Source organism: Kocuria sp. GQ42, from assembly GCF_059758435.1.
Map to the genome: position 1 here is coordinate 1 of NZ_JCAXEN010000006.1, position 55,266 is coordinate 55,266.

General features: G+C 72.1%; 56 protein-coding genes and 2 riboswitches (1 of these 58 only partly in view). Of the genes, 23 read left to right on the forward strand and 33 right to left on the reverse strand.

Features of this window, described 5'->3' with window-relative positions; genetic code table 11:
• Positions 1-80 precede the first annotated feature (80 nt).
• A complete protein-coding gene (ald, locus tag AC6CH6_RS12685) occupies positions 81-1,202 on the reverse strand; it encodes an alanine dehydrogenase (protein ID WP_498255392.1) in 1,122 nt (373 codons plus the stop codon).
• Positions 1,203-1,314: 112 nt separating this feature from the next.
• On the opposite strand from ald, the gene AC6CH6_RS12690 reads away from it, so the two are divergent.
• Positions 1,315-1,821 (forward strand): Lrp/AsnC family transcriptional regulator, encoded by a 507-nt coding sequence (locus AC6CH6_RS12690; RefSeq protein ID WP_368812905.1) that lies wholly within the window; start codon positions 1,315-1,317, stop codon positions 1,819-1,821.
• A 15-nt stretch (positions 1,822-1,836) separates the two neighbouring features.
• On the opposite strand, the gene AC6CH6_RS12695 is transcribed toward AC6CH6_RS12690, so the two are convergent.
• Positions 1,837-2,808, reverse strand: a complete 972-nt coding sequence (locus AC6CH6_RS12695; protein ID WP_498255393.1) for an NAD(P)/FAD-dependent oxidoreductase — start codon at positions 2,806-2,808, stop codon at positions 1,837-1,839.
• A gap of 26 nt (positions 2,809-2,834) precedes the next feature.
• Positions 2,835-3,692: a class I SAM-dependent methyltransferase gene (locus tag AC6CH6_RS12700; RefSeq protein ID WP_498255394.1), complete on the reverse strand. Its 858-nt coding sequence runs from the start codon at positions 3,690-3,692 to the stop codon at positions 2,835-2,837.
• A gap of 47 nt (positions 3,693-3,739) precedes the next feature.
• Here AC6CH6_RS12700 and AC6CH6_RS12705 point away from each other — a divergent pair, with 47 nt between their 5' ends.
• The gene (locus AC6CH6_RS12705) at positions 3,740-4,390 is read left to right on the forward strand and encodes a helix-turn-helix domain-containing protein (RefSeq protein WP_498255395.1); all 651 of its coding nucleotides are present in this window, start codon (positions 3,740-3,742) and stop codon (positions 4,388-4,390) included.
• A 48-nt stretch (positions 4,391-4,438) separates the two neighbouring features.
• On the opposite strand, the gene AC6CH6_RS12710 is transcribed toward AC6CH6_RS12705, so the two are convergent.
• Positions 4,439-5,818, reverse strand: a complete 1,380-nt coding sequence (locus AC6CH6_RS12710; RefSeq protein ID WP_498255396.1) for an MFS transporter — start codon at positions 5,816-5,818, stop codon at positions 4,439-4,441.
• Positions 5,819-6,048: 230 nt separating this feature from the next.
• Here AC6CH6_RS12710 and ppgK point away from each other — a divergent pair, with 230 nt between their 5' ends.
• A complete protein-coding gene (ppgK, locus tag AC6CH6_RS12715) occupies positions 6,049-6,906 on the forward strand; it encodes a polyphosphate--glucose phosphotransferase (protein ID WP_498255397.1) in 858 nt (285 codons plus the stop codon).
• Positions 6,907-6,921: 15 nt separating this feature from the next.
• On the opposite strand, the gene AC6CH6_RS12720 is transcribed toward ppgK, so the two are convergent.
• Positions 6,922-7,101 (reverse strand): hypothetical protein, encoded by a 180-nt coding sequence (locus AC6CH6_RS12720; RefSeq protein ID WP_498255398.1) that lies wholly within the window; start codon positions 7,099-7,101, stop codon positions 6,922-6,924.
• A gap of 350 nt (positions 7,102-7,451) precedes the next feature.
• Here AC6CH6_RS12720 and AC6CH6_RS12725 point away from each other — a divergent pair, with 350 nt between their 5' ends.
• The gene (locus AC6CH6_RS12725; protein WP_498255399.1) at positions 7,452-7,799 is read left to right on the forward strand and encodes a hypothetical protein; all 348 of its coding nucleotides are present in this window, start codon (positions 7,452-7,454) and stop codon (positions 7,797-7,799) included.
• A 64-nt stretch (positions 7,800-7,863) separates the two neighbouring features.
• Here AC6CH6_RS12725 and AC6CH6_RS12730 read toward each other — a convergent pair whose 3' ends face one another.
• From AC6CH6_RS12730 to thiE, 7 genes are all read right to left on the reverse strand, one after another.
• Positions 7,864-8,067 carry a hypervirulence associated TUDOR domain-containing protein gene (locus AC6CH6_RS12730; RefSeq protein ID WP_133411606.1) on the reverse strand — a complete coding sequence of 68 codons (204 nt, stop codon included), beginning with the start codon at positions 8,065-8,067 and terminating at the stop codon, positions 7,864-7,866.
• Between the two features lie 110 nt (positions 8,068-8,177).
• Positions 8,178-9,869 carry an MDR family MFS transporter gene (locus AC6CH6_RS12735; protein WP_498255400.1) on the reverse strand — a complete coding sequence of 564 codons (1,692 nt, stop codon included), beginning with the start codon at positions 9,867-9,869 and terminating at the stop codon, positions 8,178-8,180.
• Positions 9,866-10,492 carry a TetR family transcriptional regulator gene (locus AC6CH6_RS12740; RefSeq protein ID WP_498255401.1) on the reverse strand — a complete coding sequence of 209 codons (627 nt, stop codon included), beginning with the start codon at positions 10,490-10,492 and terminating at the stop codon, positions 9,866-9,868. The genes AC6CH6_RS12735 and AC6CH6_RS12740 overlap by 4 nt, the downstream gene beginning before the upstream one ends.
• A gap of 84 nt (positions 10,493-10,576) precedes the next feature.
• Positions 10,577-10,906 carry a DUF3140 domain-containing protein gene (locus AC6CH6_RS12745; RefSeq protein WP_368812916.1) on the reverse strand — a complete coding sequence of 110 codons (330 nt, stop codon included), beginning with the start codon at positions 10,904-10,906 and terminating at the stop codon, positions 10,577-10,579.
• 175 nt (positions 10,907-11,081) lie between these two features.
• Positions 11,082-11,990 carry a VOC family protein gene (locus tag AC6CH6_RS12750; protein ID WP_095650719.1) on the reverse strand — a complete coding sequence of 303 codons (909 nt, stop codon included), beginning with the start codon at positions 11,988-11,990 and terminating at the stop codon, positions 11,082-11,084.
• 99 nt (positions 11,991-12,089) lie between these two features.
• Positions 12,090-13,124 (reverse strand): hypothetical protein, encoded by a 1,035-nt coding sequence (locus AC6CH6_RS12755; protein WP_498255402.1) that lies wholly within the window; start codon positions 13,122-13,124, stop codon positions 12,090-12,092.
• A 98-nt stretch (positions 13,125-13,222) separates the two neighbouring features.
• Positions 13,223-13,942: a thiamine phosphate synthase gene (thiE, locus tag AC6CH6_RS12760; protein WP_370658578.1), complete on the reverse strand. Its 720-nt coding sequence runs from the start codon at positions 13,940-13,942 to the stop codon at positions 13,223-13,225.
• A 15-nt stretch (positions 13,943-13,957) separates the two neighbouring features.
• A riboswitch (TPP riboswitch) is annotated at positions 13,958-14,061 on the forward strand.
• On the opposite strand from thiE, the gene AC6CH6_RS12765 reads away from it, so the two are divergent.
• The 7 genes from AC6CH6_RS12765 (at position 14,057) to AC6CH6_RS12795 (ending at position 22,223) form a co-directional block, all read left to right on the forward strand.
• Positions 14,057-15,412 carry an FAD-dependent oxidoreductase gene (locus tag AC6CH6_RS12765; RefSeq protein ID WP_498255403.1) on the forward strand — a complete coding sequence of 452 codons (1,356 nt, stop codon included), beginning with the start codon at positions 14,057-14,059 and terminating at the stop codon, positions 15,410-15,412. (Overlaps the previous riboswitch by 5 nt.)
• Positions 15,409-15,648: a sulfur carrier protein ThiS gene (thiS, locus tag AC6CH6_RS12770; protein ID WP_109244369.1), complete on the forward strand. Its 240-nt coding sequence runs from the start codon at positions 15,409-15,411 to the stop codon at positions 15,646-15,648. Before AC6CH6_RS12765 ends, thiS begins: the two co-directional genes overlap by 4 nt.
• Position 15,649: 1 nt before the next feature.
• Complete coding sequence (locus AC6CH6_RS12775; protein WP_498255404.1) at positions 15,650-16,534, forward strand: thiazole synthase; 885 nt, start codon at positions 15,650-15,652, stop codon at positions 16,532-16,534.
• On the forward strand, positions 16,531-17,706 hold the full coding sequence (gene moeB / locus AC6CH6_RS12780; RefSeq protein WP_498255405.1) for a molybdopterin-synthase adenylyltransferase MoeB: 1,176 nt from the start codon (positions 16,531-16,533) through the stop codon (positions 17,704-17,706). The genes AC6CH6_RS12775 and moeB overlap by 4 nt, the downstream gene beginning before the upstream one ends.
• Positions 17,707-17,879: 173 nt before the next feature.
• A riboswitch (SAM riboswitch) is annotated at positions 17,880-17,974 on the forward strand.
• Between the two features lie 113 nt (positions 17,975-18,087).
• Positions 18,088-19,437, forward strand: coding sequence for an acyl-CoA dehydrogenase family protein (locus tag AC6CH6_RS12785; RefSeq protein ID WP_498255406.1), 1,350 nt, complete (start codon positions 18,088-18,090; stop codon positions 19,435-19,437).
• A 3-nt stretch (positions 19,438-19,440) separates the two neighbouring features.
• Positions 19,441-20,856 (forward strand): MFS transporter, encoded by a 1,416-nt coding sequence (locus AC6CH6_RS12790; RefSeq protein WP_498255407.1) that lies wholly within the window; start codon positions 19,441-19,443, stop codon positions 20,854-20,856.
• Positions 20,853-22,223 (forward strand): LLM class flavin-dependent oxidoreductase, encoded by a 1,371-nt coding sequence (locus AC6CH6_RS12795; protein WP_498255408.1) that lies wholly within the window; start codon positions 20,853-20,855, stop codon positions 22,221-22,223. Before AC6CH6_RS12790 ends, AC6CH6_RS12795 begins: the two co-directional genes overlap by 4 nt.
• 382 nt (positions 22,224-22,605) lie before the next feature.
• On the opposite strand, the gene AC6CH6_RS12800 is transcribed toward AC6CH6_RS12795, so the two are convergent.
• Positions 22,606-23,820: an NAD(P)/FAD-dependent oxidoreductase gene (locus AC6CH6_RS12800; RefSeq protein ID WP_498255409.1), complete on the reverse strand. Its 1,215-nt coding sequence runs from the start codon at positions 23,818-23,820 to the stop codon at positions 22,606-22,608.
• A gap of 479 nt (positions 23,821-24,299) precedes the next feature.
• Positions 24,300-24,680 carry a DUF1304 family protein gene (locus tag AC6CH6_RS12805; protein WP_498255410.1) on the reverse strand — a complete coding sequence of 127 codons (381 nt, stop codon included), beginning with the start codon at positions 24,678-24,680 and terminating at the stop codon, positions 24,300-24,302.
• A gap of 486 nt (positions 24,681-25,166) precedes the next feature.
• On the opposite strand from AC6CH6_RS12805, the gene AC6CH6_RS12810 reads away from it, so the two are divergent.
• From AC6CH6_RS12810 to AC6CH6_RS12820, 3 genes are all read left to right on the forward strand, one after another.
• On the forward strand, positions 25,167-25,679 hold the full coding sequence (locus tag AC6CH6_RS12810) for a GNAT family N-acetyltransferase (RefSeq protein ID WP_498255411.1): 513 nt from the start codon (positions 25,167-25,169) through the stop codon (positions 25,677-25,679).
• 201 nt (positions 25,680-25,880) lie between these two features.
• A complete protein-coding gene (locus AC6CH6_RS12815; protein ID WP_498255412.1) occupies positions 25,881-26,474 on the forward strand; it encodes a recombinase family protein in 594 nt (197 codons plus the stop codon).
• Between the two features lie 228 nt (positions 26,475-26,702).
• The gene (locus AC6CH6_RS12820) at positions 26,703-26,915 is read left to right on the forward strand and encodes a hypothetical protein (protein WP_498255413.1); all 213 of its coding nucleotides are present in this window, start codon (positions 26,703-26,705) and stop codon (positions 26,913-26,915) included.
• A gap of 373 nt (positions 26,916-27,288) precedes the next feature.
• Here AC6CH6_RS12820 and AC6CH6_RS12825 read toward each other — a convergent pair whose 3' ends face one another.
• The 4 genes from AC6CH6_RS12825 to AC6CH6_RS12840 all read right to left on the reverse strand — a co-directional run bounded on the left by AC6CH6_RS12825 (position 27,289) and on the right by AC6CH6_RS12840 (position 30,219).
• Positions 27,289-27,729, reverse strand: coding sequence for a hypothetical protein (locus AC6CH6_RS12825; RefSeq protein ID WP_498255414.1), 441 nt, complete (start codon positions 27,727-27,729; stop codon positions 27,289-27,291).
• Between the two features lie 139 nt (positions 27,730-27,868).
• On the reverse strand, positions 27,869-29,218 hold the full coding sequence (locus AC6CH6_RS12830) for an APC family permease (RefSeq protein ID WP_498255415.1): 1,350 nt from the start codon (positions 29,216-29,218) through the stop codon (positions 27,869-27,871).
• 197 nt (positions 29,219-29,415) lie between these two features.
• Entirely contained in the window at positions 29,416-29,766 is a 351-nt protein-coding gene (locus AC6CH6_RS12835; RefSeq protein WP_498255416.1) for a heavy-metal-associated domain-containing protein, read from the reverse strand.
• A 168-nt stretch (positions 29,767-29,934) separates the two neighbouring features.
• Complete coding sequence (locus AC6CH6_RS12840) at positions 29,935-30,219, reverse strand: hypothetical protein (RefSeq protein WP_498255417.1); 285 nt, start codon at positions 30,217-30,219, stop codon at positions 29,935-29,937.
• Between the two features lie 267 nt (positions 30,220-30,486).
• On the opposite strand from AC6CH6_RS12840, the gene AC6CH6_RS12845 reads away from it, so the two are divergent.
• The 4 genes from AC6CH6_RS12845 to AC6CH6_RS12860 all read left to right on the forward strand — a co-directional run bounded on the left by AC6CH6_RS12845 (position 30,487) and on the right by AC6CH6_RS12860 (position 34,855).
• Entirely contained in the window at positions 30,487-31,944 is a 1,458-nt protein-coding gene (locus AC6CH6_RS12845) for an L-lactate permease (RefSeq protein ID WP_498255418.1), read from the forward strand.
• Between the two features lie 317 nt (positions 31,945-32,261).
• Positions 32,262-33,305 carry an NAD(P)-dependent alcohol dehydrogenase gene (locus AC6CH6_RS12850; RefSeq protein WP_498255419.1) on the forward strand — a complete coding sequence of 348 codons (1,044 nt, stop codon included), beginning with the start codon at positions 32,262-32,264 and terminating at the stop codon, positions 33,303-33,305.
• Between the two features lie 242 nt (positions 33,306-33,547).
• Positions 33,548-33,925 (forward strand): cyclophilin-like fold protein, encoded by a 378-nt coding sequence (locus AC6CH6_RS12855; RefSeq protein WP_498255420.1) that lies wholly within the window; start codon positions 33,548-33,550, stop codon positions 33,923-33,925.
• Between the two features lie 360 nt (positions 33,926-34,285).
• A complete protein-coding gene (locus AC6CH6_RS12860; RefSeq protein WP_498255592.1) occupies positions 34,286-34,855 on the forward strand; it encodes a DapH/DapD/GlmU-related protein in 570 nt (189 codons plus the stop codon).
• A 94-nt stretch (positions 34,856-34,949) separates the two neighbouring features.
• Here AC6CH6_RS12860 and AC6CH6_RS12865 read toward each other — a convergent pair whose 3' ends face one another.
• From AC6CH6_RS12865 to AC6CH6_RS12880, 4 genes are read right to left on the reverse strand one after another with little or no spacing between them, the layout of a single operon-like run.
• On the reverse strand, positions 34,950-35,162 hold the full coding sequence (locus AC6CH6_RS12865) for a hypothetical protein (protein ID WP_498255421.1): 213 nt from the start codon (positions 35,160-35,162) through the stop codon (positions 34,950-34,952).
• Between the two features lie 27 nt (positions 35,163-35,189).
• The gene (locus tag AC6CH6_RS12870; protein ID WP_498255422.1) at positions 35,190-35,828 is read right to left on the reverse strand and encodes an RraA family protein; all 639 of its coding nucleotides are present in this window, start codon (positions 35,826-35,828) and stop codon (positions 35,190-35,192) included.
• Between the two features lie 30 nt (positions 35,829-35,858).
• Complete coding sequence (locus AC6CH6_RS12875) at positions 35,859-36,845, reverse strand: hydroxyacid dehydrogenase (RefSeq protein ID WP_498255423.1); 987 nt, start codon at positions 36,843-36,845, stop codon at positions 35,859-35,861.
• A 30-nt stretch (positions 36,846-36,875) separates the two neighbouring features.
• Positions 36,876-38,207, reverse strand: coding sequence for an MFS transporter (locus AC6CH6_RS12880; RefSeq protein WP_498255424.1), 1,332 nt, complete (start codon positions 38,205-38,207; stop codon positions 36,876-36,878).
• Between the two features lie 207 nt (positions 38,208-38,414).
• Here AC6CH6_RS12880 and AC6CH6_RS12885 point away from each other — a divergent pair, with 207 nt between their 5' ends.
• The gene (locus tag AC6CH6_RS12885; RefSeq protein ID WP_498255425.1) at positions 38,415-39,953 is read left to right on the forward strand and encodes an IclR family transcriptional regulator; all 1,539 of its coding nucleotides are present in this window, start codon (positions 38,415-38,417) and stop codon (positions 39,951-39,953) included.
• 56 nt (positions 39,954-40,009) lie between these two features.
• Here the strand turns inward: AC6CH6_RS12885 and AC6CH6_RS12890 are convergent, their stop codons facing one another.
• Positions 40,010-40,651: an isochorismatase family protein gene (locus tag AC6CH6_RS12890; protein WP_498255426.1), complete on the reverse strand. Its 642-nt coding sequence runs from the start codon at positions 40,649-40,651 to the stop codon at positions 40,010-40,012.
• A gap of 141 nt (positions 40,652-40,792) precedes the next feature.
• Here AC6CH6_RS12890 and AC6CH6_RS12895 point away from each other — a divergent pair, with 141 nt between their 5' ends.
• A complete protein-coding gene (locus tag AC6CH6_RS12895; protein ID WP_498255427.1) occupies positions 40,793-41,779 on the forward strand; it encodes a GlxA family transcriptional regulator in 987 nt (328 codons plus the stop codon).
• Between the two features lie 96 nt (positions 41,780-41,875).
• A complete protein-coding gene (locus AC6CH6_RS12900; RefSeq protein ID WP_498255428.1) occupies positions 41,876-42,736 on the forward strand; it encodes an LssY C-terminal domain-containing protein in 861 nt (286 codons plus the stop codon).
• Here the strand turns inward: AC6CH6_RS12900 and AC6CH6_RS12905 are convergent, their stop codons facing one another.
• The 9 genes from AC6CH6_RS12905 to AC6CH6_RS12945 form a co-directional block, all read right to left on the reverse strand.
• Positions 42,737-44,065 (reverse strand): serine hydrolase domain-containing protein, encoded by a 1,329-nt coding sequence (locus tag AC6CH6_RS12905; protein WP_498255429.1) that lies wholly within the window; start codon positions 44,063-44,065, stop codon positions 42,737-42,739.
• A 300-nt stretch (positions 44,066-44,365) separates the two neighbouring features.
• Entirely contained in the window at positions 44,366-45,547 is a 1,182-nt protein-coding gene (locus tag AC6CH6_RS12910) for an SGNH/GDSL hydrolase family protein (protein WP_498255430.1), read from the reverse strand.
• Between the two features lie 37 nt (positions 45,548-45,584).
• A complete protein-coding gene (locus AC6CH6_RS12915; protein WP_498255431.1) occupies positions 45,585-46,706 on the reverse strand; it encodes an alcohol dehydrogenase family protein in 1,122 nt (373 codons plus the stop codon).
• 75 nt (positions 46,707-46,781) lie between these two features.
• A complete protein-coding gene (locus AC6CH6_RS12920; protein ID WP_498255432.1) occupies positions 46,782-47,690 on the reverse strand; it encodes an SPFH domain-containing protein in 909 nt (302 codons plus the stop codon).
• 191 nt (positions 47,691-47,881) lie between these two features.
• Positions 47,882-48,244, reverse strand: a complete 363-nt coding sequence (locus tag AC6CH6_RS12925; RefSeq protein ID WP_498255433.1) for a DUF202 domain-containing protein — start codon at positions 48,242-48,244, stop codon at positions 47,882-47,884.
• 13 nt (positions 48,245-48,257) lie between these two features.
• Complete coding sequence (locus AC6CH6_RS12930; protein ID WP_498255434.1) at positions 48,258-48,644, reverse strand: YidH family protein; 387 nt, start codon at positions 48,642-48,644, stop codon at positions 48,258-48,260.
• A gap of 81 nt (positions 48,645-48,725) precedes the next feature.
• Positions 48,726-49,943 (reverse strand): cytochrome P450, encoded by a 1,218-nt coding sequence (locus AC6CH6_RS12935; protein ID WP_470376655.1) that lies wholly within the window; start codon positions 49,941-49,943, stop codon positions 48,726-48,728.
• A gap of 26 nt (positions 49,944-49,969) precedes the next feature.
• On the reverse strand, positions 49,970-50,980 hold the full coding sequence (locus tag AC6CH6_RS12940) for a PDR/VanB family oxidoreductase (RefSeq protein WP_017834045.1): 1,011 nt from the start codon (positions 50,978-50,980) through the stop codon (positions 49,970-49,972).
• Between the two features lie 11 nt (positions 50,981-50,991).
• Positions 50,992-51,780 carry a coniferyl-alcohol dehydrogenase gene (locus AC6CH6_RS12945; RefSeq protein WP_498255435.1) on the reverse strand — a complete coding sequence of 263 codons (789 nt, stop codon included), beginning with the start codon at positions 51,778-51,780 and terminating at the stop codon, positions 50,992-50,994.
• 231 nt (positions 51,781-52,011) lie between these two features.
• Between AC6CH6_RS12945 and AC6CH6_RS12950 the strand changes: the two genes are divergently transcribed.
• A complete protein-coding gene (locus AC6CH6_RS12950) occupies positions 52,012-53,388 on the forward strand; it encodes an aldehyde dehydrogenase family protein (protein ID WP_498255436.1) in 1,377 nt (458 codons plus the stop codon).
• A gap of 76 nt (positions 53,389-53,464) precedes the next feature.
• Here AC6CH6_RS12950 and AC6CH6_RS12955 read toward each other — a convergent pair whose 3' ends face one another.
• Positions 53,465-54,844: an MFS transporter gene (locus AC6CH6_RS12955; protein WP_498255437.1), complete on the reverse strand. Its 1,380-nt coding sequence runs from the start codon at positions 54,842-54,844 to the stop codon at positions 53,465-53,467.
• A gap of 204 nt (positions 54,845-55,048) precedes the next feature.
• Between AC6CH6_RS12955 and AC6CH6_RS12960 the strand changes: the two genes are divergently transcribed.
• Positions 55,049-55,266 carry the 5' portion of an MBL fold metallo-hydrolase gene (locus AC6CH6_RS12960; protein WP_498255438.1) on the forward strand. Its footprint extends 769 nt past the window's final position, so 218 of the gene's 987 nt are visible here — the first part of the coding sequence; its start codon is at positions 55,049-55,051; its stop codon lies off the right edge, out of view.

The window sequence follows — 55,266 nt, forward strand, 5'->3', positions numbered from 1 at the left end:
AACGGAGCTGACCAGGGCGATCGCCCGGGTCGGCACGCCGTCCCGGCCGCCGGCTGATCCGTCCGGCGCGGGCGGGCGGCTCAGGCCGCGGGCAGCAGCTCCGCCCGGTCGACGACGTCCAAGCCGTGGGCCTCGCCGACCGAGCGGTGCGTCACGTGGCCGGCCATCGTGTTGAGCCCGCCGGCCAGCGCGGGGTCGGCGGCCAGCGCCGCCGCAACGCCACGGTCGGCGAGGGCGGTCACGTAGCGCAGCGTCACGTTGGTCAGGGCGTAGGTGGAGGTGTTGGGCACCGCGCCCGGCATGTTGGCCACGCAGTAGAACAGGGTGTCGTGCACCGGGAAGACCGGGTCCTGGTGGGTGGTGGGACGGCTGTCCTCGAAGCACCCGCCCTGGTCCACGGCGATGTCCACCAGGACGCTGCCCGGCTTCATCCGCCCGACCATCTCGTGGGTGACCAGCTTCGGGGCACGGGCGCCGGGCACCAGCACCGAGCCGACCACCAGGTCCGCCTCGGTCACCGAGCGCTCCACCTCGTAGGCGTTGGAGGCGACGGTCCGCAGCCGCCCGGCGTACCGGTCGTCCAGGGCGCGCAGCCGGTCCACGTCGATGTCCAGGATCGTGACCTCGGCGCCCAGGCCCACGGCCATGGCGGCCGCGTTGGTGCCGGCCACGCCCGCGCCGATCACGGTCACCTGGGCGGGGCGGACCCCGGGCACGCCGCCGAGCAGGACGCCCTTGCCGCCGCCGGTGGCGGTCAGGGCCGAGGCCCCGGCCTGCACGGAGAGCCGGCCGGCCACCTCGCTCATCGGCGCCAGCAGCGGCAGCCGTCGGTCCGCGGTCTGCACGGTCTCGTAGGCGACGGCCGTGACCCCGGCGGCCAGCAGGGCGCGGGTGAGCTCCGGCTCCGCGGCCAGGTGCAGGTAGGTGAACAGGACCAGGCCCTCCCGGAACCGGTGGTACTCGGAGGCGATCGGCTCCTTGACCTTCAGCACCAGGTCCGCCCGGGCCCACAGCTCGTCCGGGTCCGCCACGACCTCCGCGCCCGCGGCGGCGAAGTCCTCGTCCGCGAAGCCCGAGCCGACGCCGGCGCCGGCCTGCACGAGCACCCGGTGGCCGCGGCGGCGCAGCTCGTGCACGCCGGAGACCGTGATGGCCACCCGGTGCTCGTTCGTCTTCACTTCGGTGGGAACGGAGATGATCATCGAGGGCCTTCCGCAGAAAACGTAGAGTGGGTGTCACAAAACTACGATCCGTCACCGTTGCCGGGGCAGAAGTCGACGATCCTTCGGCAATCGGTGCAGAACTGGACGAACCATGGAGAAGGTGACCCCGCCCACGCGGTCCGCTCCGCAGGATCGGCGGCCCCGGGACGAGCTGGACGATCTCGACCGGCGCCTGCTCGCGCTGCTGCGGGAGAACTCCCGGGCGACCAACCAGGCGCTCAGCGAGGCCCTCGGCGTGGCCCCGTCCACCTGTCTGGCCCGGATGAAGGGTCTGCAGCGCTCGGGCGTGATCCGCCGGTTCACGGTCGAGGTGGACCCCCGGGCGCTCGGGAGCACCATCGAGGCCCTCATCAGCGTGCGCCTGCGGCCGGGGGCCCGGCACCTGATGTCCGCGTTCGGCGAGGGGCTGAAGTCGGTGCCCGAGGTGTCCCAGTTCTTCTTCCTGGCGGGCTCGGACGACTTCCTGATCCACGTCACGGCGCGGGACACCGACCACATCCGCCAGTTCGTCCTCGAGCACCTGTCCTCCAACCAGGCGGTGGCGGCCACGCAGACCAGCCTGGTGTTCGAGCATGTCCAGGGGTCCGTGGAGCCCTGACCGCCCCCGAGACCCTCAGCCGCGGCGGGGCGTCCCGGCCGCGGCGCCCTGCGCACGGGCCCGCACGGCGGCGGCCGCCTCCTCGGCCACGAGGTCCGCGTTGATCGCGGCGGCCGCGCCGACCCCCGCCCCCGCCGCGGAGGAGACCATGGCCGAGAGGTCGCCGGCGTTGCCGGCCGCCCACACTCCGGGGATCTCGGTGCTGCCCATCGGGCCCGTGGCGATGAGCGCCCCCGCGGGGTGGTCGGTCAGGGTGCCGCCGAGCTGCTCGTACAGCTCGGCCCGGGCCGCGAACCGGGGCGCCACGACCAGGGCGTCCACCGGGACCTCCTGCCCGTCGTCGAGGACCACGGCGCGCAGCACGTCCCCGTCGGTGCGCAGCCGCTGCACGGGCCCCTCGACCACCCGGACCCCGAGGGCGGAGAGCTGCTCCCAGGCCTCGGCACCGGGGTCGGGCATTCGGTGCGGGAAGAAGGTGACGTCCTCGCTGAGCTGCCGGAACAGCAGCGTCTGGTGGATGCTCATGGGTCCCGCGCCGAGCACGCCGATGCGCCGGCCGCGGACCTCCCACCCGTGGCAGTAGGGGCAGTGCAGCACGCTCCGCCCCCACAGCTCGGCCACGCCCGGCACGTCGGGCAGCTCGTCGACCAGCCCGGAGGCGAGCAGCAGCCGCCGCGCGCGCAGCACACCGCCGCCGGCGAGACCGACCGTGAACCCCTCCTCCTCCGCCCGGGCGGTGACGGCGCGGTCCCGGAGGATCTCCGCCCCGTACTGCTCCGCCTCCCGCCGGCCGGCGGCCAGCAGCTCGAGCGGCGGGATCCCCTCCCGCCCGAGGAGGTTGTGCGCGCCGCCGGCCGGGGCGTTGCGGGGTTCGCCCGCGTCCACCACGACCACCGAGCGCAGGGATCGCGCCAGGGCGACGGCGGCGCTCAGGCCGGCCGCGCCGCCTCCGACGACGACGACGTCGTACGCGGAAATGCTGTTCATGGTCCGTGTCCTCTCGTGCTGGTGGTTCATGCCCGGTGCGCCGCCCAGACGATGCGTCCGGCGCGCAGCACCAGGTCCTCCCGGTGCAGGACCGCGCCGGGGGAGTCCTCGGTGAGCAGGTGTTCGAGGGCGAGCAGGTCGTCGGCGGCCAGCCGGCCGGCGAGGACCGGGAGGGCGCGGCGCAACGAGAGGTCCGCCCAGCGGCCCGTGCCAGGTGGGGCCGGCTGCGCCTCGACACTGAACCGGCGCCGCCCCGCGAGCCGGAAGCCGGCCTCCTCCAAGCGGGGCCCCCAGTCGGGCACCGCGTTCCAGTGCGCCCGGGCGAGGACCTCGTGGCAGCGGCGCTCCAGGCCCGGGCGGCCGATCCCGATGTCCTCGGGCAGGAACCGCGGCAGCGCGTCCATCTCCACGACCGCGAGGAGCCCGCCGGGGCGCATCCCGGCGCGGAGCTCGCGCAGCAGCCGGTCCGGCGCGGCGAGCTCGTGCAGCGAGGAGGCCGCCCAGGCGAGGTCGACCGCGCCGACCTCGGGCCAGGCGGTGTCCAGATCGGCCTGCATCGTGCGGATCCGGTCGGACGGGCCCGGTGCGCCGGCCGTGGCGCGCAGCCGCTCGAGCCTCGCTGCCGACCGGTCGATCGCGACGATCTGCGCCGACGGGAAGCGGCGAGCCAGGAGCCGGCTGCCGGGCCCGGTCCCCGCGCCGATGTCCGCGACCGTGGCCGGTGTGCCGCGGACGTGCTGGGCGACCCAGTCGAGCACCTCCTCCAGCAGCGGGCCCAGGATCTCGGCGTCCAGCTCGAGCAGCTCGGCCAGTCCCTCGTCGTCGTGCTGCTCGGGGTGGGTGTGGTGCCCCGCCGTCGGGTGCGGGGAGTCGTGCGGTGTCATGCCTCCACGGTAGGCCGGAAATGCCTTCGGGGCATAGACTCTTGCCCATGACGCAAGAACTCGACCTGGACGCCGTGATCCGCCGGCGCATCCGCGGTCTCCGGCTGGCGCGCGGCTGGTCCCTGGACGCGCTCGCGGCCCGGTGCCACCTCAGCCCGTCCACGCTGAGCCGGCTCGAGACCGGGCACCGCAGGATCGCCCTCGACCAGCTGGTGCCCATCGCCCGGGCGCTCGACACCTCGCTCGACCAGCTCGTCGAGTCCCCCGAGGACGAGGACGTGGTGATCCGCCCGCAGCCCAGCAGCACGCCGGGGCTGACCATGTGGCTGCTGTCCTCCGAGCGGGCCCTGCACGGGATGACCGTGGCCAAGATGCGCATCCTGCCGGGCCCGCCCCCCGCACCGGACCGGCTGGCGGTGCACCCGGGCCGGGACTGGTTCACCGTGCTCTCCGGGACCGCCCGCCTGCACCTGGGCGAACGGGTCGTGGTGGTCGAGGCCGGTCAGGCGGCACAGTTCTCCACGATGGTCCCGCACGCCATCGTGGCGCAGGGCGGACCGGTGGAGATCCTCACCGTGCTCGACCATGACGGCGAGCGCGCCCATCTGCACGCGGACGAGCCTGCCGAGGACCGGCGGATGCGGATGCCGGCCGACCGCCCGGCGCCCGGCCAGGACGGACCCGACCCGGCCGGGTGAGGTGCGGCCGGGGCCGGGCCGGGGCGCCCGGGCGGCGGGCCGCTCGGCTCAGGCGCCCGGCGCCGCCGGCGCCGTCTCGGCGCGCCCCGGCCGCCCGCGTCGCGCGGCCGGACCGGCCGGGCCCGGGAACTGCGGGATCAGCGCCACCGACCCGGCGGCGACCAGGGCCACAGCGGCGAAGACGATGAAGTTCCACTGGAACGGCAGGGCCATCGAGCCGATCCAGCCGCCGATGAGCGGGCCCGAGATCGCGCCGATCCGGGCGAAGGACAGGGCCCAGCCGGTGGCGGTGGCCCGGGAGTGGGCGGGGTAGTACTCGGCCACCCATCCGGTGAGCACCAGCGAGGTGGAGATCGAGCCGATGCCGGCCAGGGCCACGAACACGTAGTTGACCACGATGCTGTTGGGGAACATCAGCAGCAGGATCCCCGCCCCGCCCAGCAGGTAGAAGACCACCAGGATCAGCTTCTTGCCGTACGCGTCCGCGGCGCGGCCCAGGGCGATGCCGCCGGCGGCCGAGGCGAGGCTGAAGACCACCAGGAACGTCAGGGCCGGGCCGAGCTCGTAGCCGGCCGAGCGCATGATCGAGGGCAGCCACGTGTTGAGGCCGTAGACCAGGACCATGCCGCAGAACAGGGAGACCCAGAAGAACACCGTGGCGGTCAGGTAGCCGCCGGAGAACATCGCCGACAGGGACTGCTTCCAGCCGACGGACCGCGCCTTCGCCCCCTCGGAGAGCACCGGCGTCCAGTCGCCCTCGACGAACGGGGCCACGTGCAGCCGCTCCGCCAGGCGGGCGGCTTCCTCGCGGCGGCCCTTGCCCATGAGGTACTCGAGGGACTCGGGCAGCAGCCTGGCCACCAGCGGTAGCAGGACCACGGGCAGGAACCCGACGCCGACCACCCAGCGCCAGCCCAGTGTGGGCAGCAGGACGATCGCCACGAGCGCGGCGGCCAGGATGCCGAGGGAGTAGCCGGAGTACATCACGCCGTAGTTGAAGGACCGGCGCCGCGGCGCCGAGTACTCGATGGTCAGGGCCGCGGCCACCGGGATGATCCCGCCCATGCCCAGGCCGCCGAGCAGCCGGAAGAGCCCGAAGACCTCCGGGGTCGGGGCCAGCGCGGCGCCCAGCTGCATGGTGGTGAAGATGGCCATCGAGACCAGCAGCATCCTCCTCCGGCCGATCCGGTCCGAGAGCGTGCCGATGACCATGGCTCCGATGAGCATGCCGACGAGGGCGTAGGAGCCGAGGCCGCCGAGCTCCAGCGGGGTGAGGTCCCACTCCCGGTGCTCCGCGAGGGCGGGCAGCACGGCGCCGAGCACGCCGACGTCGTACCCCTCGGCCAGGATCGCGAGCCAGCAGGCGAGCAGCACCCGGTTGGTCGTCTTCGGCGGGACGGGCCATGCGGCGGTGGTGGGACTGGTCATGCGGGGAAGTCCTTCGAAAGGCGGCGGGACGCCGGGGCGCCGGGCGGGGCGCGGGCGCTCGCCGGGGTGACCGGGACCCCTCGATTCTAGGGAACGCCCGGGGCGGGACGGTGGCGCCGGACGGGTGGCGGGGCCGGCGCGAATAATTGCCGTCCCCGCCCGGTTGTACAGTCGAACAGGCGCCGCCCGCTCGAGGGCGCGCCGTCCCCGCCTCGATCCAGGACCGTGAGATGACCTGTGCCCTGCCGTCCGTCCGGACGCCCCCGACCGTCCCGCACGTCTCCGACGGGGGCGACGACGCCCGCTGCCTCGGGGTGGACATCGGCGGAACGACCATCAAGTACGCGGTGGTGGACCCGGTCCGCGGCACCACCGTGGGCCCGGTGCGCCGGGTGCCCACGCCCGCGCCGGCCACCCCGGCCGCGGTGGTGGCCGTCCTGCGCGGGGTCCTGGAGAAGCTGGAGCGCGAGCCCGGGCCGGGCGGGCCCCTGGCCGGGGTCGGCGTGGGCGTCCCGGCCATCATCGACCACGGCATCGCCCGCTCCGCCGCCCACCTCGACGACTCCTGGATCGGCACGGACGCCCGGGAGCTGCTCGCCGCCGGACTGGGGCGCGAGGTCGCGGTGCTCAACGACGCCGACGCCGCCGGGCTGGCCGAGGTGCGCTTCGGCGCCGCCCGCGGCGCGAGCGGGACGGTGCTGGTGATCACGCTGGGCACCGGGATCGGCTCGGCGCTGTTCCTGGACGGGGAGCTGATCCCCAACAGCGAGTTCGGCCACGTGTGGCTGGACGGCCGGGACGTCGACGGCTGGGCCGGCGCCTCCGCCCGGATGGAGGAGGCCCTGGACTGGCCGACCTACACGGACCGGCTCCAGCGCTACCTGTCCCACCTCGAGCGCTTGATCTCCCCGGATCTCATCGTCCTCGGCGGAGGCATCAGCGAACGGCACCAGGAGTTCCTGCCGCACCTGCGGCTGCGCGCCCGCGTGGCCCCCGCGCAGCTGCGCAACGCCGCCGGCATCGTCGGTGCCGGTCGCCAGGCCCACCTCGGAGCCCTGCGGGCGTCCGGCCTCGTCGGCAGTCGCTGAGCCGGACCGGGGGCATCAGCCCCTGGTGTGCTCCGGCATCGGGGGAGCCTCATCGGGCCGCCGGGCGGTCTCCCGGGCGTCCAGCGGGCCGGTGCCCGCGGCGGTGGACCGTCGTTCCGGCAGCGCGCCGGGCCGCCCCCGGTCCTGCTGCTCCAGCCGGCAGAGCGCGGCATTGTTCATGTTGATCGTGATCACGGCATCGACCCCTCGTAGCTCATCTCAGTGAATGTATGCGCGCCGCGGGGCCGCGGCGCAGACATCGGGGCGTTCCGTGCGTCACAGTCGGCCGTGCCGCCTGTCCGCCCTGGTCAGAAGCAGGTTGAGGGCTCGACGACTGTGACTCTGTGACGCCCGGCGACGCCCGGGACGCTGGTGCCTGCAAGTTCGTGCACCGCGGCCGGCGGGCCGTGGACCGATGCGAAGGACTCTTCCCCTGTGTGATGTGGCTCTCTATCATGGGAAGGGACAGCGTGGTCGAGCACACCCGCCCGGCACCGGGACCTTCTGCAGCTCCCGATGCGCTCGCCCGACTGGAGATCCCCACCATGAGCCTTTCCGAACTGACCCCTGTTCCCGACGACACGGGACCCCTCGATGTCCTCCCCGGCATCGGCGTGGGTCCGGTCGTCGACCCGATCTCCTCCATCACCGTCTCCCACGTGGCGCGCTACCGGATGCGCACGGACCGCGCAGGGCTGAACCTGCGGGCGGGCGAGGTGGTGCTGTGCGCGCCCTACGATCCGGTCGAACTGGGCATGGTCGTCCTGGTGCGCTGCGAGGTCGACGGGTACAGCCCGGGGGCGCTGGTCCCGGCGTCCGACGTCGAGTACCTCGAACCGGCCGGCCCGTCCTTCGGCCCGTTCGTCTGGGGCACCCCCGGCGTCCGCGGCTGAACGCCGCGTCCTGCCCGCCTGCCGCCGCGCCCGTCCTCCGGCCCGCGGCGGGGCCGGTCTCCGGCTAGGCCTCGGTGAGGGCGTCCGCCTTGTGGGTCGCCCGGGCCCCGGAGCTGTCGGACTCCACGATGTAGTGGGGATCGTCCGTGCTCGCGCGGTACGTGCGCCCGTCGAGCTCGAAGTCCTCGGTCTTCTTCTCGACGACCTTCCCCTCGGTCCTGCCCTGCGGGGTGTTCCACGTGACCCTGGTGCCCTTGCTCAGACCCATCCGCTGCTCCTCTGCTCGTCGGTTCCGGAGCTCGTCCGTTCCGGTGCGCGTGCGCCCCGGGGCCGCCGCCCGTGCGCGGTCCTCAGCCTACGGAGCGCTCCGCGTCCCGGCTAGCGCGACGCGGAGGCCGGCTCGAGGGCGGCCGGGTCCTCGCGCGGGTCGCGGGCGTCCCGCGCGTCGTCGCCGGCGTCCCGATCCTCGTTGTCGGCGCGCGGCGCGGCGGGCTCGTCGGCGGTGACCACGAGGCGGCCCTCGGCGAGCGCCTCCGGCTCGACGTCCGGCTCGATCGTGGTGGCCAGCGGCTTCTCGGCGACGAAGCACAGCACGGCGGCCGCCAGCAGCCCCAGGGGCATGATCCACAGGTAGATGGGCGTCAGGGCGTCGTTGTAGGAGGTCACGATCGGGTCCTGCAGCGCCTGCGGCAGGGACGCGACCACGGCGGGGGTGAGCGAGTTGGCCCCGCCGGCGCCGCTCTCGAGCGCGGCCGCCGGGACGCGCTCGGCCATCAGCTCGGCCAGCCGGCTCGCGAAGACGCTGCCGACCACTCCCGAGCCGAGGGTGGCGCCGATCTGGCGGAAGAAGTTGTTCGCCGCGGTGGCCGTGCCGACCTGGCGCAGGGGGAAGGTGTTCTGCACGATCAGCACGAGCACCTGCATGGACAGGCCCAGGCCCAGGCCGAGGACCGCGATGTAGAGGCAGACGTGCCACACCCCCTGCTCGGAGGTCAGGGTGGCGAGCAGCCCCATGGCCGCGGCCACGATCACGCTGCCGGCCACCGGCAGCCACTTGTAGCGCCCGGTCCGGCTCACCGCCTGGCCGGCGAGCACCGAGGTCACGAGCATCGTGCCCATCATCGGCACCATCAGCAGCCCGGACCGGGTGGCGTCGACGCCGAAGACCATCTGCAGGTAGGTGGGCAGGTAGCCGAGGGCCCCGAACATCGCCACGCCGGTGAGCAGCCCGGCGAGGGTGGTGAGGACGAAGTTGCGCTCGCGGAACAGGTGCATCGGGATGATGGGCTCGGCGGTGCGCCGCTCCACGGCCACGAACGCCGCGGCGGACACGAGCGTCCCGGCGATCAGACCGAGGATCACGGGGTCGGTCCAGGCGTACTTGCCGCCGCCCCAGGTGGCGAACAGGACCAGGCAGGTCGTGGCCACGGCCAGCAGCACCATGCCGCCGATGTCCAGGCGCGGCCGGCCGCCGTGCCGGGGCAGCTTGAGGAACAGGACGGCCCCGGCCAGCGCCAGCAGCCCGAGCGGGATGTTGATCCAGAAGACCCAGCGCCAGCCGGGTCCCTCGGTGAAGAAGCCGCCGAGCAGCGGGCCGGCCACCGAGGACACCGCGAACACCCCGCCCATGACGCCCATGTACTTGCCGCGCTCCCGGGCCGGGACCACGTCGGCGATCGCGGCCTGGGAGAGGATGATCAGCCCGCCGCCGCCGAGACCCTGGATCGCGCGGGCCGCGATGAGGACCTCGATAGTGCCGGCGAGCGCGCCGACCACGGAGCCGGCCATGAACACCAGGATCGCGCCCAGGAGCAGGGGCTTGCGGCCCATCAGGTCCCCGAGCTTGCCGTACACGGGCATCATGATCGTCGAGGCGAGGATGTAGGCCGTGATCACCCACAGCATCTCGTCGACCCCGTTGAGCTCGCCCACGATCGTGGGCAGCGCCGTGCTGAGGACGGTCTGGTTCAGTGCGGCCAGCAGCATGGAGAGCATCAGGCCGACGAAGAGCAGCGCGAGGTGCCGGGAGCCGGAGACCGTTTCGGCGCGGTGGGCGGGGGCGCGGGTCATGAGAGCTTCTCCTGGAGACGGTGGAGGAGGGTGAGCGCAGACTCGTGGTCCTCGGTGGGCAGGCCGTGCGCCGGGGAGTAGCTCTCGGCGGTGATGGCGAAGCGCAGCGGGACGCCGCCGAGCAGGACCAGCATCCGGGCGACCTCGTCCACGCGGTGCTCACCGATCCCGGCCGACCACGCGGGGTCTCGGGCCAGCAGCTCCGCGAGGGTGTGGCGCACCAGGGCCTCGGCCTCGAGCATCAGCTCGTGCCGGCGGCGGCCCAGGCTCGGGTGGTCCTGCAGCAGCCTGCGGCGCCGCTCGGCGTCCCGTCCCGCGTAGGCGCTGCGGGAGACGGCCAGCAGCAGGCGCGAGACCTGGCCCAGCAGGTCGTGCTCGAGGGAGAAGCCGTCCAGCAGCTCGGGGTCCAGCGAGGGGGCCCGCATGCCCAGGACGGCGTCCTCCTTGGCGGGGAAGTAGTTGAAGAAGGTCCGCGGGGAGACGCCGGCCGCCGCGGCCACGGCCTCCACCGTGGTGCCCTCGACCCCGTGCTGCACCGCGAGGGCGGCGGCCGCCTCGTGGATGGCGGACCAGGTCTCGGCCTTCTTGCGGGCGCGCAGGGTGGGAGGGGAGTCGTCGTTCACGCCCATATTTTTGCACTTCTGCAAGTTTTGCACAACTGCAATATTCGCCTGGCCCGCCGGGCGGCGCGGGCCCGGCCCTCCGGCTCAGTCCTTCAGGGGGTCGTGGCCCCAGTTCATCAGGGAGTAGCGCCACCGGGTCTCGCGCACGTCGCCGTCGGGGCGCTGGGCCAGGTGGCGGTGGACGTAGCCGACCACCTTGCGCATGTGCTCGTGGTCGGCCTCGGTGCGCTCGCCCTTCGGCTTCTGCAGGATCTCCACGATCCGCCGCCCGGAGCGGTGGCCCACCGACTCCCCGCCGTCGTCCTGGCCCACCGAGGTGGACTCGTCGGTGTCCAGCCACGTCGACAGCTGCTCGGCGGTCATGTTGACGGCCTCGTCGAAGTCCTTGCCGGTGGTGTCGTCCTTCTCGCCCATGCCCTGCTCCTCGCTCTCGGACCGGGCGGCCGCCGTGTCGCCGCACGCCCTCGGTGCCCGGGCGCCCCGGGCACGAGGCCCAACCTACCGGCGCGCCGGGGTGTCGGCGAGCAGCCGCGGGGCGTCGAGCACGGCGCCGCCGGCGGGTGGGCGCGGACGCGGCACCGGGCCGGGACTACGCCGCGACGCCCACCTGGATCAGGGTGTTCCAGGGGTCCTCGAAGCGCAGCACGGCGCCGTCGTGCCGGGTGGGGATCCGGTGGTCCGCGAGCCGGGACGCCAGGGCCGCGACGTCGTCGGCGTCCGGCAGGTCGATGTTGACCTGGCCCAGCCCCAGTGACGCCGCACGCGGGCCGGCCCCGGCGCTCTGCCAGGTGTTGAGCGCGATGTGGTGGTGGTAGCCGCCGGCGGCGATGAACAGGGCGGAGCCGATGTCGCTCATCACCTCGAAGCCGAGGACGTCCACGTAGAACTGCCGGCCCAGCGGGATGTCGCCGACCTGCAGGTGCACGTGTCCCAGGGTGGCCGGCGGTGCCGGGGGCCGCCCGCCCTGCTCGGCCAGGTGTTCCTGGAGGAAGCCGTTCGGGTCCAGGGGGTTGGAGGCCAGCGTCAGCAGGCCGGTGGGCTCCCGTCGCCACGTCTCGCGGGGACGGTCCGTGTAGAGCTCCACCCCGTTGCCCTCGGGGTCGTCGAAGTAGAAGGCCTGGCTGTAGAGGTGGTCGGCGCTGCCGGTGAAGGAGCGGGGCGCCACGGTCGCCACCGACGCCAGCGCCGCGGCCAGGGCCGGCTCGTCGTCGAAGACCACCGCGGTGTGGAACAGGCCGGCCTGCCCGCGGCGGGCCGGCGGGAGCTCCTTGACCTGGCGCAGCCGCACGACCGTCCGGCCGTCCCGGCCCAGGACCGCGGTGTCCCCGGCGTGGGCGAGCACGTCGAGGGTCACGGCGTCCGAGTAGTAGGCGACCATCGTGTCCAGGTCGGAGACCAGCAGCTCCACCGCGCCCATCCGGGTGTCCGCGGACAGCAGGTCCTCGGCGGGGCGCTTCGTCAGGCTCTGGGGAGCGGGGTTCTGGGGAAAGATCGGCATCGCGGGGTTCTCCGTCGGCAGGGGCGGCGCATTGGTTGATATGTCCCCAAGAATAGCCCCAGAAGCTTTCCCGTGCAAGTAAATGGTGGTGCGGTGGGCTCAGAGGATGAAGATCAGGGCGGCGATCACCGCCAGGATGCCCAGGAAGACGAACCCCCACGCCTTGAGGTTGTCGGAGTCGTCCTCCTCGGGCTCGGCCTGGCGCGGCGGCCACCCGCCGGGGCCGGGCCCGAACACCGGCCCGGAGGCGCCCTGGGTGCCGGGCTGCTGGTCCCCTGGGCCGTACCCGGGGGTGCCGTATCCCGGACCGCCCGGGCCGGGTGCCCCGGGTCCGGGGTACTGGCCCGGGAACTGCCCGGGCGGCGGCGGGGCCGGGCTCGCGGGGCTCACCCCCCACCGGGGGTTCTCGGGCGAGCCCGCCGGAGGGGCGCCGGGCGGGGGCGTGCCCGGGCGGATGTCACCGTCCGCGGCCGGGCCGGCCACGGAGGAGGATCCTGCGGCCGGGCCCGACGCCGGGGGAGCCGCCGGCGGCAGGGTCTCGCCCGAGAGCACGGGCCCGTCCTCGCGGTGGCCCCGCTCCGCCTCGTTGAGCAGGGTCACGAACTGCTCGAGCGGCTCGGACCCGTCGTGCTCCCGCGCCAGGAAGCGCTCGGCGCGGCGGCGCACCACCTTGTAGACGCGCCCGTCGTCGGGGACGCCCAGGTCCCGGGCGGCCCGGGCCACGGCCAGCGGGGGCTGCTCCGGCAGGGGGTTGGTGCCCCACTCCAGGAGCCCGGTCAGCAGCGGGCGCTCGAGCACGGCGGCCAGGGCCGCCCGGGCGCCCGGCACCCGGGTCAGCTCCAGCAGCCCGCTCGGCGGCGCGGACGGGCACCCCGGCACGTCGCTGGGCAGCCGGGCGGCGCGCTCCAGCCAGAAGGTGTCGCCGAAGAGGGTGGCGAGCAGCACGGCGGCGGCGAGCCGGTCGTCGCTCGGGGCGGCGTCCTCCGGGAGGCCCTGCTCCCAGTGCGTGCCGAGGGCGCGGCGGGCGGGCTCACCGGCCAGCCGGACGCGCAGCTGCGCGTCCTCCGGGCCGCGGGCGGTCTCCGCGGGGCGCTCCACCGCGTGCCGCACCTGGGGGTCGAGCTCGGGGTCCATGGGCCACCTCTCCGTCGTCGTCCTGCGTCCATGCTCTCAGAACGTGCTGGACGGCGGCGGGGAGCCGACGGTGAGCCGGGCGGCGGTTCGCCCCGGGCTCAGGCGGGGAGCAGGCCGCGCAGCTGCCCGGCGGCGACGCGGGGATCGGGGGCCTCGGTGACGGCGCGGACGACGACGACGCCGCGCGCCCCGGCCTCCAGCACCTGCGGGAGCCGCGGCTCGTCGATGCCGCCGATGGCGAACCACGGCACGGGCAGGACCTCCGGGTCCGCGTCCAGCCGGGCCTCCGTCAGCTCGGCGACCGCGCGGACGAACTCCAGCCCGGTGGCCGGGCGCCCCGGCTTGGTGGGCGTGGCCCAGACGGGCCCGGTGCAGAAGTAGTCGACGTCCGGGTCCTCGAGCGCCGCCGTGGCCTGTCCGAGGTCGTGGGTGGAGCGCCCGATCAGCACGTCGGGGCCCAGGAGCCGCCGGGCCTGGGCGGGGCTGAGGTCGTGCTGGCCCACGTGGAAGACGTCGGCGCCCACGAGCGCGGCGATGTCGGCGCGGTCGTTGACCGCGAACAGGGCGTCGTACTCGGCGGCGACCCGGCCCAGCAGCTCCAGCGCGGCGATCTCCTCGTCCGCGTCGATGCTCTTGTCCCGCAGCTGGACGATGTCCGCGCCGCCGGCACAGACGGCGTGCAGGAACTCCTCGAGGTCGCCCCGGTCCCGGCGGGCGTCCGTGCACACGTACAGCCGGGCGGCGAGGAGGCGGGCCGTCCGGGTGTCTCGCAGGGAGGACTCGGCGGGGGCGGAGGCGTCACGGGTAGGGTGGGTCACACGCTGATGATAGGTCAGCGGTTCTGCGGGAGCCCCACCGGGGGCTGAGAGGGCGTCCAGCGCCGACCGCCACACCTGATGCGGGTCATGCCGCCGGAGGAAAGGACGTTCCCTGTGACTGCCGCGCACCCCGCCCCCACGACCGCGCCCCACCCGCTGGTCGACCGGCCCGAACACGTCCGCGCCGACGTCGCCGTCGTCGGCGCCGGGGTGATCGGCCTGGCCACCGCCTGGGAGCTGCGCCGCCGCGGCCGCTCGGTGGTCGTGGTGGACCCCGAGCCGGGCTCCGGCGCCAGCCGCGCCGCGGCCGGGATGCTCGCCCCGGTGAGCGAGGTCCAGTACCAGCAGGAGCCCCTGTACCCCCTCATGACCGCCTCGGCCGCCGAGTACCCGGCGTTCGTGGCCGCCCTCGAGCAGGCCGCCGGCGGGACGGTGGGCCACCGGGCCACCGAGACCCTGGTCTGCGGCGTGGACGCCGCCGACCGGCAGGCCCTGGCGGACCTCCGCGCGCTGCAGGGGCGCCACGGCATGACGGTGGAGCCGCTGACCCTGCGCGCCGCCCGCACCCTCGAGCCGGCCCTGAGCCCGCGGCTGTCCGCGGCGTTCCGGATCCCCGACGACCACCAGGTGGACCCGCGCCGCCTCGTGGCCGGGCTGCTCGCGGCCCTCGTCGCCCCGGAACTCCCCGACCCCCCGGAGCCCGCCGGGCTCCCGGCCGCGCGCGACGGCGGACCGGCCCGCCTCGTCCACGACCTCGCCACGGGGCTGCGCCGCAACGCCGAGGGCGCGGCGACCGGCGTCCGCCTGGCCGGCGGCGGGATGGTCTCCGCGACCTGGACGGTCCTCGCCCCCGGGGCCGGGCTCGGTGAGCTCGAAGGACTGCCGGAGGACTGGCACCCGCCGCTGCGGCCGGTGCACGGGGACATCCTGCGCGCCCGGGTCCCCGCCGGGGCGCCGGAGCTGCTCGAGCGCACGGTCCGCGGCCTGGTGCACGGGGTGCCCGTCTACTTGGTGCCCCGCGCCGACGGGACCGTGGTGATCGGGGCGACCTCCCGCGAGGACGACCTGTCCGGTCCCAGCGCCGGCGGCGTGTTCCGGCTGCTGCGCGATGCCCAGGCGCTCGTGCCCGGCGTCGCCGACCTCGAGCTGGTCGAGGTGCTGGCCCGCGCCCGGCCCGGCACCCCGGACGACATCCCGTACCTCGGCCGGGTCCGCGACCCGGACGGCTCGCCGGTGCCGGGGCTCGTGGTCTCCACCGGCTACTTCCGCCACGGCGTCCTGCTCGCCCCGCTGGCCGCCCGGCTCGCCGCGCAGCTGGTGACCGGCGGGACCGGAGCCGACCTGGCCGCCGACGCCGAGCACCTCGCCACCACCGACCCGCACCGCTTCGACCGCCCCGTCGAGGCCCGTCCAGAGGATCCCGCGCCGGCCGCCGCCGGGCCCGGGCCCCGGAGCAGGAGCACCCGATGACCGCCATCACCCTCAACGGCCGCCCGCACCGCGTGGCGGCGGAGGCGACCGTCGTCGACCTCGTCGCCGAGACCGTCGGCCGGGCCCTGGGCCCCGACGGCGCCCCGCTGGACGGCGGGCGCCTCGGCGTGGCCGTGGCCGTGGACGCCGCGGTCGTGCCCCGCAGCCGCTGGCGGCGGACCCCCGTGGCGGAGGGCCAGTCCATCGAGATCATCACCGCCGTCCAGGGAGGCTGACGTGACCGCCCCGCACCCCGACCCCCTCGTGCTCGACGGCATCGAGCTGAGCTCCCGGCTGATCATGGGCACCGGCGGCCTGAGCTCGCTGCACACCCTGGAGCAGGCGCTGCTGGCCTCCGGCACCGAGCTGACCACCGTGGCCCTGCGCCGCTACGCCCCCGGCCAGGGCGACTCCCTCTTCGCGCTGCTCGAGCGCAACGACATCCGGATCCTGCCCAACACCGCCGGGTGCTACACCGCCCGGGACGCGCTGCTGACCGCCGAGCTCGGCCGGGAGGCCCTCGAGACCGACTGGGTCAAGCTCGAGGTCATCGCGGACGAGGACACGCTGCTGCCCGACGTGGTGGAGCTCCTCGACGCCACCGAGCAGCTCGTGGCCCGCGGCTTCAAGGTCTTCGCCTACACCTCCGACGACCCGGCCGTCGCGCGCCGCCTCGAGGACCTGGGCGCGGCCGCGGTGATGCCCCTGGGCGCCCCCATCGGCACCGGGCTGGGCATCCTCAACCCGCACAACATCGAGCTCATCGCCTCCCGGGCGTCCGTACCCGTGGTGCTCGACGCCGGGATCGGCACCGCCTCCGAGGCCGCCCTGGCCATGGAGCTGGGCTGCGACGCCGTGCTGCTGGCCAGCGCGGTCACCCGCGCCCAGGACCCGGTGGCGATGGCCACCGCCATGCGCCACGCCGTGCTCGCCGGCCGGCTCGCCGCCGGAGCCGGGCGCATCCCGGCCCGCCGCCACGCCCAGGCGTCCTCGCCGGCGGCCGGGCGGATCGACACGGACGCCGCCGGTGCCAGGCCGGCCGCCGGGCCGGCCGCCGGCCCCTCAGCCGGCCCGGCGGACGTGCCGCGCGGGGACTGGGCGCCCGTGGGGGAGCGGCCGTGAGCCCGCTGCCCCCGCTCGTGGAGCCCGGCCCCGAACTGACCCGCGAGGAGCTCGAGCGCTACGCCCGGCACCTGACCCTGCCCGGGATCGGGACCCTCGGCCAGCGGCGGCTGCGGAACGCCCGCGTGCTCGTCGTCGGCGCCGGGGGGCTCGGGTCCCCGGCCCTGCAGTACCTCGCCGCGACGGGGGTCGGGACCCTCGGGATCGTCGACGACGACGTGGTGGCGCTCTCCAACCTGCAGCGACAGGTGGTGCACACGACCGCCGACGTCGGCCGCCCCAAGGCCGTCTCCGCCGCCGAGGCCGTCACCGCGCTCAACCCGCTGGTGGAGGTCCGCACCCACCCCGTCCGGCTGGACGCGGACAACGCCGTGGACATCATCGGCCGGTACGACCTGGTCCTGGACGGCGCCGACAACTTCGCGACCCGCTACGTGGTCAGCGACGCCGCAGCCCTGACCGGCACACCCTGCGTGTGGGGCTCCATCCTGCGCTTCGAGGGGCAGGTCAGCGTCTTCTGGGCCGGGCACGGGCCCACCTACCGGGACCTCTACCCCGAGGCCCCGCCGGACGGCGAGGTGCCCAGCTGCGCCGAAGGCGGGGTCTTCGGCATGCTCCCCGCCACCGTCGGCGCGGTCATGGTCACCGAGGCCGTCAAGCTCGTCACCGGCACCGGGGAGCCCCTGCTCGGGCGGGTGCTGCTGCACGACGCGCTCGCGATGACCTGGCGCGAGATGCGTCTCACCCCGGACCCCGACGCCGCCCCGGTCACCGCGGTGGCCCAGCCCGCCGCGGTCTGCGCGCTGCCCGGCGCGGACCCCTCCGAGACCGTCGGGGCGGCCGAGCTGGCCCGGCTGCTCGAGCGCCGGGAGCGCGGGGAGGCGTCCTTCGCCCTGGTGGACGTGCGCGAGGACTGGGAGCGGGAGCTCGTGGCCATCGACGGCGCCGTGCCCGTCCCGCTGCAGAAGATCCTGGACCGCGGAGCGGACGCCCTGCCCCCGGAAGCCCGCGGCGCGGACCTCGTGCTGCACTGCAAGGCCGGCGCCCGCTCCGCGACCGCGCTCGCCGCGCTGCGGTCCTTCTACGCCGGGCGGGAGGAGCGGGTCCGCCACCTGGAGGGCGGGGTGCTCGCCTGGGTGGCGCAGGTGGACCCGGACCAGCCGGTGTACTGAGCCGATCGGCGACCCCGCCCTGTTCTTTCCTGTCCGGGGTGGCGGGCGTGCCGCGCCGGGCCTGTACACCAGGCGGGCCGAGGTGACGGTCTGTGACGTCGTCGTGACCTCCGATGACGTCCGGACGTCATCCGGTGGCACCGGACCTCGGTGGTCTGGTGCCATGTCAGACGTCACCATTCAGAGCGGCCGAGAGATCTGGCTCGACGACGCCGCAGCAACCCGCCCTCCTCCGGGGTCAGGGTGCTCATGCCAGAACCGATGGAGATCCCGGATCTGCAGTCGGTCCGTGACGTCAGCCTCCTGCGCTGCCGCCACCGGACCCGCCCCCGGCGCGACCGGCCGACCGGCAATCCTCGGTGCGACCGAGAGGACCACCGCATGACCCCGAGCACGGTCGAGGAGACCACCGCCCATCCCCGCGCCGGCACCGACCTCGCCGCCGGCCTGCCCGGGGACTACGCCGGGCTGCGGGAGCACTTCCGGCCGCTGTTCGCGGAGATCGCCGCCGGCGCCCTGGACCGGGACCTCCGGCGCTCGCTGCCCTACGCGGAGGTCGGCCGGCTGGACCGGGCCGGGTTCGGCGCCCTGCGCGTCCCGGCGGCCCACGGCGGCCCCGGGGTCAGCCTCGAGGTCTTCACCCGGCTGCTGGTCGACCTGGCCGAGGCCGACTCCAACATCGCCCACCTCTACCGCTCCCACCACGGCTTCGTGGAGTCCCTGCGCTTCCTGCCCCGGGAGCTCCAGAAGGTCTGGTACCCGCGGGTGCTGGCCGGAGCCACCGTCGGCAACGCCTCCACGGAGAAGGGCGGCAACGCGCTCGGCACCCTGAACACCGTGCTGAGCCGGACCGCCGAGGGTTGGGAGCTCACCGGCCGGAAGTTCTACGCCACCGGTTCCGTCTTCTGCGACTACACCCGTGTCTCGGCCGCCCTGGACGGCCGCGACGGGCGCCGCTTCGCCGTCGTCGCCACGGACGCCGAGGGCGTGACGCTCGAGGACGACTGGGACGGCTTCGGGCAGAAGCTCACCGGCACCGGCACCGCGGTCTTCGACCGGGTGAGCGTCCCGGACGACGCCGTGCTGGACCGCACCGCCGGCAGCGCGGAGGCCGTCCACGAGGCCGCCTTCTTCCAGCTCGTGCTGCTGGCCGTCCTGGCCGGCATCGCCCGGGCGGCCCGGAGGGACGCGGTGGAGACCATCGCCGGACGCCGCCGGACCTTCAACACCGGGCTCGGCCTGCCCTTCCGCGACGACCCGCTGATCCAGGAGGCCACCGGACGGATCTCCGCCAAGGCCTTCACCGCCGAGGCCACCGTCCTGCACGCCGCCCGCGCCCTGGACGCCGGGATCGCCGCCGCCGCAGCGGCCGGCGCCGACCGGCCGGACTTCACCGGGACCCTCCCGGCGGCGCTGCACGAGTCCGAGATCGCCGTGGAGCACGCCCAGGTCACCGTGCCGGAGCTGGCGCTCGGCGCGGCCCAGGACCTGTTCCTCACCGTGGGCGCCTCCGCCACGTCCACGGCCAAGGGCCTGGACCGGCACTGGCGCAACGCCCAGACCGTGGCCACCCACAACCCGATCGCCTTCCGCGCCCGCGCCCTCGGCGACTACCTCATCAACGGCACCCTGCCGGAGGGCCTGAACGCCATCGGCGACGCGAAGACCGGCGCCGCGATTGATGCCAAGGCCGACGCCACGACCGACGCCGACCGAACCCCAGGAGCCTGACGCATGAGCACCACGACCACGGCCGCCCCGGGCCGCAGCAGCATCGTCCACGGCAAGAAGCGCGTCCTGGCCTCGGCCTTCGCCGGGACCACCATCGAGTGGTACGACTTCTACCTCTACGGCACCGCCGCCGCGCTGGTCTTCAACGTCCAGTTCTTCCCCATGGCCACCGAGCTCGGCGGCATCGTGGCGTCCTTCGCCACGCTCGCGGTCGGGGTCATCGCCCGGCCCCTGGGCGGGATCATCGCCGGGCACCTGGGGGACCGGATCGGCCGCAAGGCCCTGCTGGTGGCCTCCCTGCTGCTCATGGGCGTGGCCTCCACCCTGATCGGCCTGCTGCCCACCTACGAGGTGATCGGCTGGTGGGCCGTCGTCGGGCTCGTGCTCCTGCGCATCCTCCAGGGCCTGTCCGCGGGCGCGGAGTGGGGCGGCTCCGCGCTGCTGAGCGTGGAGCACTCACCGGCCCGGCACCGCGGGTTCTTCGGGTCCTTCACCCAGATCGGCTCCTCCGCCGGCATGCTGCTGGCCACCGGCGCGTTCTTCATCGTGCAGAACGTCATGAGCGAGGAGCAGTTCGCCGCCTACGGCTGGCGCATCCCCTTCCTGCTCTCGGCCCTGCTCGTGGCGGTGGGCCTGTGGATCCGCCTCGGCGTGGCCGACGCCCCGGAGTTCCTGGAGCACAGGGCCTCGGGGAACGTGGCCAAGGCCCCCCTGCGGGAGCTGCTGGTCCACCACCGCCGCCCGGTGCTGGTGACGATCGGCCTGCGCCTGGCCCAGAACGCCGTCTACTACCTGGTGACGGTCTACATGCTGACCTACCTGCGGGACGTGCGCGGGGACAGCGCCGCGGGCGTGACCGCGGTGATGATCGCCTCGGCCATCGGCCTGTTCTCCACCCCGTTCTGGGCCTGGCTCTCCGACCGGGTCGGCCGCAAGGTCGTCTCGGTGACCGCCTACGCGGCGATCGGCGTCTTCGGCTGGGTGCTGTTCGCCTTCCTCGAGGCCGGCCCGCTCGCCCTGCTGCCGCTCGTGGTGATCCTCGGCATCAACCTCGTCCACGATGCGATCTACGGACCGCAGGCGGCCTGGTTCGCCGAGCAGTTCCCCGTGCACGTGCGGTACTCGGGCGTGAGCTTCGGCTACCAGGTCGGCACCGTCCTGGGCGGCGGGCTGATGCCGCTGATCGCCGCCCTGCTCTTCGCCGCCGGCGGGGACACCCCGTGGCTGATCGCCGGCTACCTCTCCGTGCTGGCCGTGCTCTCCGTCGTCGCCGCCCTGGCCGCGAAGGATCCCGCCCGGGACCGGCGCGGCACCGAACTCACCGATCTGCACGCCGGCCGGACCGCGGCCGCCCCGGCCGTCGCGACCTCCGCCGCCGCGAGCGCCACCCGGACCACCCCCGAGAGGACCACCGTATGAGCCGCCCCCTGCTGCTGAACGCCTTCGACATGATGGTGCCCGTGCACCAGTCACCGGGACTGTGGCGCCACCCGGAGGCCGGGGTCGCCGGCTTCGACACGCTCGAGTACTGGACGTCGCTGGCCCGCACCCTCGAGGAGGGCGGCTTCACCGCGCTGTTCCTGGCGGACGTCCCCGGCGTCTACGACGTGTACGGGGGCGGGGCCGAGGCCACGGCCCGCGGGGGAGTGCAGTACCCGGTGCTCGACCCGCTCGTCGCGGTGCCGGCGATGGCCGCGGCCACCGAACGGCTCGGCTTCGGGGTGACCGCCTCGGTGACCTACGAGGCCCCCTACCTGCTGGCCCGCACCTTCGCGACCCTCGACCACTTCACCCGCGGACGGGTGGCGTGGAACGTGGTGACCTCCTACCAGGACTCGGCCGCCCGGAACCTGGGCATGGACCGGCAGATCCCGCACGACGAGCGCTACGACCGCGCCGACGAGTACATGGAGGTCATGTACAAGCTCCTCGAGGGCTCCTTCGAGCCCGGGGCGGTGAAGGCCGACGCCGGTGCCGGGGTCTTCGTGGACCCGGAGCTCGTGCACCCCATCGGCCACGAGGGCACCTGGTTCTCCGTGCCCGGCCAGGCGCTGACCCACCCCGGACCCCAGGGCACCCCGTTCCTGTTCCAGGCCGGCGCCTCGAAGCGCGGACAGCAGTTCGCCGTGGACCACGCCGAGGCCATCTTCTTCATCGGCAACACCCCGCAGCTCGTGCGCCGGTGGACCGACGGCGTCCGGGCCGAACTGGCCGCGCAGGGGCGGGCCGAGGACGCCGTGAAGACCTTCGCCATGGCCACCGTGGTGGTCGCCGAGACCGACGACGAGGCCCACGCCAGGCTCGACGGATATCGCCGGCACGTGGACATCGAGGGGGCGCTGTCCCTGTTCGGCGGCTGGACCGGGGTCGACCTGGCCGGGGCGGACCCCGATGCGCCGCTCGAGTACGTGGCCACCGACGCCAACCAGTCCGCGCTCGCGGCGTTCACCTCGCTGTCCCCGGACCGGACCTGGACGGTGCGGGACCTGGCCGAGTTCGTGGCCATCGGCGGCCGCGGACCCGTCATCGCCGGGGCCCCCGGCACCGTGGCGGACGAGCTCGAGCGCTGGCGCGAGGAGGCCGGCGTGGACGGCTTCAACATCTCGGCGGCCGTGCGGCCGGCGGACCTGGAGCGGTTCACCACGATGGTGTCGCCGGAGCTGCGGCGCCGCGGTCTCCTGCCGGAGCCCGGGGCCCTCCCCGCCGGCAGGACGCTGCGCGAGGCCCTGACCGGCGCCGGGCCGGGTCTGGCCGACGACCACCGCGGGGCGTCCTTCCGCCGGTGACCGCCGGGCTCTCGGGGTTCGCCGCTCGACCGGTCCGGGACGGCTGTCCGCCGTCCTGGTTCCTCGGAACGGAGCGCTCCTGCCCGGGAGAGGGCAGGAGCGCTCCGCCGCGCCGAGGCGCAGAAGGCGACCCCCGACCGCCGGGGAACGGATCATGGGGGTCGCTGCACCGGCGTGGGGGCCGGTGCCACCCGAAAAGTACCAGACGGTAATATCGCGGTGCACAATCCTGTGCAGATGCATGAATCTTGCTTCTCGGCGGGCCTCCCGACTTCCGAGCCTCCTTCCCCCATGTCTCGTGCCGCGACGACTGGGGTCCCGGGCAGTCATGTGCCATCGGAGAGGGGAACGAGGCGCCACAGATGTGTGCACACATGGTCCGCTAGAAGCCCCGGAGGATCACGTTCCAGTAGTCCCGGGGGAGGACCTCGAGGTCGAAGAACCAGGAGGCGCGGTTCGGGGCCAGCAGCGGCACGCCGGGGATGCTGGGCGCCAGTTCGTTGTCCCGGTCGAACTCGGCCAGCACGGCCCGGCCCCGCTGCACCGTCACGGGGGTCACGGTGTACCCGTCGTAGGAGGCCGTGGGCTCCTCGTCATCACGGGTGGCCAGGAGGTTCTCGGTGAGGACCTTCGTCTGGTGGCGCAGTGCCCCGCCGGACGAGGCGGTCCCCAGCGCGGCCGCGTCCCCGCAGGCCCACACGGTGGGCACACGGCGGTGGCGCAGGGTCTGTGCATCCACGTCCGCGTATCCGTCCCAGGCGGTGCCCGGGCCCGGTGCGACGCCCAGTCCCGCGTCGGCGATCCAGGCCGGGGCTCGGTGGACGGGGCTGTGGTGCAGCAGGTCGTAGGACAGGTCCCGGGGCGCCCCGTCGACCGTGGCCCGCAGCCGGCGGGAGCCGGCGTCGATCGACTGCACGTGGGCGCGCGTCAGGACCGTGATGCCGTAGCGCCGGACCCAGGGCTGCAGCACGCGGTCCACGTCCGGCTGGCCGAACACGGTGGCGGTGGGCGTCAGCAGGGTCACCTCGATGTCCTGCAGAACACCCTGGCGCTGCCAGTAGTCGCAGGCCAGGTAGAGGATCTTCTGCCCGATCTGCGGCGTGGGCGCCGGGCCGTCCGGGATGGTGAACAGCGCCCGGCCGCGGCGCAGCCCGCGGATCAGCTCCCAGGTCTTGGGGGCCAGCTCCACGGTGTAGTTGGTCGAGGCGTGCGGGCCGGCCATCGCCTCGGCACTGCCGGGGACGCGGTCCCAGTCCGGGGTGGACCCCGCGCAGATCACGACGTCCCGGTAGCCGATGTGCTCGCCGGAGGACAGCGTGGCCGTCCGTGTCGCCGGATCCAGTGCCTGGACACGGTCCTGGATCCATCGCACGCCGCGGGGCATCACGCGGTGCTGGGTCCGGGACATCTGCGGCACGGTCTTCAGTCCGGCGCCCACGTAGGAGAGCATCGGCCGGTAGTGGTGCGTGGACTTCGGCTCCGCGATCACGATGTCCGTGATGCCCTTGCGGCGCAGTCGTGCGGCCAGGGAGATCCCGGCATTGCCGCCGCCGATCACGAGGACGTCAGTGGTGTGATCCGAGGGTGCAGTGGTCATCGTGACTCCGTGGGTCGAGGCTGGCTCCACGGTCCCGATCGGGCCGCCCGACCATTCGACCACGAGCCGCGGCGCCCACGCCCGGGCGGTGGGCATCCAAGGGTTGAGGGGGCTCCCTAGAAGTCCATGTCGAGGAACTTGCCCGTCAGGACAACCGATCGACGGTGCGATGCCGGTGCCTGTTCCGCCAAGGGTCCCGGATGAAGTGGCGTCCTGTGTCCCATGGGTTGCGAAGCGTCTTGGTTGCGAGACATCTAGGTGCAGCGCATGCCAGCGGGCCAACGCGCGCAGCGGCCGGTGGCTGCTAGGAATGGTCCTCTCCTGAGATGGTGAGCTGCCGTGGTGAGGGAGATCGCTGGCCGATCAAGACCCTCTGCTGCACCGGTCACTGGGCTCACTGGTGCGCGACGTCGGCGCAGCGCGATCGGATCGGCCTGCCGCGTTCTGCTGATGCAGTGCTCCAGGCGGTCCTTGTGGTGTCATCCCCACGCGAGATAGGCCAGAACAGCTATCAGCGGTGGTATTCCTTCCATCAGGGCGTTGCGCCACAGGCGCCGCTCCACGAAGGGGAACAGGATGGCCAGAACAATGTGGCTGGTGCATCCGAAGAGCACCAAGGCGCGGCCGGCCCCGATCGCCCCGACGTTCAGCAGGAGCAGTCCCGCTGCGATCCCGGCGGCGAAGCACAAGTTGTAGAGGCCGATGAAGATCACCCACAGGCGCACGGCCGGCACGTCCTGAGGGCGGATGAGGGTGAAGGAGTACGTGCGCGGATCCCGGTGGAAGAAAACCTCCAGCACGAAGGCGAAGACCAGCCCCGCTACCGTGACTCCGGCGGCGATCTGGCTGAGCAGGTTCATCGACATCTCCCCGATTCCGGCAGGAAAACTAGGGGCTGCGCACCCACTGATCCCCGCCGCTGCCTGCCAGTGGTTGGATGGGAGACTGCCTCCAGTGTGCGCTTGCTGGGGCGGCTTTGCCCACCATGACTGGCGATGCTGATGACGCGGACGAGGCAGCCGCCGGATGCAGCACCAGGACCGTGGCCCGCCCGAAGGGGAGGCCCTCCAGTCCTGGCGGCGGCACCGTTCCACCAGCTGCTGGGCCGATGCTCTTGCGGCGCACTTCGCCGGTCCGCACTGGCAGCAGCGGCCTCACCGCTCGCCCCGGACCGAAGACGATGCGGGAGTCGCAGGAGATCGGAGGCACGACAGTCCCGGCTTCACGCCACACCACGACGGCCTGAAGCTTGCCGGCGAGCTTGTCGCAGCGCGATCGTTGCTGGTGAGGTCATGCTGCTGCTCAACGTCGCCAGTCCGAGCTCCTGTTCTGGAGAGGATCCGCCCGTGGACTCCACGGTCATGGTCCGCCCCGCACGTCTGGAGGACGCCGCTGCCATGGCGAAGATGCACATGAGCTCGTGGGAGGAGACGTACCGCGGGGTGATGCCCGACCGCGTGCTGGATGATCCGGGGCTTGTTGAGGCCCGCGAACGGTTCTGGATCACGGCCTTGGTCGATGAGCGTCACCGCGCGAAGCGCATCGCGGTGGCTGAACGCGACGGCGTGGTGATCGGGGTGGCGATGGCGGGCCCGCCGGAGAGCCCGGAATCCGTGTGGAGCCAGCAGCTCTACGTGTTGTACGTTCTCGCGACCGAGCACGGATCCGGTGTCGGGGCGGCGCTTCTGGACGCTGTCGTGCACCCTGGGGAGTCGGTGGTGCTGTGGGTCGCCGATCCCAATCCTCGGGCGCAGGCGTTCTACCTAAAGCACGGCTTCCTCCCGGACGGCACATGGCAGGTGGAGGGTGGTGTGCGAGAAATCCGCATGATGAGGGTCGCTCCCGATCCCACCGTCTGACCCAGACGAAGACGTCCTCCATGTCGAACCCTCCGCTGACCACCTCTACTCCTGTACTAGAAGGCATGGGATGCGAGACGTCTCGTGGCAGAAATTTTCGTCCGCATGTTTTCGCGGATCCGGGTGTCTCGCATCTTTGTGCTTTATCCGTACCCCTAGAATCGGATACTCAACGTCAGTTGCGAGACGGATGAGGTGGACGTGGGGAAGTTGATCGGGTATGCCAGGGTGTCGACGCGTCAGCAGGACGCCGACCGTCAAGTGGCTGACTTGCTCGCAGCCGGGGTGCGGCGCGATGACGTGTATGTCGACAGTGGAGTGTCTGAAGGTCGTGCGTCGCGTCCGCAGTTCGACCGTGCGGTCGTTGCGCTCGAAGAGGGTGACACGCTGGTCATTACCACGCTGGACCGGTTGGGGCGGTCGACGCAGAACATGCTGACCTTCGCCGAAGCTCTGCGAGGCAGGGGCGCCGGTCTGCGGGTGCTCAACCTCGGTGGGGGAGACGTGGATACCTCGACCCCGATGGGTTCGATGGTCTTCACCGTCATGGCTGCGCTGGCGCAGATGGAGCTGGAGATGAAGCGGGAGCGGATCACCGACTCGGTGGCCAAACGCAGGGCCGCCGGCAAGGACCTCGGCGGGCGGCGCCAGATCTTCACCGACTCCCAGATCCGCAACGCACTGCGGCTGATCGAGGGCGGCGAGCCGGCCACCCAAGTGGCCAAGGACCTCGGCATGTCCCGGGCCACTCTCTACCGGCGGATCCGGGAGCTGCCGCTGGCGACGACCATCTGAGGCCGCCGGTGCCTGTGGACATCGTGATGCGCATGCCGTACACCGGATTCTGTTGATCGACGCCCACTGGGAGATGGAGAAGGACCTGCTGAAGCTGTGGCTGGAGGCCGCCGAGGTCTGATCGGGACGCGACACGGGGGTGCATCCACCACCGGCGCCCCGAAGCGCGCCATGGTGCTTGTGACCGCCCGCGCACAGCGGGGGACCGACGAGAGCAAGGAGTACACCGTGGAAAACTACGAGTGGGAGCGCGGTGACCGCGTGCAGGTGAAGCTGACCGGACACGTCGTGGAGCTGCTCAGCGACCCCGGAACCACCGATGCCGCGAACCATCTGATCAGCACCGCCGCGGAGCCGAACGCGATGTTCGTCCGGGCCCTGGACGTCGAGACCCGGCAGATCCACATGTACCTGGTCGACGACCTGCACCACGTCAGCTGACTGTAGGCCGAAGGGCCCGTCACCGGATTGCCGGCGGCGGGCCCTTCACTGCCGTCGTGCTCGGATCGGCTTCAACCGTGGAAGGCCGGCCACAGACCGGTGGCGGTGCTGTCGGAGTTCCTGTTGTGGGTGCTGGGCGCTGAGGTCAGGGGCAGGGCAGGGCAGGGTCGGGGACAGGGTCCAGGTCGTCGGCACGGTCTGTCAGATCGTGCCGACAGGCATCGAGTTCGAGTAGGGCTAGGACTTCGGTGATGAGGAGAGGGGCTACCTTCTCGAGGGCGACCTGGGGATGGGTGTGATCGTCGGCCAGGTGGAGGAACTGCCTGCCGGGTGAGGGCTTGGTGGCACCGAGCCGGTGGCCTGCTCGAGCGTCCTACTCGACGAGGGTGACGGTGGCGTCGGTGAGGTAGGGCTCGGACTCGCGGTTGACCAGGTAGTTGGCGGTCTGGTCGTCGGTGAGCTGGTACAGCCGTTCCCGGTCTCCGGGATCGCTGAACAGGTCACCAGCGGCCACGGTGCCGGTGGCCTCGACCTCGTCACCGGGGCGCAGGTCGGCTGGCATCTCGGTCACGAACACCACTGTCTGCTCAGCACCCATGGTCAGGAACTCCTCACCGTAGACATCCTCCACCTCGTTGGTCAGGGTGATCTCCTTCCCGACCAGTTCCTCGGTGGAGACCTCGGACTGGTCCAGCTGAGTCAGCCGGGTCTCGTCCTGGCACCCGGTCAACAGCAGCGCCCCGGCCACGCCGGCGACGGCAAGGGGCCATATGCGGTGGGGCCGGGTGCGGTGGATGGGGGTGCGGTGGGTCATCAGGGTGCTCCTCGGTGCTCCGGCGGCGGGGGTGTGCAAGGTGGCCTGTCTTTGACCAGTGTCGTTCCACACTAGCCATTAGAGGTTCTGCGGGTGGGACTGATGCACGAATCGGTGACGTCTTTCCCCTGGCTGCGCGTCAGTCGGAGCGGCGAGAGGTGGCGTTCCGTCGTGCGGGACCGCTGTTGTGGTTTCGGCGGCGCACGACCAGCCATTGGGCCACGACAATGGCAGCGATGACCACGGCGGTGACCGCCAGTGTGAAGGGTTTCGACTGGGCCTTCAGCAGCACGAACGGCACGAGCACCGCGACGTCGAGGGCGATCGCGGCCCAGGGGATCCACGGCTTGGCCCCGACGTCGTGCCTGAGGTGGCGGAGGATGCCGAGGTGGATGGCGATGTCCATCGCCAGGTAGAGGATGGCGCCGAGGGCGGCGATCTGGGACAGGTCGAAGAAGGCGGCCATCAGGATCGCCAGCCCGGCGGTGATGTACAGCGACTGGTGGCCCTCCTTCCCCGGCAGCCCGGGGGCCTGGCCCATGTCGCGGAGCATGTCGTAGAGCTTCGAGACCGAGAACAGGCTCGCGATCAGCCCCGACAGGGTCGCCACGACGGCGATCGCCACGGTCAGCGTCACACCCCAGGCGCCGAACATCGGCTCGGCGGCCTCGGCGAGGGCGTAGTCCCGGGCCTCGACGATCTGCGGCACGGTCAGGCTGCCGGTGACCGCCACCGTGATGAGGAGGTAGAGCACGGTGCACAGGGCGATGGAGATCATGATGGATCGGCCGATGTTGCGCTCGGGCTGCTGCAGGTCGGCGCCCTGGTTGGTGATGGTGGTGAAGCCCTTGTACGCGAGGATGCACAGGGTGGTCCCGGCCAGGAAGCCCAGCCATCCCGCATCCGGTGGGGTGCGGTCGGCGGCGCTGACCAGCCGACCCAGCGAGGAGACGCCGGCGGCGAGGATCCCGCCGACGGCCAGCACGGCGATCCCGATGATTTTGACCGCCGCGGTCACTGTGGCGGAGCGCTCCACCCACCGGTTGCCCACCAGGTTCACCAGGGCGGCGGCCGCGATGGCCACCACCGCCAGCACCGGCACCCACACCGCGGAGTCCTGCAGGTCGAAGGGGCGCAGCAGGTAGGTGCCGAAGGTGCGGCCCAGCAGGGACTGGGCGAGGATCATCGACACGTACATGAACAGGGAGAACGACCCGGCGAGAACCCCGGGGCCGTAGGCGGCCTTGAGCAGCATCGCGATCCCGCCGGAGGACGGGTTGGTGGCCGAGTAGCGGATGTAGGAGTAGGAGCTGAAGGCCACGACCACGGCCCCGGCGAGGAACGCCCAGGGCAGCCAGCCGCCGGCCAGCTCGGCGACCTGCCCTACGAGGGCGAAGATCCCGGCCCCGATCATCACTCCCGTCCCCAGGGCGACGGACCCGGTCAATGACAGCTTCTGTTCCTTCTGCGGTGTGGGGTCGTCTCCCATGCCACGGTCCTTCCTGTTGGTGACCCGACCGGCTCGAAACGGTCGGGGATTGGTGTGGGTGCGGGCTCCATCATCTCGGGGCCGTGATCAGAGGCGCGGTGATCGTTTCGGGCGATCCCGGCCGGTCGCCCGGATGGCTCTGCAGGTCGGGCGCTGATGGGGCTCGGTCGTTTCGGCGGTTGGCCTGCGAGGGGCGGTCAGGAACCGGAGACGGTGTAGCCGGCCTCCTCGATCGCGGCGCGCACGGTGGCCGGCAGCAGCAGGCGATCCGTGGCCACGGTCACCGTGGACAGGCCGGCGGGGACGAGTTGGACCTGGACGTTCTGCACGCCCACCAGGGCCTGCACGGCATCGGTGACCCGCCCCACGCAGTGGCCGCAGGTCATGCCCTCCACGTCGAAAGCCGCGATCTGCGCCGGGGTGTTCTCCCGCGCAGAGGCGTCGGCGGTGGCTTCGGTGGTGGAAGGAGCGGGGCTGCAGCAGGCGCAGCCGCCTCCGTTGTCGATCAGCGGCAGCGGGCGGGCGGTGATTTTCAGCGCATCGGTCACGAGAGCACTCCTTGTCGATAGCGGATGCACGACGCCCCGGTGACACAAGACGCCGTCCAGACCAGCGAACCTATACCCCATAGGGGTATAGGTCAAGAAGGCTTGTTTGCCGCTGGCCCGAGCCCGTGCCACCCGTTGCACACGGGCCACGGGCCGTTGTTGCCGTCCTCAGAAACGTTTGCGCTGCCTGCGGTGACCGCGATCGCCGGCCGGTTGCGGCCAGGGTTGTGGTTGCCGTTCGTCGTGTTTCTTGACTACGACGTCGTCGTTGGAGGAGCGGGTCAGGATGGGCAGGAAGATCACCAGGGCGATGAGGTGGGACAGCTCGCTGGCCTGACTGATTCCGCCCTTGAGTACGAGCATCCCGTAGATCACGAAAGCAAAGCCGCTAGGTCCGACACGCATCGTGGCCACCTGCTGGCTGCGCGGTAACCCGGATCCAAGAACGGACATCCAAGGGCATCGTGGAGCGGGCCAACGGCTATCTCGAGACCTCGTTCCTTCCCGGGCTATGCGAGGTTGGAGCGGCGAAGGCCGAATAAAGTCCCGGTCGGCGCCGCTTTACATATGGCGGACTACCGGGCGGGCTCACGAAGCGGTGGCGCAGTAGGAGTTGCCCTCCGCATCAGTGCTCACCCTGACGCCGTCGGCGCGTAGCATCGGCCGGTGACAGAGATCTGACAGGAGAAGTGTGGAGGTGGGCCGCCGTTGGACGTGCTCATGGCGGCTCTGCCCATGGTCCTGACCTTGGGTCTGCTCCTCGTGCCGGCGCCGCCATGGGTGGCCCCCGCGGCCGGACTGGTCTCAGCCGTGGTGATCGGCCTGGCCTGGTTCGGCACCCCGGTGGCGGAGGTGTCCTCCGCCTTCGGCGAGGGCTTCTGGATCCTGGTCGAGGTGCTGGCGATCATTGCCGGCGGGATCCTGCTCTCCCGCGTCATGGACCGGACCGGCGCTCAGGAGAAGCTGGCCCGGTGGCTCTCGGACGGCGGTGGCCCCACGGTGGTCTCGGCGCTGCTCATGGTGCACGGGGTGGTGCCGTTCATGGAGACCGTCACCGGGTTCGGCGTCTCCGTGATCATCGGGCTGCCGCTGCTGCTGTCCCTGGGGTTCACGCCGTTGCGAGCGGCCTCGCTCTCGCTGGTGGCGCTCATGGTGGGCCCGTGGGGATCCATGGGCCCCGGCACGCTCCTGGGCTCCCAGATCGCCGGCGTCACCCTGCACGACCTCGGGGTGGCCTCCGGGATCCTGAACGTCATCGCCTTCCTGGGGTCCGGTGCCGTGGCCGCGGTCATCGCCGGCCGGGGGCTGCCCACCTCCGATGGCCGGGACCGGCCCCGGCCCGCTGACTACGGCGCCTGGATCGGCATGGGACTGGCCTCGGGGGTGGTGCTGTCCGTCCTGGTCCTCGCCGCCAATCTGGCGTTCGGCACGGCCGTGGCCGGTGCGGTGGCCACCCTGGTGATGTCCGCGGGCTGGGCCGGCGTGATCAGCCGGGGACGGATGGGGCCCGTCCCGGCCCGCGCTCTGGTGCCGTACCTGGTGCTGCTCGGAGGCACCATCATCGGGCAGCTCCTCGAAGGTCTGCTGCCGCCCGGTGGGTTCGGCGCGGTGCTGGGCTCGCCGGCCCTGTGGTCCATCACCGGCGCCCTGGTCGGCGTCGTCGTGCTCTCCATGGGCAGGGAGCACCGGCGGCGACTTCCGCGGGAGGTCCGCCGGATGTGGCTCCAGGTGGCGGCGCCGACCGGCCTGTATCTGGTGCTGGGCAGCGCGGTCTCCGGGGGCGGGCTGGCCGAGGCGCTGGCCACGGCGCTGACCGGGCTGGGGCAGGCCTACCTGTTCCTGGTCCCCGTGCTCGGTGGCCTGGGGGGTTACATCACGGCGTCGGGCACGGGCGCCAATGCCATGTTCGGCGGCACCCAGGACGCAGCCGCGCATGCCCTCGGCATGGACCCGCTGTGGATGATGGCCTCCCAGAACGTGGCGGCCGGACTGGCCTGCCTGGCCAGCCCGGCGCGCATCGAGCTCGCCTACCGGATCGCCGGTCCACTCCAGCGGAAGGACACCCCCGGGCCCGTCCTCACCCGCGGGGCCCTGGTGGTGAGGACCCTGCCGTTCGTGCTGGTGTGCTTGGTGCTGTGGGGCATCGGGAACATGCTCTGGATGCCGGTGGCAGGCTGACGCCCGCCTCGGACCCTTGGATTCTCCCACTGCGGAAGGCCAACCTGCCACCTCTTCAGGCACTGTTCGGTCAACGGTGTGTGGGCCTGCACCCGCAACCCTGGGCGGCCGCCAGGAGCGGTGTCATCTCGGTGGCACCGCTCCTGGGGTGCTCTCCCAGTGCGCCCTTCATCAGGGACTCCCCGAGCCCTGCCGTTCCTGATGAGGTGGTGCAGTCGCTGATCCGTCGGGCCCTTCCCGCACGCTCGGGCGACTGCGCGGACGGGTCTCCCACCACGTCCGCCCGATCCGCTGCCCCCACCACATCAGGAGTTCCCTTGCTGACCGTCAACGCCTACGCCGCCCCCTCCGCCGACGCACCGCTGGAGCCGACCACGATCACCCGCCGCGAGGTGGGCCCGAACGACGTGCTGATCGAGATCGCCTATGCCGGGATCTGCCACTCCGACATCCACACCGTCAACGGCGACTGGGGACCCCAGCCCTACCCCCTGGTGCCCGGCCACGAGATCGTGGGCGTCGTCGCCGAGATCGGCCCCGAGGTCACCGGCCACGCCGTCGGGGACCGCGTCGGGGTGGGGTGCATGGTCAACTCCTGCGGGCAGTGCACCAACTGCCGCAACGGGGACGAGCAGTACTGCCTGGCGGGCATGGTGCCCACCTACGGCGGGGCCGACCGGGACGGCACCATCACCCAGGGCGGCTACTCCACCCACGTCGTCGTCGACGCCGGCTTCGTGCTGTCCGTGCCCGCCTCCCTGGACTTCGCCGCGGCCGCCCCGCTGCTGTGCGCCGGGATCACCACCTACTCCCCGCTGCGCCGCTGGGGCGCGGGCCCGGGCCGGAAGGTCGCCGTCGTGGGCCTGGGCGGGCTGGGGCACCTGGCCGTGAAGATCGCCGCCGCGATGGGCGCGGAGGTCACCGTGCTCTCGCAGTCGCTGAAGAAGAAGGAGGACGGGCTGCGGCTGGGTGCCGACCACTACTACGCCACCTCGGATCCGGCCACCTTCGAGCAGCTGGCCGGGTCCTTCGACCTGGTCCTCAACACCGTCAGCGCCGTGATCGACGTGGACGCCTACCTGTCCCTGCTCACCGTCGACGGGGCCCTGGTCAACGTCGGGGCCCCGGCGGAGCCGCTGAGCCTCAACGTCTTCTCCCTCATCGGCGGCCGGCGCACCTACGCCGGGTCGATGATCGGCGGCATCGCCGAGACCCAGGAGATGCTCGACTTCTGCGCCGAGCACGGCATCGTCCCGGAGACCGAGCTGATCTCCGCCGACCGGGTCAACGAGGCCTACGAGCGGGTGCTGGCCTCGGACGTGCGCTACCGCTTCGTCATCGACGCCGCCACCTTGGTCTGAGCCCACGCCCCGTGCGGACACGCTCCGTGGCACAGGCGGCGCCGGTCACCCCTGCGGTGCCGGCCGAGGGAACACCAGGGGCTTGCCCTGCTGCCCTCGTCCTGCGCATCCGTCTGGTGGCGGCAATGCTCCTGGCCGTGGTGACCGCGACGTCGACGGCCTGCAGCACTGCCGGCCCCACCGGCTCCTTCGCAGAGCCCCATCCCGCATCGATCCCGGCCACGACGGAGGACACCGACGACATGAGAACCCCGTCCGCGGCAGCGGGCACCCCGATCATCCTCGACATCGAGGGCACCACGGTGACCGGGACCCTGCTCGACAACACCGCCGCACGCTCCCTGATCGACCAGCTGCCCCTGGAGCTGTCCTTCACCGACTTCGGTGGCCAGGAGAAGATCGCGAACCTGCCGGCGCCGCTCTCCCTCGAGGGCGTGCCGGCCGGGAACGACGCCGACCCCCTGACGATCGGCTACTACGCCCCGGACCAAGCCCTGGTGCTCTACTACCAACACGTCGGGTACTACAACGGCATCGTCCGCCTGGGCGAGTTCGACGATCTCGAAGCGGTCCGTGACCACGACGACACCTTCACCGCCCGTCTGAGCCGCAATGACTGAGAAAAGCGGCCGGGTCAGAGCGACTGTGGAGGCACCCCGCACGACCACGGCAGGCTTTCCCTCATCCCCTGCCGGACATCTGCTGGATTCCGGTCGGGTTCCCGCCGTCGGCGGAGGGAACCGTGCTGAGGCGCGTACTGGCAGGGCCTCCCTCGCATGCTGAGAGCGACCTACTCCGGCGGGATGGACAACCGCACCGAGGTGGCGGCCTTGGCCGGGGTGAGCGTGGAGTACTACGCCAAGCACGAGCGCGGGGCCATCGCCGGGGCCTCGGCCTCGGTGCTGGAGGGCGCTCGCCGGTCCGCAGATCCAGGTCCTGGCGCTGCGGAACCGCTGCCCGGACACCACCGAAAGGACACCATGGAACTGACCGATCTTCTGGAGGAGCTCGACGCCGGGCGCACCATCACGGGGGACTCACCCCTGCACGAGGTCATGCACCGGGTCAGCCAGGAGGCCCTGCGCATCACCGGGGAGCTCAACGGCGGATACCGGGAACCGGCGCGGGTGCGGGAGCTGCTGGCCCAGCTCACCGGCAAGCCGGTGGACGAATCGGTGACCGTCTTCCCGCCCTTCCACTCCGACTTCGGGAAGAACATCACCCTCGGCAAGCGGGTCTTCATCAACTCCGGGTGCACGTTCCAGGACCAGGGTGGGGTGGTCATCGGCGACGACTGCCTGATCGGGCACAACACGGTGCTGGCCACCCTCAACCACGACCTCGCCCCCAGCCGCCGGGCGGACATGCACCCGGCCCCCATCGTGATCGGGCGCAACGTGTGGATCGGGTCCAACGCCACGGTCCTGCCGGGCGTGACGATCGGTGACGACGCCGTCGTGGCGGCGGCCTCGGTGGTGACGAAGGACGTCCCGGAGAGGTCCGTGGTGGTGGGCTCCCCGGCACGGGTCGTGCGCTCCGTGAGCGACTGAACCGCACCCGGTGGGTGTCCTTCGGCGGACGCCGGCCCGGAGGGCCTTCGCTCTCCACCCTCGCCACCCGGATGTGAGCTGGTCGTGGGAGATCTCAGGAGCGCCGGGAGCGACGGAGCTGGCAGTCGTCGGCGCAGAGCATTCTCCGCTCTCCGTTCGCGGTGTCCCGGATCCACACCACGTTGAGCCGCGGCATGGTGGCGAGGACGGTGCCGCTGTAGGCGGGGAAGCCGAACCGGTGGACATCGAGGTGGTCCCCGCGCCGCAGGGTGGAGACATCGCGGACGGGTCGCAGGTTGGTCAGCATGGCGAGCAGGTCTTTCTGGTGCTGGGATCAGTGGACGAGGGAGGGGATCTTGGCGCGCAGACCGGCTTCGGTCTGCTCCTGGGCGGAGGTCCTCTCCAGGGCGGCGGTGATCAGGTGCTTCGGCACGACGACGACGCCGTCGCTGTCACCGATGATGGCGTCACCCGGATGGCAGACCACGTTGCCGCAGGCGACCGGGGCGCCGATGGTCCCGGGTCCGTACTTGAAGGGCCCGGCCGGGCTGATGCCGCGGGCGAAGGTGGGCAGGCCCATCGCCCGCAGCTCGTCGACGTCGCGGGTGGCGCCGTCGATGACGACCCCGGCGATCCCGCGGGCGATGCAGAGCTCTCCGAGGATGTCGCCGAAGCAGGCCCGGTTGGTGTCGCTGTTGGCGTTGATGACCAGCACGTCACCGGGCCTCGCGTCGTCGAGGGCGCGGTGGATGGCGAGGTTGTCGCCCTCGCGGGTCTGGATGGGCAGCACGGTCCCGGCCAGCCGCAGCCCCGGGGTGACGGGGCGGATCGCGGCGTGCATCAGACCCAGCCGGGACTGGGCGTCGCCGATGAGGGCGACCGGGTAGTGGGCCAGCTCCCGGATCGGCTCCAGGGCGGGACGGTCCCACTCCGGGGTGAGCTGGAGGCTGTCGGTGGCGGCGGTGATGATCATGGCGGTTCTTCCTGGGGGTCTCGGGCGGGATCAGCTGTAGGTGGGCGCGGCGACGTCGTTGATCGCGGTGGCCGGGCGGTCCCCGGCCAGGGCGTGCCGGATCGCGGCGAGGGCGTCGGTGCCGGCGGCCAGGAACGCCTCGGCCGTCTGACCGGCCACGTGCGGGGTGACGAGGAGGTTCGGCACCCGGGCCACGTCGATGCCGGAGTGCGGCTGCGGGTTCTTCATGTCCACGGACTCGCCCTCCAGCACGTCCAGACCGGCCCCGGCCAGGTGGCCGTCGATCAGGGCCTGGGCCAGGGCGGCCTCGTCGACCAGCCCGCCGCGGGAGGTGTTGATCAGCACCGCCCCCGGCTTCATCGACGCCAGGGCAGCCGCGTCGACGAGGTGGCGGGTTCCGGTGGTGAGTGGCAGGTGGAGGCTGAGCACGTCCGCCCCGGCGATCACCTCGTCGGCGGTGGCGGGTCGTGGGCCGGTGGCGGCGACGGCGTCGTCGTCCACGTACGGGTCGTGGGCCAGGACGTCCATGCCGAAGCCGTGGGCGATGCCCGCGACCATGCGGGCGATGTTGCCGAAGCCCAGCAGACCCAGGGTGCGGCCGTGGAGTTCGAAGCCGTTGAGGTGCGGTTTGAGCTCGGCCCAGGCCCCGGCGGCGGTGCCGGTGGCCCCCTCGGGGGTCCGGCGGGCCAGGGAGAGCAGCAGGGCGAAGACGTGCTCGGCCACGGCCCGGCTGTTGGAGCCCGGGGTGGTGGTCACCCACACCCCGGCGGCGGTGGCGGCGTCGATGTCGACGTTGTCGCTGCCCACCCCGTGGCGGGCGATGATGCGCAGCCGCGGGGAGGCGGCGATCTTGGCGGAGTCGAAGCGTTCGGCCCGCAGCAGCACGGCCTCGACCTCGTGGCTGATCTCGGTGTAGTCCACGGCGGTGGCGCCGTAGCCCAGGTGCACTCGTCCCAGGGTGGTGAGCTCGGCGAGCACGTCGGGGTGGATGGGGTCGGAGACGTAGACGGTCGTCATGGGTTCCTCGGTGGTGGGATCGGCCGCGGGTCAGCGGTAGAGGTGGGAGGCGGTGGAGGTGGTGGTGTTGGTGCGCACCGCGCCCAGCACCACGGCCAGGCCCATCACCCCGAAGACCACGAGCATGTAGGCGGGCACCAGGGTGTTGCCGGTGGCGTCGATCATCCAGGTGGCGAAGTAGGGGCCTCCGGCGCCGCCGATCACGGCCCCGACGCTGTGGCCGAAGGCCACCCCGGTGTGGCGGACCTCGACGGGGAAGAACTCGGGCATCGAGGCGTAGGTGCCGGCCTGGCACAGGGCGTAGGGCACCATCCCGATCAGCAGCCCGACCATGGCCAGGGCCACCGAGCCGTTGTTCATGAGCATGAAGGAGGGGATCGTGACCGCGATGTAGAAGACGTAGGAGCTCACCAGCACGCGCTTGGCGCCGATGCGGTTGCCCAGCTGGCCGGCCAGGGGAATCAGGAAGGCCGCGGCCACCACGGCGATGAGCACGATATAGGAGGCCTCGGCCTTGGTGTAGCCCAGCACGGTGCTGAAGTAGACGGCCACGTAGACGGTGCCGATGTAGGTGCCCATGTTCTGCACCAGGGAGATGAAGAAAACCTTGGTCAGCGGCTTGCGGTGCTCACCGATCAGCCGCCCGAAGGGGGACCCGGTGGTCGCCTTGGCGGTGGCGGCACTGGCGGTGAACTCGGGGCTGTCCTCGATCTTCAGGCGCATGATCAGGCACAGGATGCCCAGGGGCACGGCGATCATGAACGGGATCCGCCAGCCCCAGGACTCCATCGCCTCGGCCGGCACCAGGGTGGCTGCCAGGGCGGCCAGGCCGGCCGCGGACCCCTTGCCGAGGACGGCGATGCTGGGGATGAAGGAGATGTAGAGGTTGCGCCGCTCGATCGGGGCCCACTCGCGGATGTAGCTGGCCGCACCGCCGATCTCCCCGCCGGCGGAGAAGCCCTGGAGCATCCGCAGCACACCGAGCAGGATCGGGGCCCAGATCCCGATCTGGGCGTAGGTCGGCAGGCCCGCGATCAGACCGGCCGCGACGCTCATCAGCAGGATGGAGCCCACCAGGCTGGTCCGGCGGCCGACCCGGTCCCCGATCCAGCCGAAGAAGATCGCCCCCAGCGGGCGCACGACGAACGCGGTGCCGAAGATCAGAAACGTGTTCAGCAGCCCCGCCACGGGGTCGTCGCTGGGGAAGAACACCACCGCGATCGTGGCGGCCACGTAGCCGAAGACGCTGAAGTCGTAGTACTCGATGAAGGTGCCGAAGGCCGCGACCCCGGTGGCCTTCTTCGCCTTGCGCTGCCGCTGCGGATCCACCGCGGGGGCCGTCAGCTGCTTGGTCTGTGCCATATGGACTCCTAAAAAATGGGACACTGTCCTGAAATATCGATACAGTGTGAGTCGGGGCACGTGACTGTGTCAAGGGCCACAACGCCGGCGCCCCGTGCCTGTCGACGTCGTGCGGCTCCGGCGCAGGGGGCCGGGCGGTAGCGTGGTGGGCGCGGCTCCGGTTCTGGGCGGGAGCGTGCCGACAGAACGAGCAGGCGGAGGGCAGGCGTGAGCGAGACCACGGCATCCAGCAACGACCGGATCGTCGAGGTGCTCCATGCCCTGGTGACCCGCGAGCAGGCGGCCGGGGTGCGTGAGTTGGCCGAGGAGCTGGGGGCCAGCCGCAGCACCGTCAACCGCATCCTGCTGGGCCTGGTCGAGCAGGAGTTCGCCCTGCCCACCAGCAGCGGGGCCTACCGGGTCGGCCCGCGCCTGCGGGTGCTCTCGGCCGCCCTGCACGAACGCCACCCGATGCTGACCCGCACCGGGGCCGTCCTGGATCAGCTGGCGGAGCAGTCGGAGGCCACCGTCATCGTCGCCGTCCACGACGCCCCGCGCCCGCAGGCCGTGGTCATCGCCCGTCGGCGCCACCCCGGTCCCGTGGCCTACTCCCTGGAGCCGGGCACGGTGCTGCCGCTGCATGCCGGGGCCACCGGGCGCGCCATCCTGGGCCGTATCGGCATGGAGGCCCTGGGGCCCGAGTCGCTGGAGGCACGCACGCCCGAGACCGTCACCGACCGGACCGAACTGGCGCGGCTGCTCGAGCACGACCGCCGCACCGGCCACGTCATCAGTGTGGGTCAGCAGTTCCCCCTGGCGGCCGGGGCCGCCGCCGCCTTCTCCTGCCTGGGGCTCACCGGATCGGTCTCGATCACCAAACCGCGCTACCTCGCCGACGACGCGGACCTCGACCGCTTCGGCCCGCTGGCCCAGGCGGCCGCCCGCACGATCGAAGACCAGTGCCCCACTCCGTCGGTGCCGGCGAACCTCCCCTCGGAGACCATCCACCCTGCGGGGGGCACCGCCCTGGAGCGGATGACCCGGCTGCTGGCCGTGCTGGTGGCCGAACCCGCCGGCGTCCGCCCCGGACCGCCCCTGGCGCGCGCGATCGGGGCCAACATCGCCACCACCCACCGCCTGGTCGCCACCGCCACCTCCACCGGGCTGGCCCTGGCCGACGGCACCACCCTTCACCCCGGCCCGCGCCTGCTGCACTGGGCGGCCCGGCTGGGTCCCACCCGTGACATCGGCGCCCTGACCGGGCACATCCTGCGCGAGGTGGCCGAGACCACCGGGGAGACCATCGGGCTGGCCCAGCTGGATCCCGCCACCGGCACCGCCGAGATGACCACCGTCATCAACGGCGTCCAGCCCCTGCACTACGGGCTGGCCTCCGGGGTGACCATCCCCCTCTACGCCGGGGCCGCCGGCAAGGCCATCCTCGCCCACTGCCCGCCCGAGACCCTCGAGCAGCTCGAGCTGGAGCCTCTCACCGAACGCACCCCCTTCGACCGGCATGCGCTGCTCGAGGACCTGCACGCCATCCGCGACCGCGGCTGGGCCACCGCCGACGGCGAACGGATTCCCGACGCCTATGGCCTCAGCGCCCCCTACTTCATCGACGGTGCCGTCGCCGGATCCATCACCGCCACCGTGGCCCGCTTCCGGGTTTCCCACCTCGATCTCGACGCCCTCGCCCGCACCATGCAGGACGCCGCGCATCGCATCACCCGGTTGCTCACCGTCACCCCGATGCCCACCGTCTGACCACCGGCAGGGCGGAGCCCGGGCTCCGGCGCACCGGCAGCCCGAAGGCCGGTGAACTAGGAACCGCTGGTGAACGCTTCCGCTCCGTTCATCGCCGAAGCCACGAGATTGCTGCGGACCGGCGATTCGCCGCGGGCGACCGCCCCGATCCAGCCGTCCGTGGTGGTGACCGCAGCGAAGTTCGACTGCAGCAGCACCATCAGGGTGCGGTGCAGATCCTCGGCCGAGACCTGACCGGCCTCGTTGGCGAGGTGGATCGCGCCGGTGGCGTCGGAGAGGATCTCGGCGGCGAAGCCGAGCCCCTCGGCCTCGACCGCCGTCGCCAGGTCGCAGTTGTTGGTCATGTAGCCGACGACCGTGATCGTGTCGACGCCGCGCTCGCGCAGCCACTGGGCCACGTCGGTGCCGGCGAAGACGCTGCCGTACCCCTTCACGACCTGCTTCCACTGCCGGTTGTCGAGCTGCTCGAGATGGGGGTGGAGCGGGTATCCCGTCGAGCCGGGCGCGAAGATGGGGGCGCCCTCGTCCAGCTCGTGCTGGACCATGACGACCGGCATGTCCTGCTCGGCGGCGACCTCGAGGACGCGGCCGATGTTGGCCAGCGACTCCTCGCGGGGCGGGTGCTGGATGGACATGGGGCCGTCGAAGTACTCCATCTGGGCGTCGACGACGATCAGGGCGCGGCTGGGGATGGTCACGGGGTCTCCTCTGGAAAGTGGGATGGGCGGGCTGTGGTGCCCGGCCCCTCTCCATGCTCCTGCCATGTCGGTCGCCGCCGCGATCGGCCCGCGTGCACGATTACGATGAGATCGGGCCACTTCTGCTCCGTGGTGGTCCCGGTGAGAGAGGAACGACAGGTGCGGATCGCGATCCATGCGTTCGACGGTGTGACGATGTTCCACCTGGCCGTGCCGCAGCTGGTGTTCGGCGAGGTCACCCGGCTGGGTCTGGCCGAGGGCTGGGACACAGTGCTGTGGAGCACGGGCGCGGACATGATCACGACGGCGGAAGGCTACTCGCTGGGCCGTCTCGCCGGGCCAGATGCTGCCGAGGACGCCGACCTGGTGGTGATCCCCTCCTGGCCGTATCCGCCGGTGGCCGTCAACGATCCGCTGCGCGCCGTGCTCCTGCGCGCGCACGCCGGTGGCGCCGGTGTGGTGGGTCTGTGCATGGGCGCCTTCGCCGTCGCCGAGGCCGGCCTGCTGGGCGGGCGGCCCGCGGTCACGCACTGGGAGGGGATGCAGGAACTGGCGTGCCGTCACCCGGAGCTGGCTGTCGAGGACTCGGTGCTCTACATCGACCACGACGACGTGATGACCTCCGCCGGCACGGCCTCCTCCCTGGACGCCTGCCTGCACCTGGTCCGCAAGCACCTGGGTGCCGCGGCCGCCAACCGGGTTGCCCGCAGCCTGGTCGTGGCCCCGCACCGGGAGGGCGGTCAGGCGCAGTACATCCAGCGCCCGGTCGCCCGGCCCGACAGCGGGGATCCCCTGGCCGCCACGCTGGACTGGGCGATGGCCCGGCTGCACGAGCCCCTGTCCATCGACGAGCTCGCCGCCCACGCCCGGATGAGCCGCCGGACCCTGGTGCGCCGCTTCCGCGACACCACCGGCACCACCCCCGCCCGCTGGGTCCTCGCGCGACGCCTCGACGAGGCCCGCAGCCTGCTCGAGACCACGCGGTGGGGTGTTGACCGCATCGCCCTGGCCTGCGGCTTCGGCAGCGCTGTCACCCTCCGGCAGAACTTCGTCTCGGCCTACGCGACCACACCGTCCGCCTACCGGCGGAGCTTCGCCCTCCGAGAGGCCGGAGGGGAATCCCGCTAGGTGCAGGCTCCGGAACGTCCGGAGCACCCCTTAGCCTGGGAGCACCACGACCGGCGCCGGGGCGTCCGGTGCGGGACACGGGGCGGGGAGCACGAGATGGATGCAGGACGCGGGCACCCCGACAGCGACGAGCGAAGCCCGCAGCCCAGGGGCGGTGCCAGACGGGCCACCGTGGTGCTGTGGGCGCACCGGTCCGGCTTCCTCGTCACCAGCGTGCTGGCCGGCTGGGGCGTCTACCATCTCGTTCTCGAGGAGGTCGACGACGACGGGCGTCTGCCCTGGTTGTTCCTGCCCCTCTGGGTGCTGTCGGCCTATGTGCTCCTGCCGCGGTTGAACCGTCTGCTCACCGGCATCTACGTCCCCAGCTACTTCATCGGGCGGGCCCGCACCTCCGACGGCCTGCTGGGGGACCCGGTCAACCTGGCGGTGGTCGGTACCCCCGCGCAGCTGTCCGCCGCGATGGCCGGGGCCGGCTGGACCGCCGCGGATCCGCTGGACCTCGGCACCGGCTGGCACATCGTGCGGGCGTCCCTGCTGCGCCGGAGCTATCCGGCGGCGCCCGTCAGCCCCCTGTTCGCCTTCGGGTCCAGGCAGTCCCTGGCGTTCGAGCGGGAGGTGGCGGGCAGTCCGGCCCAGCGCCACCACGTCCGGTTCTGGAGCTGCCCGCCGGGGTGGAGGCTCCCCGGCGGGTACGCCGTCGACCTCATCGGGGCGGCCACTTTCGACCGGCGCGTGGGACTGTCCCTGTTCACCCTCCAGATCACGCACAAGATCGCCGCGGAGACCGACCGCGAGCGTGATCTCGTCGTCGCGTCCCTGCAGGCCGTCGGGGCCACGGTCCACGTCGTCGAGCAGTACTCCACCGGCTATCACGCCCGCAACGGAGGCGGGGACGCCATTGAGACGGACGGGGACCTGCCCATCATCGATGTCCGCCCGATTCGGTGGAGCGGGTGATCAGCGTTCGGGGTTGGGGGTGAAGGTGTGGCCCAGGGCGGTGGAGACCTCGGCGAAGATCCGTGTGGCCGGGGTGGCGCACGGCAGGGTCCTGGGGTCGTCGGCCAGCACCGGGGACTCCGGGCAGTCCCCGGAGGGGATGTCGCTGGTGGCCTGCACGACCACGGTGGTGTCGGTGGTGGTGTCGTAGTAGACGGTGGTGTTGTACCCGGGCTGCGTCCCGGTGTGCCCGACCCAGCCGTCGATGCACCCGATGCCCAGCCCGTAGCCGGACTCGGGGGGCTGGAACGAGGTGAGGCGTTCTCGCTGGGCCTCCGGTTCCAGCAGTCCGTGCCCGGTGCCCATCGCTCGGCCGTAGGTGAGCAGGTCGTCCACGTCCGAGATCAGGGCCCCGGCGGTGGCTCCCCAGCTGGGGTTCCAATGGGTGGCGTCGGCCGGCGCCTCCGGCGTCGCGGTGTCGCCCTGGAGCGTGAAACCCTGCGCGTAGGGTTCCGGCATCTCGGTGGAGTCCCCGGGCCAGACGGTCTCGTCGAGTCCCAGCGGGTCGAAGATCTGCTCCTCCAGGACCTCCCCGACCGGCTGGCCGGTGACCTGTTCGACGACCAGGCCCAGCAGGATGTAGTTGGTGTTGGAGTAGTCGAACTGCGCACCGGGGGCGAACAGCGGGGATTCCGAGACGCCGACGGCAACCAGCTCCTCCGGGGTGAAGACCTGCTGCGGATCCGCGAAGAAGCGGTCCGTGAACTGGGTGCTGCGGGTATAGCTGGCCACACCGCTGGTCATGTCCGCCAGCCGGCGCAGGGTGATCTGCTCTCCGTTGGGGATGCCGTCGATGTAGTCGGCGATGGGGTCCTCCAGGGAGAGCTCACCCTCCTCCGCCAGCTGCAGGACCAGGGTGGCGGTGAAGGGCTTGGTGACCGATCCGACGCGGGTGTGCACCCCCACCTCCATGGGCTCCCCGGAGGCCGGGTCGGCCACCCCGTAGGCGGCCGTCCAGGTGCCCTCCGGGGAGGAGACCCCCACCACCGCACCGGGGGTGGAGGCCTGGGCGAACGAGGCCCGGGCGGCGGCGTCCAACGTCGTCGCCAGTTCCTCGGGCAACGGCTCGGACATCTGCGCGGAGGGTTCTCGGGTGAGGACGTCGTCGACATCGGTGACGCAGGCCTCGGAGTCCGTGGCCGGAGCCGACGGTGCCGCCGCGGCGGCCGGAGTGGCCGCCGGCCCGGCAGGGGAGGGCGGCACGGCGGCTGCCCCGCCGGTGGTCCCGAGGAGGAGCACCGCAACCGTGGCGGCGAACGTGCGGCGCGTGGAGCGTGCAGGTGCGGACATCTTCGTTTCCTTCTCGATCGGTGCAGGCCGCTTCCGGGGAGGGCCTGCACCCGGAGAACAGTGCTTCAGGCGCAGTCGTCATGGGCGACGATGTCGACCCCTGCGCCGCACTCCACCGCGAAGGCACATCCCGACAGCACGCACGGGCCGTGGAATCGATGAGATGACGGGCCGGTCCACGGCCCCGGATCACGCACCGGCCCCGGCGAAGTCATGGGACAGGCGGTGCCCCCAGCGTAGGACGGCCCTCCGGGCCGGCCGGCCGACCTGCCCCGGATCGTTACCCAACCACCGAAGATGTCACACCCCTTCGCCGGCCGGCAGGAAACCGTGGCCGAGGGCGAACTCGGCGAAGCGCTCGCCGATCCGCAGGTGCGTGGTCGCGTCGGGGTGGAGGGCGTCGGGCAGGGGGAGTTCCCGGGCGTCGGACTCCCCGTAGAGCTCACGTCCGTCGAGGTGGAACAGATGCGGATCGTCGTGCGCCCGCTCCTTGACGATCCGTGCCAGCTCAGCACGGATGACCGTCAGGGTGAGCTTGCCGGCGGCGACCTCGCCGGGGTCGCCGGTCGCCCGGAACCGCATCTCACCCCGGGCGAGGGCGTCCGGGTCGAAGGCGCCGGGTCCCGGGGTGTGTTCGTGGATCGGGCACAGGATCGGGGAGATCACCAGCAGCGGGGTGTGGGGGTGGCCGTCGCGGATCGTGTCGAGGAAGCCGTGCACTGCGGGTCCGAAGGCCCGCAGCCGCATCAGATCGAGGTTGACCAGGTTGATGCCGAGCTTGACGCTGATCAGCCCGGCCGGGGTGTCCCGGATGGTGCGTGCGGTGAACGGGTCGAGCAGCGCGCTGCCCCCGAAGCCGAGGTTGAGCAGGTTGAGGTCGGCCCGCCTCGCGGCGACCGCCGGCCACGTGCCGGTGGGATGCACCGCGTTCGAGCCGTGGCTGATCGAACTGCCGTGGTGCACCCACACCGGGCGCGGGTCCTGCACCGGCAGGAGGGGGGCGTCGGAGCGGATCTCGGCCAGTTCCACGGTCTCGTTGTGCGGCAGCCAGAGCTCGACCGTCTTGGGGCCCCGGGGCAGATCGTCGAAGACGACGCCGCCGATCCCGTCCTGCGTGACCTGCCGGTCGCCGGTGGTCATGTCGATGCTCACCACGGTCGCGGCCTCGAGGCCGGCCTGCCGGGTGCGCCGGCCGTCGACCAGCAGGTCGAAGACGCCGGCCGGGCGCGGTGGTGCGCCCTCGTACCGGAAGCGTGTGGCGCGCCCGCGGAGCTCGATGCGGCTCGCCTCGGTCGTGAAGAGCAGCCGCGCACCCGAGGGCTGGGACTCGGCCATGGCGAGCTGCGGGTCGCTGGCCTGGTTCCTGGCCCACGCGGGGAGGCGGTGCGGGATCACTCCGTCGTCCGTGCGCTCCAGCTCCAGGACGCCGTGGAGGAGCTCGTCGGTGACGGGTGTGGTGCAGTGTCGGTCGGGGATCGGCATGGTCCTCCCAGGGTGTGTCGGGTCCGGCAACGGTGGCTCAGGGTGCGGGATCGGGCGGGATCAGGGCGAACTTCCCGACGTGCGTCTTCTCGAGGAACTCCCATTGGGCGGCCGCGATCTGCTCGAGCGGGAACACCCTCGCCAGGAGAGGTCGGATCTCTCCGCGCTCGATGTAGGAGACGACGTCGGGGAACACCTCTTCGTCCCACGCCGTGCACCCGATCAGGGTGAGGTCCTTCAGATAGAGGGTGCGCATGTCGAGTTCGACGAGGGGGCCGCCGATGGCACCGGAGGAGACGTACGTCCCGCCCCTCCTGAGGAGGCCCAGCACTGCCGGGAAGCCGGGCCCGGCGACGTTGTCGATCACGACGTCGACGCTGTCCGCGCCCAGCACGTTCCGCGGGTCGTCCCGCCCGATGACCTCGTCGGCGCCGAGGGCGCGGACCTGGTCCCGTTTGGCGTCGCCGGCCATGGCGACGACGTGGGCGCCGCGCCGCTTGGCGAGCTGCACCACGGCCGATCCGACGCCGCCGGAGGCGCCGGTCACCAGGACCCGTGCCCCCGTGGTGATGCCGGCGCGGCGGACCATGTTCTCCGCCGTCCCGTAGGCGCACGGGATGGTTGCCAGCTCCGCGTCGCTCCAGTCGCAGTCCACCGGGAAGACCTCGTGCGCCGGGACGGCGACGAACTGCGCAAAGGCTCCGTCGACGTCGGAGCCCAGCCAGGTCGTGTCCCAGGAGGAGAAACCCTTGGTGCGCATGCAGGCGCGGATCAGCACCCGTGCCCCGAGGGCGGACTCGTCGCCCCCACGACCGACGGCCGCGATCCGCCCGCAGCAGTCCGCGCCCTGGATCAGCGGGAACGGGGTTGCCGCGTTCCAGCCCCCGTCCGGTCTCGTCGAGGCGTCTCCGACGACGTCCTCGGACACATCGTTCGTTCCCGCCGTCACCGACGACGAGTACCAACCGAGCCTGGTGTTGATCTCGGTGTTGTTCATGCCGGCCGCCAGGACGCGAACCAGCACCTCACCCTCGCCCGGCTCGGGGATGGGCACTCGGGAGAGCACGAGACGGTCGTAGCCGCCGACACCGGTGGTGACGACCGCCGTCATGGTCCCGCCGGCGACGCGTGTCCGGGGAAGGGGTGGAGTCGTGGTCATCCCTCATCTTGGGTCACGGTCAGTGCTGATGCCAACGGGCTGACGGTCGCGGTGTGCGGGCGGGCCGAGGCCGCGCTACCGGTTCGTGTTCACGAGGACGTCCGCGGCGTCCCCACCGAAGCAGTTCCAGGTGGCCGGCAGAGGCCCGTTCTCCTCGACGTTCCAGTTGTTCGTGATGGTCAGGCACTCGAGGACCAGGTTCTCCGCCGTGACGTTCTTGTTGCGTTCCCGGTCCGCCTCGGCATCGATCCTGGCCTGCTCGAGACGGGACTGGGCGCGGTCCACGTTCGCCTCGGCCTCCACGACCCGGTTCAGCGCGTCCTGGGCGGTCTGGTCGAGCGCCGCCGGCGGCAGCGCGACGGAATCCAGTTGCACCCCGTAGGGGGACAGGCGTTCGGTCAGGGCCTTCTCCACTGCCTCGCGCACCTCTTCCACCTTGCCCTCGGCGCGGGCCTCCGCCGGGGTGTAGGACGCCAGGACGGTCGCGACCGCCTCCCTGGCTGCCGGCTGGACGAGCATGCCGTCGACGTTCTCGAACTGCCGGTACCGGGACCACAGCTCCTGGGCCTGTTCTCCTGTGATGGTCCACTGCACGGTCATGTGCTGGGTGCCGGAGCCGCCGCCGGCGAAGGCTATCGGGGCGTCCATCTCCGAGCGCTGCAACTGGGTGGAGAAGGTCTCCACCTCGGCCCAGGGCGCCTTGATCTGCCATCCCGCCTGCAGCGTCCGGGAGTACTTGCCGAGGCTGGTCTCGATCCCCACTTCACGTGCGCCCACTCGGGCGAGAGTCGTCCCGGCCGTGACGAGCAGCAGGAGCACCAGGGCGCTGACGGCGGTGAGTCCGGCCGCCTTCCTCGTGGCGCTGGGGTGGACGTGCTCGCCGCTCGCGTCCTTCCGGACGGTCTCCTTCGGGGACATCATCCAGCCGACGATCGAGATCACGGTGACAAAGGCCAGGACGATGGCCGTGACGATGTAGAACATGGCTTCCTGCTCTCCACTCCTCGGAGTTCTGGCGTCCCACCGCCCTCGGCGCGGCAGTTCACTTGTGTGAACGATCCCATGCCGCGACATCGTGGAGGCCGCAGACCCCGGGTGTCGCAGCCCCGCTCTTTGGGGGACCGGGGGCGCAGGCGTCCGAGTCGTCGGCCGGTCCGCCCCGGCCCCGAGAGGGATCAGGCGAGCACGACGACGACGTGGATGCCCAGGGAACCGAGAACGACGGTGGCCGCAGCGAGGCCGAGCACCCCGTGGACGTCGGCGGCGACGCGTTCGGCGGTGATCCCGCTGGAGCTGCGGGTGTAGCGGGCCCGTTGGGTCAGGCAGATCGCCGTGCCGGTGACGACGGTGACGGCGAGGAGCGCCAGGACGAACGGCCCGTGGTGGGAGATCCAGCGCAGGCAGACGGCGGCGGCGGTGATCAGTGCCAGCACCGTGCGTCCCCAGGCCAGCGTGGTCCGTTCGGGCTGCAGACCAGGGTCGTCATGCGCCGGAGGCGGTGTCCGGGTTCCCGGAGGTCGTCGGGAGGAGGCGTTCATCGGGCGGTCTCGGTCAGGTCTGCAGGACGAACACGACCAGGGCCCCGGAGGTAATGGCTCCGCCGATGCCCAGCAGGGGGGTGATCAGCGGCAGCGGCAGTGGCGCCTTGCGCCGCAGGCTGCGTTCCACACCCACCCAGCGCCAGGCGGCGCCGCCGCTGATGAGCACCCCGAGCAGCAGCAGGACCACGGCCAGGAAGGTGCGCACCGGCTCGGGGAAGAGATCATCGGTGAAGGCTTCCACCGCGATGCCGCCGGCCAGGAACGCCAGGGAGGTGCGGATCCAGGCCAGAAAGGTGCGTTCGTTGGCCAGGGTGAACCGCGGATCCGGTTCCGTCCCACCGCCCAGCACGCGCGCCGAGAGGCGGTTGCGGTCCGGTGCGGGCATGGACTCATCCATGGATCGCCTCCCTGGCGGTCCCGGGGCACCGTGCCGCACGGGACGTGCACACCGGTGGGGTCGAGGCGGTGCTCCGGAGCATCAGTTCGTTCGGCTCAGTGGTGTCAGGCGCAGGGGCATGCGGGCGAAGCCGCGCAGCACGTTGTGGATCCACGGGCTCGGCTCGCCGGTGAGCTCGATCCGGTCCACGCGCCTGGCCAGCGCCTGCAGGACGAGCTCGATCTCGATCCGGGCGATGGGCTGCCCCACGCACTGGTGCAGGCCCATGCCGAAGGCCACGTGACCGGAGGCGCTGCGGTCGAGGTCGAAGACGTCGGCGTTCCCGCCCCACTTGCGGGGGTCCCGGTTGGCCGCGCCCATGAACAGCAGGATCTTCGAGTCCGCGGGGATCCGGACGCCTCCGATCTCGGTGTCGACCGTGGAGGTGCGGTGGAACATCTGGAACGGCGACTCGACGCGCAGCGCTTCGTCGACCGCGAACTTGGCCAGCTTCGGGTCGGCCTTGAGCTTCTCCCACTGCTCGGGGTGCCGAGCGAGGCTGTAGAGCGTGTTCCCGATGCCGAAGATCGTGGTGTCCACCCCCGCGGAGAGCAGGGCGCGCACCAGCAGGGTGGCCTGTTCAGGGGCGATGCGCCCCTCCTCGGCGACCTTCCAGATGTCGGCGCCCAGGCCGGTGATCGACAGGTTCTCACGGGCGCAGCTGTCCATGATCCACGCGGCGACCTTCTCGCCCTCGGTGAAGGCCTCGGCCCGGATCTCGTTGTCGGCGCCGAAGGCGTTGAAGGCCATCGCACCGTAGGGGAGCAGGTTTTCCCGGCCTCCCGGGCGCAGGCCCACCGCGTCGGGGAACACCTTCAGGGGGTAGGGCTCGGCGATGTCCTTGATGGCGTCGACGTCCCCCTGGGCCACCACCCGCTCGGCCAGTTCCTCCGCGAAGGGGGCGAACTGCTCCCGCAGCCGGCGCATGGTGGACGGGGAGATGACCCCGGCCAGGCCCCGGCGCATCACGGTGTGCGTGGGCGGATCGGACTCCAGGATCGAGGGCGGGCGCCACTCGGGTTCCTTGCGGATGTCCTTGGGGCCGAGGCCACCGCTGGAGCAGTAGGACTCGAAGTCGGTGAGGATCTCGTAGACCCACTCGTAGCGGGTCACGGCGTAGCAGCCGTGCTTCTCCAGCCACACCACGGGTCCGGCTTCCCGGAGCTTCTCGTGCAACGGGTAGGGATTCGAGATGTTCTCGACGGAGAAGGGATCGTCGGGCAAGGACACGGCCTCAGGCCTCGTGGCGGTGACAGTCATGGTGACTCCTGTGCTGGGTCGGTGGTTCAGAGTTCCAGGGTGAGCTTGCGGCACCCGGCCGCGGCGCGGGAGACGCAGATCATCATGGCGTCGCCCGAGTGCTTCTCCTCCTCGTTGAGGATGGCGTCCCGGTGCTCGACCTCCCCTGCCACCACGCGGGTCTCGCACGTGCCGCACACTCCCGCGCGGCAGGAGGAGAGCACACGCACTCCGTGCTCCTCCACCACGTCCAGGATGGTGCGGTCCGGGGGGACGGTGACGGTGGTGCCCGTATCGGTCAGCTCCACCTCGAAGGGCTCGGCGCTCGCCCCGGCGTCGAGGTTGGCCGCGACGAAGCGCTCCAGGTGCAGCGCACCGGGGGGCCAGCCCATGCAGTAGTCCTCGATCACGCGCAGCAACGGTTCGGGTCCGCACGCGTAGACCAGCATCTTCGCCCGGGGCAGGGCCAGCAGACCCTCGAGATCGATGCGCCCCACCTCGTCCTCCGGGTAGAGGAGGACGCGGTCCCCGTAGGCGGCCACGAGCTCGTCCGCGAAGGCCATCGAGGCCCGGCTGCGTCCGCCGTAGGCCAGGCGCCACTCGCGGCCGGCGGCTTCCGCGGCCTCGATCATCGGCAGGATCGGAGTGATGCCGATGCCGCCGGCCACGAACAGGTACTTCCGGGAGTCGACGTAGGGGAAGTTGTTGCGGGGCCCGTTGATGTGGACCGTGTCGCCCTCGGCCAGGCTCTCGTGCACGTAGGCGGAACCACCACGGGAATCGCGGGTGCGCAGCACCGACACCTGGATCCGGCTGCGGTCGGCCAGGGGCGAGCACAGGGAGTACTGGCGCATGTGGTGGGGCAGGATCAGATCGATGTGCGAGCCCGGCTCCCACTGCGGGAAGTCGGAACCGTCGGGCATGCGCAGGGTCACCCGGCGAACGCCCTCGGCCACGGTCTCGAGCCGGTCGACGAGGACTTCCTCGACCTCGTGCCGGTAGCCGTTCGTGGTCTGGTTCCCGACGGCGGGGGTGGGAACGGTGTTCACGGTGGTCATGGTCCCTCCACTCAGGCGGTCACGGACAAGGATGCGGCCACAGCGCGGTGAGCGCTCAGGCCGCCGTCGACGCACACGTCGGTGCCGTTGATCCAGGCGGCCTCCGGGCTGACGAGGAAGCCGATGGCCTGTGCGATGTCGTCCGGCTGCCCTGCGCGGCCCAGCAGGGCGACGGCGCCCTCGACCTTGTCGCGGCCGTGGTCCATCTTGAAGTCCTCGAGGATGGGGGTCTGGACGGGGCCGGGGCTGACCGAGACGACGCGCGCCCTCCCCAGGGAGGAGGCGGCGGCCTCCAGGCTCAACCAGCGGACACACTCCTTCGAGAACCGGTAGGAGTTCCCCGTGACCTCAGGATCCGCACCGGCCAGGTCCAGGGCCGTCTCCCGGTTCTCGACGGAGGTGAACGCGACGATCTGCTCGCGGCGCTCGGTCCAGCCACTGGCCACGTTGGAGGCCAGGTTGACGACCACGCCGCCCCGGACGAGCTTGGGCAGCAGAGCCCGGGTCAGATCCCGGACGCCGAAGACGTTGACGGACAGCACCAGACGCCAGGGGGCTGTGCCGGGAACGCCGGCGATGTTGAGCAGCCCGTCGATTCCCTCCGGGATCCGTCCGGCGGCCGCGGCCACACCCTCGGCCGTGGAGAGGTCCGCCTGGACGAAGGCCCCCGGGAACTCCGCGGGCGTGTTGCGGTCCACGCCGATCACCTCCGCGTCGGCATCGCGCAGGAGAGCTGCGGTGGCAGCACCGATGCCGGAGGCGGCACCGGTGACGACGAATGTCTGTCCGTCGAGGGTCATGGACGTGGTCCTTCCAGAAGAGTGGCCCCTGCACGCTCGAATGGATCCTCCGCGTGCGGTTCGGCTGGTTCGACTCCACTATGTGGCCTGGCGCACTCCCGGTTCATCTCTCCTTTTCACTGGGTGGAAGATGGCGTGGGTCCGGTCACAGGGGAGCTCGAAGCTGGGAACAGGGGAAGTCCGCCCACCGGTCGGTGGGCACTTCCGGAACATGAGCGACAAGGAGATCCGGTGCCTGCCACCTACGAAGTCATCGACCCGGCCACGCTGGACCCGGTCGGAGAAGTTCCGTTGCACCAACCAGAGGACGTCGAGCGGGCGATTGCCGCCGCGGCCGCGGTCGCCCGCCACTGGGCCGCGGACCGTGAAGCCCGCCGGACGGCGCTGCGCCAGGCCTCCGAGGCGGTGCTGGCCGAGGCCGAGGGCCTCGGCCGGATCCTGTCGCTGGAGCAGGGCAAGGTCTGGGCCGAGGCCACCCAGGAGTTCACGGTCGCGGCCGGGCTGCTGCGCCACTACGCCGACCTCGACTGGGACCTGGTCGAGACGCTGCCCGCCCGCGGCGAGCGCTCCGTCCAGGTCCAGTACGCCCCCGTCGGACTGGTGGGCGCCATCACGCCCTGGAACTTCCCGATCTCCCTGCTGGCGGTGAAGCTGGCCCCGGCGCTGGTGGCCGGGTGCACCGTGATCGCCAAGCCGTCCCCGTCCACCCCGATGTCCACCCGTGCGCTGGCCGAGGTGCTCAACCGGTTCCTGCCCGAGAACGTGCTGCAGGTCGTCACCGGCCGCGGTGTCCTCGCCAAGGCGCTGTCCGAGATGCCGGGCGTGCGGAAGATCTCGTTCACCGGGTCCACGGAGATCGGGGCTGCCATCATGGCCCAGGCCGCACCGACCGTGAAGAAGGTGACGCTGGAGCTGGGCGGCAACGATCCGGCGATCGTGCTGCCGGATGCGGACCTCGAGTTCACGGCCGCCCGGATCGCCGGCTCCGCCTTCCGCAACGCCGGCCAGGTGTGCATGGCGGTCAAGCGGGTCTACGTCCCGCGTGACCGGTCGGCGGCGCTGACGGAGGCCCTGGTGGAAGCCGTCTCCGCGCTGCGGATCGGCCACGGCGTGGCCGAGGGCACCACCATGGGGCCGATGCACACCAGCGGACAGCAGCAGCTGGTGAAGGACTACGTGGCGCGGGCCGTGGCCGAGGGCGGACGCATCGCCCACGGCGGGGAGCACGGCACAGACCTGCCGGGACACTTCCTGGAGCCGACCGTCGTCGCCGACGCTCCGCACCACACGGATCTGGTGGCGTGCGAGCAGTTCGGTGCGGCGTTGCCGGTCGTGGCCTATGACGACCTGGACGCCACCGTGGAGGAGCTCAACGCCCAGGAGTTCGGCCTGGGCGCCTCGGTCTGGTCCCCGGACCTGGAACGGGCCCACGAGGTGGCTGCCCGGCTGGAGGTCGGCACGGCCTGGATCAACCAGCACACCGTCGTGGAGCTGGACGCCCCGTTCGGAGGGTGGAAGGGCTCCGGACTGGGGCGTGAGCGCGGCCGGTGGGGGCTGGGGGAGTACCTGGAGCCCCGCACCGTCAACGCCCGCCCGCACACCGGCTGACGCCGGCGGCACGGACGGCGAAGGGGCCCCGCACCGGGAACGGTGCGGGGCCCCTTCGTCGGCCCGGACGAGCCGCTCAGGCCTCGATGCCCAGGCGGAGTCGCTGCTTCTGCTGGTTGACGAACGCCAGGGCGAGCACGCCGAAGGTCACCAGCAGGATGGCGGTGACCTGGAAGGCCAGCCGGTACCCGTCGGCCGGTGTGGGGGCTCCGCCGATCAGGAAGCCGCCGACGGCCGGGGCGAACACGCCGCCGGTGGTGAGTACGGCGTTGGCCACGTTGAGGTGCCCACCGCGCTGGGAGATCGTGGTCAGCTCGCCCACGATGAGGTAGGTGATGGCGAACATGGCCGGGGCGGTGCCGAACCCGAGGCTCATCAGCGCCACCCCGAGGACCGGCGATGAGACGAACGTGGAGGCCAGCAGGGCGGTGCCGGCACCGGCCCCGGCCAGGCCCAGGGTCCACCCGCGCGAACGGCGGCTGGGCACGCCCCGCTGATCCATCCGCTGGATCAGGATGCTCAGACCGATCGTGGCGACGACGCCCCACGCGGCAGGCAGGGCGATGAGAGAGCCGGCCTGCTGCCCGCTGAAGCCCATGACGTTCTGGAAGTACGCCGGGCCCCAGGACATGGCCAGCGTGAAGGTCCAGTAGGCGAAGAACGATGCCATGACGGCGAAGATCCAGGTCGGGTTCATGATGCTGCGGAAGAAGGGGACCTTCTCCTCGTTGACCCGGGAGGCCCCGGGGGCGGAGACGGCGATCTCGGTGCCCTCGATCTCGCGCTCGGCCGCCAGCGAGGTGTACGGCCCTTCCTTGCCGAGGATCATCCAGGCCGCGCACCACAGCACCCCGACCACGGCCAGGACGACGAACGCCGTGCGCCACCCGTGCTGGGCGATGACCCAGGCGAGCACCGGGGCGAAGGCCACGATGCCCAGTGTCACTCCGGAGGAAGCCACCGCGGCCGGGGTCGCTCCCTTCTTCGAGGGGAACCACTTGTAGACCGCGTGCATGAGCACCGGGGCGAGCGGGCCCTCACCGGCGCCCAGCGCCAGCCGGGACACCCACAGCGCCGGCAGGGTGGCGAAGACCACGACCGGCATCACCGACAGCGACCAGATCAGGCACAGCACCAGCAGGATGGTCTTCGCCCGGAACTTGTTGGCCAGCGGGGCCGCCACCAGCTGTGCCAGTCCGAAGGTGAGGAACATGGCACTGGCGACCAGTCCGAACTGTTCCGGGGTGATGTCCAGCTCCTCCATCAACGGCACCGCGGCCAGGCCCAGAACAGCCTTGTCGGCCCAGCTGAGCATCATGAGGAACAGCAGCAAGAAGGTCAGCATCCAGGCGTAGCGGGAACGCTTCCTGCTGCTCCAGTGGTGCGGGTCCTTGGGATCGATGCCCGATCCCGGCGGAACGGGCTGAGCGGATTGGGGTACGGCTGTGGTGGTCATGGCGGTGAGCTCCCGTCGTGCACTCTCGGCGAGTGCGGGCCGTGGTGAAGTGTCTCAGCGAATCTAGGAGTCTGTGAACTGGAGCACATAGGACGTTTTCCGGCCAGTGAAAATCACGCGTTCTCCCGACCGGGAGGCGCGGGCAGAGTAGGAGCACTTCACCTGCCTGCCCGTGCAGGCCGCGTCCGATCGGAAGGCCCACCCATGACTGACCGCGTTGCCCTCGACGCCCCCCTCGACCAGGCCCGCGGGCTGCACGTGGTCACGCTCGGGACCGCCGCCGGCCCCGCGATCCGCTCCGAGTGTCCTGGGATCGCGACCGCCATCGTCGTCGACGGCCGGTTCTACCTCGTGGACTTCGGTCTCGGAGTCACCCGGGCCGCCCATGCGGCCGGTCTGCGCGGGGAGAACCTGAAGGCCTG

Bases quoted from the DNA above. Each gene is read 5' to 3' on its own strand.
- AC6CH6_RS12730 (WP_133411606.1), bottom strand. From the start codon at position 8,067: ATGGGTCTGAGCAAGGGCACCAGGGTCACGTGGAACACCCCGCAGGGC.
- AC6CH6_RS12945 (WP_498255435.1), bottom strand. From the start codon at position 51,780: ATGACCCTCGACGGACAGACATTCGTCGTCACCGGTGCCGCCTCCGGC.
- AC6CH6_RS12705 (WP_498255395.1), top strand. From the start codon at position 3,740: ATGACGCAAGAACTCGACCTGGACGCCGTGATCCGCCGGCGCATCCGC.
- AC6CH6_RS12955 (WP_498255437.1), bottom strand. From the start codon at position 54,844: ATGACCACCACAGCCGTACCCCAATCCGCTCAGCCCGTTCCGCCGGGA.
- thiS (WP_109244369.1), top strand. From the start codon at position 15,409: ATGACCGCCATCACCCTCAACGGCCGCCCGCACCGCGTGGCGGCGGAG.
- AC6CH6_RS12845 (WP_498255418.1), top strand. From the start codon at position 30,487: ATGGCGGCTCTGCCCATGGTCCTGACCTTGGGTCTGCTCCTCGTGCCG.
- AC6CH6_RS12825 (WP_498255414.1), bottom strand. From the start codon at position 27,729: ATGACCCACCGCACCCCCATCCACCGCACCCGGCCCCACCGCATATGG.
- AC6CH6_RS12880 (WP_498255424.1), bottom strand. From the start codon at position 38,207: ATGGCACAGACCAAGCAGCTGACGGCCCCCGCGGTGGATCCGCAGCGG.
- AC6CH6_RS12915 (WP_498255431.1), bottom strand. From the start codon at position 46,706: ATGACCACGACTCCACCCCTTCCCCGGACACGCGTCGCCGGCGGGACC.
- AC6CH6_RS12875 (WP_498255423.1), bottom strand. From the start codon at position 36,845: ATGACGACCGTCTACGTCTCCGACCCCATCCACCCCGACGTGCTCGCC.
- AC6CH6_RS12755 (WP_498255402.1), bottom strand. From the start codon at position 13,124: ATGGACCCCGAGCTCGACCCCCAGGTGCGGCACGCGGTGGAGCGCCCC.
- AC6CH6_RS12690 (WP_368812905.1), top strand. From the start codon at position 1,315: ATGGAGAAGGTGACCCCGCCCACGCGGTCCGCTCCGCAGGATCGGCGG.
- AC6CH6_RS12805 (WP_498255410.1), bottom strand. From the start codon at position 24,680: ATGAACCTGCTCAGCCAGATCGCCGCCGGAGTCACGGTAGCGGGGCTG.
- AC6CH6_RS12865 (WP_498255421.1), bottom strand. From the start codon at position 35,162: ATGCTGACCAACCTGCGACCCGTCCGCGATGTCTCCACCCTGCGGCGC.
- AC6CH6_RS12790 (WP_498255407.1), top strand. From the start codon at position 19,441: ATGAGCACCACGACCACGGCCGCCCCGGGCCGCAGCAGCATCGTCCAC.
- AC6CH6_RS12840 (WP_498255417.1), bottom strand. From the start codon at position 30,219: ATGTCCGTTCTTGGATCCGGGTTACCGCGCAGCCAGCAGGTGGCCACG.
- AC6CH6_RS12860 (WP_498255592.1), top strand. From the start codon at position 34,286: ATGGAACTGACCGATCTTCTGGAGGAGCTCGACGCCGGGCGCACCATC.
- AC6CH6_RS12735 (WP_498255400.1), bottom strand. From the start codon at position 9,869: ATGACCCGCGCCCCCGCCCACCGCGCCGAAACGGTCTCCGGCTCCCGG.
- AC6CH6_RS12745 (WP_368812916.1), bottom strand. From the start codon at position 10,906: ATGGGCGAGAAGGACGACACCACCGGCAAGGACTTCGACGAGGCCGTC.
- AC6CH6_RS12930 (WP_498255434.1), bottom strand. From the start codon at position 48,644: ATGGATGAGTCCATGCCCGCACCGGACCGCAACCGCCTCTCGGCGCGC.
- AC6CH6_RS12725 (WP_498255399.1), top strand. From the start codon at position 7,452: ATGAGCCTTTCCGAACTGACCCCTGTTCCCGACGACACGGGACCCCTC.
- AC6CH6_RS12695 (WP_498255393.1), bottom strand. From the start codon at position 2,808: ATGAACAGCATTTCCGCGTACGACGTCGTCGTCGTCGGAGGCGGCGCG.
- AC6CH6_RS12795 (WP_498255408.1), top strand. From the start codon at position 20,853: ATGAGCCGCCCCCTGCTGCTGAACGCCTTCGACATGATGGTGCCCGTG.
- AC6CH6_RS12900 (WP_498255428.1), top strand. From the start codon at position 41,876: ATGGATGCAGGACGCGGGCACCCCGACAGCGACGAGCGAAGCCCGCAG.
- AC6CH6_RS12920 (WP_498255432.1), bottom strand. From the start codon at position 47,690: ATGTTCTACATCGTCACGGCCATCGTCCTGGCCTTTGTCACCGTGATC.
- AC6CH6_RS12855 (WP_498255420.1), top strand. From the start codon at position 33,548: ATGAGAACCCCGTCCGCGGCAGCGGGCACCCCGATCATCCTCGACATC.
- AC6CH6_RS12750 (WP_095650719.1), bottom strand. From the start codon at position 11,990: ATGCCGATCTTTCCCCAGAACCCCGCTCCCCAGAGCCTGACGAAGCGC.
- AC6CH6_RS12785 (WP_498255406.1), top strand. From the start codon at position 18,088: ATGACCCCGAGCACGGTCGAGGAGACCACCGCCCATCCCCGCGCCGGC.
- AC6CH6_RS12830 (WP_498255415.1), bottom strand. From the start codon at position 29,218: ATGGGAGACGACCCCACACCGCAGAAGGAACAGAAGCTGTCATTGACC.
- AC6CH6_RS12700 (WP_498255394.1), bottom strand. From the start codon at position 3,692: ATGACACCGCACGACTCCCCGCACCCGACGGCGGGGCACCACACCCAC.
- AC6CH6_RS12910 (WP_498255430.1), bottom strand. From the start codon at position 45,547: ATGCCGATCCCCGACCGACACTGCACCACACCCGTCACCGACGAGCTC.
- ppgK (WP_498255397.1), top strand. From the start codon at position 6,049: ATGACCTGTGCCCTGCCGTCCGTCCGGACGCCCCCGACCGTCCCGCAC.
- AC6CH6_RS12710 (WP_498255396.1), bottom strand. From the start codon at position 5,818: ATGACCAGTCCCACCACCGCCGCATGGCCCGTCCCGCCGAAGACGACC.
- AC6CH6_RS12940 (WP_017834045.1), bottom strand. From the start codon at position 50,980: ATGACCACCGTGAACACCGTTCCCACCCCCGCCGTCGGGAACCAGACC.
- AC6CH6_RS12935 (WP_470376655.1), bottom strand. From the start codon at position 49,943: ATGACTGTCACCGCCACGAGGCCTGAGGCCGTGTCCTTGCCCGACGAT.
- AC6CH6_RS12925 (WP_498255433.1), bottom strand. From the start codon at position 48,244: ATGAACGCCTCCTCCCGACGACCTCCGGGAACCCGGACACCGCCTCCG.
- ald (WP_498255392.1), bottom strand. From the start codon at position 1,202: ATGATCATCTCCGTTCCCACCGAAGTGAAGACGAACGAGCACCGGGTG.
- AC6CH6_RS12870 (WP_498255422.1), bottom strand. From the start codon at position 35,828: ATGATCATCACCGCCGCCACCGACAGCCTCCAGCTCACCCCGGAGTGG.
- AC6CH6_RS12800 (WP_498255409.1), bottom strand. From the start codon at position 23,820: ATGACCACTGCACCCTCGGATCACACCACTGACGTCCTCGTGATCGGC.
- AC6CH6_RS12905 (WP_498255429.1), bottom strand. From the start codon at position 44,065: ATGTCCGCACCTGCACGCTCCACGCGCCGCACGTTCGCCGCCACGGTT.